We start from the raw sequence: 57,671 nt of genomic DNA, 5'->3' as shown, positions 1-57,671 counted from the left end.
GTCGGCCAGGTGCGCAGCGAGGTGCTCGCCGCCGGCATGGTGCCGCTGTTGATCGCCCCGCACGGCGGCATGGTCGGTGACCTGCACGTGCAGCGGACCTTCGCCACCGGCCGATCTGTCGAGTTCGACGCACTGTTGCTGGCCGCGGCGCCGGCGCCGGCGCCGGACGCGCTCCCCGCGCGCGACGCCAAGGCGGGCGCGGCGGACTCCGCGTCCGTGGACCCGCGCGTGCTGCTCCTGGTTCAGGAGTGCTGGCGGCACGCCAAAGCCGTCGGCGCGTGGGGCGACGGCGTGACGGTGCTGGACCAGGCGGGGGTGACGGGCACACCGGGCGTGGTCACGGGGGACTCCGGAACCGAGGTCCTCACCACCGTGGGACAGCTGCTGGCCGCGCACCGGGTGTGGGAGCGGTTCCCCGCATCCGCCACCTGACCGGCCCGTCCGTTCGCAGGGGAGGGGCGGTTCCGTCGGTGCGTCAGCCGGGACCGCCCGCCTGACGCACCACGTCGTCCGGCGACCGCCCGGACGGGCCGCGCCCCTCCCGTCTCACGTCGGCGAGGTCGGCGAGGTCGGCGTCGACCATCGTCTCCACAAGAGACCGGAAGTCGCTGCGGGGCTTCCACCCGAGCCTGGACCGGGCCTTCGACGCGTCCCCGACCAGCAGGTCGACCTCGGCGGGGCGGAGCAGGCGCGGGTCCTGCGCGACGTGCCCGCCCCAGTCCCCGATCCCGACACGGTGGAAGGCGACGTCGAGCAGGTCGCGCACGGAGTGGGTGACGCCGGTGGCGATCACGTAGTCGTCCGGCTCAGCCTGCTGGAGCATCAGCCACATGGCCTCGACGTAGTCGCCGGCGAAGCCCCAGTCCCGACGCGCCTCCAGATTGCCCAGCGTGATCCTGTCCTGTAGGCCGAGGGCGATGCGGGCCACGCCCCGGGTGACCTTCCGGGTGACGAACTCGTGGCCGCGCCGGGGGCTCTCGTGGTTGAACAGGATCCCCGAGCAGGCGTGGGCGCCGTACGACTCGCGGTAGTTGACGGTCATGAAGTGGCCGAAGATCTTCGCGACCCCGTACGGCGAGCGGGGGTGGAAGGGGGTCGTCTCGGTCTGCGGGACCTCGCGGACCTTGCCGAACATCTCGGAGCTCGACGCCTGGTAGAAGCGGACGCGGTCCATCTCGTTGCGGGTGTGGATCTGGATCGCCTCGAGCATCCGCAGCACCCCGATCCCGGTGATCTCGCTCGTCAGCTCGGCCTGTTGCCAGGACATGCCCACGAAGCTGACCGCGCCCAGGTTGTAGACCTCGTCGGGCTGGGCGGCGTCCAGGGCGCTGATCAGGCTCGGCAGGTCGCGAAGGTCGCCGTCCAGCAGCCGTACCGACGGGACGATCTGCTTCACCCGGGGAACCCGGGGATTGTTCTGCCCCCGGACCAGGCCGAACACCTCGTAGCCCTTCGCGATCAGCAGCTCGGCCAGATAGAGGCCGTCCTGACCGGTGACTCCCGTGATGAGAGCGCGTGGCACGTGAACTCCTCGTTGGCCCCGGCGGGCCACCTAGGCCCTGTCCTGACCGACGATCTCCAGGTCCGGCAACGGGAATATCAGCTTCCCACCCTTCTCCAGGTATGCGCGTTCGCGTTCGACGAACACCTCCCGGAAGAACCACGGCGCCACCAGCATGTACTCCGGGTGGTCCGAGCGTGCCTGTTCCTCCGAGATGATCGGGACGCCGATGGAGGCGATCCTGCGGCCGATCTTGGCGGCCTGGCGTTCGACGGCGAAGGGCAGGTCCGTCACGTCCAGGTCGGCCGCCTGCCAGATGGTGCCGCCCCGGGTGCTGGCGCCGTAGATGTAGCAGCGCTGCCCGGCGGCGTTGATGTCGTCGACCAGCCGACGCAGGCCCTCGAACGCCTTCCTCGCCCGCGCCGCGAACCCGAGCCAGACCTCGGGCCGGTGCAGCGCGGCCTCCTCCTCGCGGCGCCGCTGCCGGGCCACGGATTCCTCGACCGGGCGGCTGCCCCGGCGGGAGACCAGGGTGCGGAACGACCCGCCGTTCACTGTGGACAGGCGTACGTCGTTGACCTCCAGGCCGTGCCGGTGCAGGAGGGCGTCCAGCGCCGTCAGCGACCAGTAGGTGAGGTGCTCGTGGCACACGTTGTCGACCGCGCCGAGCTCGACCATGGTCAGGGCGTAGTTCTGTTGGATCAGCCAGACGCCGTCGTCGGCGAGGACCCTGGCGACGTCGGCCACGAAGTGGTTCGGGTCGTCCAGGTCGTAGAACATGGAGACGCTGGTGACGAGGTCGAACCTCTCGTACTCCCCGTCGGGGTGCGCGGCGCGGAAGTGCCGGGAGTCGAAGAAGTCCGTGACGATGCGGTCGGCGTGCCGGGCCGACTCCCGGGCGAAGGCGGGCACCGGGTCCACGCCGACCCGGTGCATCCGCTCGGGCACGAACGACAGCAGCGTGCCGTCGTTGCAGGCGATGTCCAGCCACCGCCGCGCGTCCGGCCGGCTGTCCAGCGCGTGGTCCACCACGGTCCGCAGGTCCTCGCGGATCGCCTCGTTGGTGCTGGACCGGAAGCCGTAGCGGTCGTGGTACATCAGCTCGCGGGGGGTGGTGTCCCGCAGTTGCGCCAGTCCGCACTGCTCGCACAGCAACAGCACCAGCGGCCACCGGGGCGGACGGAGGTCGTCGTCCCGGAAGTCGCTGAGGTACTGGTCGCCGAGGTCGAGGACTTCGGTGAGCCCGGCGGCGTGACAGGATCGGCAGATCACGGGTGCCTCCAACGGCCTGGTTCGTCGGGTGCTGGGCGTGGGGGCGGCCACCAGCCAGGACGGCCGCGCCCCGTGGCGGCAGACCGTCGCGGGCCGCCCGCCGCCGGGCCCGGATTCAGAGCAGCTGCGCGTTGCGCAGCACGACGGGAAGGAACGGGTGCAGCAGGTCGGACCCGGACTCCTCGAGCTGCCGCAGGTCCGCCCGGGAGTGCCAGCGGACCCAGCCGTGGGTCCGGTCGGCGGGGGTCAGCGAGCGGGCCTCCTCGTCGGTGCACTGGTACGTCATCAGGGTCAGGAGGGTCTGGAAGCCGCGCTCCTCGGGAGGGACGCTCCTGGTGCCCCACCTGACGTTGTAGGTGTGGTTCAGGACCAGCCGGGAACGATCGGCGTCGAGGTGGAGTTCCCGCCGCAGCGCCCGGATCGCGCTGTCGGTGAGCGTCTCGCCCACCTTCATCCGGCCGCCGAAGACCCAGAACATGTTCCGCAGCGGCAGGTCCTCCCGGTAACCGAGCAGCACCCGGCCGTCCGCGGTGTGCGGTATGACATCGACGTTGGCCTGCACCAGGTTGTCCAACGATCGTGCGTAGTCGTCCTCGGCCAGGCCGAACTCGGGCACCTCTCGGTGCGTGAAGTCATCTTCCACGAGCTCGTGGATCACGGGTTTCAAAGGCACGCTCCTGGCCGTGGTGTACGGGTTGGTCCCGCCCGGTGGCGGGTCTCGGCGCGTCCTCGCTCGGAAGGGCCCGGGAAACACCCGGCGCGGGGTGACTGGGCGGCATGAGCCGCCCGGCGAGGTCTGGTCGGTGACGTGACCGCGGAAGGCGGAGGCCGGTCGCGGCACCGCAGGGATTCGGAACTATCGGTGACTGCCTGACAGCAGCGCGTCAACTGTTCCACACGCATAGCCGACTGTCCATACCTCGCCGTGCAACTACCACGGTGGCGGCGGAACTCTCGCCGGGCGGTGGGCGCGCCGGCCGTCTACCGTTGCTGTCCGGGTTCTCGGCTCCGCGCGACACCGGCCGCACGGCCGTGTTGTCGGGCCTCCGCGCTCCAGGCGGGCGTGCCGGCGGCGGGCTGCGCGTGGTGTCGGCGTGGCGAGTGGTGCGGATGACGCCGGAACTACCCCCGCATTGCCGGATTGTTACATCTCAGGGCCGGCCCAGCCTTGCGGTTGCCCCTTCGCGGGAATACGTTGCCTCCAACAACAAAACCAGGTGAAGGTTCTTCCCCTTCCGGAGGTATCGATGATGTTGGCGAGGTGGTGCGAACGATGAGCGCCGTACCCATCCTCCTGGAGATGCGCTCCATCACCAAGGAGTTTCCCGGAGTCAAGGCCCTCGCCGACGTCAATCTGGTGGTGCGCGCCGGCGAGATCCACGCCATCTGTGGCGAGAACGGCGCCGGCAAGTCCACGCTGATGAAGGTGCTCAGCGGGGTCTACCCGTACGGCACCTACGACGGCCAGATCGTCTACCAGGGCGCGGAGACCCGCTTCTCCGACATCCGCGCGAGCGAGAGCGCGGGGATCGTGATCATCCACCAGGAGCTCGCGCTCATCCCGGGCATGTCGATCACCGAGAACATCTTCCTCGGCAACGAGCCGCGCAGACGGGGCGCGATCGACTGGAAGTCCGCGAACCGGATGGCCCTGGAGCTGATGGCCAGGGTCGGCCTGACGGAGAACCCGGACACCCTGATCAAGGACATCGGTGTCGGCAAACAGCAGCTCGTGGAGATCGCCAAGGCGTTCGCCAAGGACGTGAAGCTGCTCATCCTGGACGAGCCGACCGCCGCGCTGAACGAGGCCGACTCCCGGCACCTGCTGGACCTGCTGCGCGGCTTCCGCGCCCGGGGCGTCACCTCGATCATGATCTCCCACAAGCTGAACGAGATCGAGGCGATCGCCGACCAGATCACCATCCTGCGCGACGGTCGGACGGTCGAGACCCTGGACGTCAAGGCCGACGGCGTCGACGAGGACCGGATCGTGCGCGGCATGGTCGGCCGCGAGCTCAGCAGCCGGTTCCCGGACCACACGCCGAAGATCGGCGAGGTCTTCTTCGAGGTCCGGAACTGGAACGTCCGGCACCCGATCTCCGCCGACCGCCAGGTCTGCAAGAACGAGAGCTTCGTCGTGCGGCGCGGCGAGATCGTCGGCTTCGCCGGGCTGATGGGCGCGGGCCGCACCGAGCTGGCCATGAGCGTCTTCGGCCGCTCCTACGGGGTGTACGAGTCGGGCACGATCATCAAGGATGGCAAGGAGATCGTGCTCAAGTCGGTGGCGGACGCGATCGCCCACGGGCTCGCGTACGTCAGCGAGGACCGCAAGGCGATCGGGCTGAACCTGCTCGACGACATCAAGACCTCGACGGTGGCCGCCAAGCTGTCCAAGATCTCGCGCCACGGCGTGCTCGACGAGGTCGTCCAGTACCAGGCCGCCGAGGCGTACCGCAAGGAGTTGCGGACCAAGGCCCCGACGGTCGACGAGGGCGTCTCCAAGCTCTCGGGCGGCAACCAGCAGAAGGTCGTCCTGGCGAAGTGGATGTTCACGGATCCGGACCTGCTGATCCTCGACGAACCGACCCGCGGCATCGACGTGGGTGCCAAGTACGAGATCTACGGCATCATCCAGCGGCTCGCCGACCAGGGGAAGGGCGTCGTCGTCATTTCCTCGGAACTGCCTGAGCTGATCGGGCTCTGCGACCGCATCTACACCGTGTTCGAAGGCGCCATCACGGGCGAGATCGCCCGGGCCGATGCGGACCCGGAGACCCTCATGAAGCAGATGACCTCGACGAAGAAGATGCAGACACGATGAGCCGGATCAAGGACCTTCAGAAGAACCTGTTCGGAGGCACGACCTCCAACGCCCGCCAGTTCGGGATGATCTTCACACTGGTCGCGATCGTCGTCCTTTTCCAGATCCTGACCGACGGCCTGACCCTGCGATCGGACAACCTGATCGCGCTGTTCCAGCAGAACTCGTACATCCTCATCCTCGCCATCGGCATGCTGATGGTGATCGTCGCCGGGCACATCGACCTGTCGGTCGGCTCGGTCGCCGCGATCGCCGGCATCCTGGTGGCCAAGTCGATGGCCGACTGGTCCCTGCCCTGGCCCGCCGCCATCGCGTTCGGCCTGGTGATCGGTGCGGTGATCGGCGCCTGGCAGGGCTTCTGGGTGGCCTACATCGGAGTGCCGGCGTTCATCGTCACCCTGGCGGGCATGTTGCTCTTCCGGGGCGGCAACCAGTTCATCGGCAACGCGAACACCATTCCGGTGCCCGAGGGCTTCCGGGTGATCGGCTCCGGGTTCCTGCCCGAGGTCGGCCCGAACACCGGCTACAACAACCTGACGCTGCTGCTGGGCCTGGCCGCGTGCGCGGCCGTGGTGTGGCGGGAGCTCCAGTCGCGCCGGACGCGCCGGGAGATGGACGCCGACGCGGCCCCGATGTGGATCTCGATCCTGCGGATGGCCGTGATGATCGGCGTGATCGTCTTCGCCTCGATGCGCTTCGCCAGCGGTCGCGTCGGCACCAGCTTCCCGGTCTCCGGGATCATCCTGGTGGCCCTGGTGCTCGCGTACTCCTTCTACACCCGCAACACGGCGGGCGGCCGGCACATCTACGCGGTGGGCGGCAACTCCCGGGCCGCCGAGCTGTCCGGCGTCAAGCTCAAGCGGGTCAACTTCTTCGTCATGATGAACATGTCCGTGCTGGCAGCCCTGGCCGGCATGATCTTCGTGGCCCGTTCGGCGGCCTCCGGTCCGCAGGACGGCAACGGCTGGGAACTGGACGCGATCGCCGCGGTGTTCATCGGTGGCGCGGCCGTCGCCGGCGGCATCGGGACCATCAGCGGCTCGATCGTCGGTGGTCTGGTCATGGCCGTGCTCAACAACGGCCTGCAACTGATGGGCGTCGGCACCGACCGCGTCCAGATCATCAAGGGCCTGGTCCTGCTGCTGGCCGTCGCGATCGACGTCTACAACAAGAGCCAGGGACGGTTCTCCGTCATCGGAAGCCTCACGCGCTCGTTCCGCCGTGACGGTTCCGGCCCCCCCACCGCGTCACCCAAGGTGGACCGCGAGCCCGGCCGCACCAAGGTGCCCGGCTGACGCCCACCGACCTTCTCTTCCCGTATCACCTCCGTAGAAGGGCATTACTGCTCATGCGCAACTTTCTCGGCAAGTCGGTGGCCATCGGCGCCATCGCGGCGCTGGCCCTCACCGCCTGCGGCTCCGGCCGCGACGAGGAGTCCGGCAGCTCCGGCGGCGACGCCAAGGGCTTCGCGGCCAACTCCCTGATCGGCGTGGCTCTTCCGGCCAAGACCTCGGAGAACTGGGTCCTCGCCGGTGACCTGTTCACCAACGGCCTCAAGGAGGCCGGGTTCACCAGCGACGTGCAGTACGCGGGCGCGTCGACCACGGTCGCCGACCAGCAGGCGCAGATCACCGCCATGGTCACCAAGGGCGCCAAGGTCATCGTCATCGGCGCGACCGACGCCGCGCAGCTGTCGACGCAGGTCGCCGCGGCGCACCAGGCGGGCGTAAAGGTGATCGCCTACGACCGGCTCATCACCAACAGCCCGGACCTCGACTACTACGTCGCGTTCGACAACTTCAAGGTCGGCCAGCTCCAGGGCCAGGCCCTGCTGGACGGCATGAAGGCCAAGAAGCCGAACGGCCCGTACAACATCGAGCTCTTCTCCGGCTCGCCGGACGACAACAACGCCGGTGTCTTCTTCAACGGCGCGATGGACGTGCTCAAGCCGGAGATCGACAAGGGCAACGTCGTCGTCGGCTCGAAGCAGGTCGACGTCAAGCAGACCGCCATCCAGGGCTGGAAGGCCGAGGGTGCGCAGGCCCGCATGGACCAGCTGCTGACCTCGACGTACGGCAGCAAGGAGCTGGACGGCGTCCTGTCCCCGAACGACACGCTCGGCCGCGCCATCATCACCTCGATCAAGGGTGCCAACAAGCCGATCCCGGTCGTCACCGGTCAGGACTCCGAGGTGGAGTCGGTCAAGTCCATCATGGCCGGCGAGCAGTACATGACGATCAACAAGGACACCCGGAACCTGGTCAAGCAGACCATCACCATGGTGAAGTCCCTGCAGGCCGGCGAGACGCCCGAGGTGAACGACACCAAGTCCTACAACAACGGCAGCAAGGTCGTCGACACGTACCTGCTCCCGCCGGTCGCCGTCACCAAGGCCAACGCGGCCGAGGCCTACGCGAACGACCCGAAGCTCGCGCCGCTCACCAAGTGAGCACCGCGAGGTAGCCAGCGGCGAAGGGTCCCGGAGTCCACGTCCGGGGCCCTTCGCCGTGACAGCGTCCACCAGCGACGCCGAGCCGACCCGGGGGAGGAGGCCCGACCGTGGCGACACCCACCCGGTCCGGGCAGGCGCGGGCCGGCCCCGCCCCGGACCCTGCCGCGCCGGGGGCGCCCGGCGTGACCCAGGAGGAGACCCGCCGGCGGAACCTCGGCGCCGTGCTGCGTCACGTCCACCTGCACGGCCCGACGTCCCGCGCCGAGCTGACCAGCCGGCTCGGCCTCAACCGCAGCACCATCGGGGCGCTCGCGGCCGACCTCGCCGCCGCCGGGCTGGTCACCGAGGAGGCGCCGACCACCGTCCGCCGGGCGGGGCGGCCGTCGCTGGTGGTGCGCCCCCGCTCGGAACAGGTGTACACGCACGCGTTGAGCGTCGAGGCGGACCGGCTACGCGCCGCCCGCATCGGCATCGGCGGTCGCATCCTCGACCTGCGCGAGGTCGACAGGCCCGGCGGGATGTCGGTCTTCGACGCGATCGGCCCGCTGGCCGGCCTGGTCCGCGACATGCAGCGCGCCGTCACCGGCGACGCGCTGCTGGTGGGCGGCGCGGTCGCGGTGACCGACACGACCCGTGACCGGGACGGGAGGATCCGGGTCGGCGGACCCGACGAAACGCTGCGCGCCGCCTTCGAGGCCGGACTCGCCGCGGGCCCGGGTCTCGTCGCCGGGGACCTGGCCGACATCGCCGGCGTGGCCGAACACGTCCGGGGCGTGGCGGTGGGCGTCGACGACCTCGTCTACCTGCACGGCGATGTCGGGGTCAGCGCCGGCATCATCGTCGGCGGCCGGCTGGTGGCCGGCCACCGGGGGCATGGCGGCAAGGTCGGCCACATGGTGGTGAACCCGTACGGCCTGCCCTGCGGCTGCGGCTCACGCGGCTGTTGGGAGACCGAGATCGGTGGGGCGGCGCTGCTGCGGCATGCCGGCCGGGAACCGGGCGGGCCCCCGGCGGTCGTCGAGGTCCTGCGCGCGGCGGCCGGTGGCGACCGCGCCGCCCAGGAGGCGGTGCGGCAGGTCGCCGACTGGCTCGGATTCGGCGTGGCAAACCTCGCCAACATGATCAATCCGGGCGTCGTGGTGTTCGGCGGCTCGTTGCGCGACATCTACGCCGTCGGGGCGGACACCGTCCGCCGTCGCCTGGACAGGATGGTGCTGCCCGCCTTCCGGGAGCACCTGCGGCTGCGGGCGGCGACGCTCGGCCGCGACGCCGCCCTGATCGGCGCTGCCGAGATGGCCTTCGCCGAACTGCTGGCGGACCCGCTGAGGGTCGGGGCAGCGGGCCGGTCGGGAACCGACCCCACACCGGCCTGACCGTCAGTCGATGCCGGTTGCCCGGCCCGGGGTGCCAGTTGCGGGCGCCGCCTCGGCGAGCGCGATCCGGATCGTGTCGAGCAGCGGACCGTCCGGGTGCTCGATCCACTGCTGGATGGCGACGCGCAGGGTGGCCAGGAAGGTCGCCGCCAGGACCCGCGACCGCAGGGCCACCTCCGGCCCGGTCAACCGGTGCGTCAGCTCGGCGGCCAACTCCCGTTCGACCGTCGTGTACGCCGCCACCTGGTGGGCGAGCAGGCCCGGGTGCCCGCGCACCCGTCGGCGTTGGGCCAGCCAGGACGGCGTCAGGTCGCCGCGCACCTCGGTGGTGAAGCGCTCCGCCGCGCGACTGAGCACCGTCCACGGCTGCTCGTCGGCCGGCTGGTTCCGGATCAGTTCCAGCATCCGGCGCAGCCGCACGGTGTCGCCGTGGAAGATCGCCTCCTCCTTGCTGGAGAAGTAGTTGGAGAACGTCCGCCGGGACACGTCCGCGGCGTCGGCGATCGCCTCGACGGTCACCCGGTCGAGGCCCTCCTCGGCGGCGAGGCGCAGGGCCGCCTGGTGCAGGGCGAGGCGGGTGGCCGCCTTCTTGCGTTCCCGGAGCCCGGTGGCCTCGTCCATGCGGTCAGGCTACGCGATGGTGACCTAGTTCTCAATGCGCAAACTTGCCTGATGCGCAAGATTATTGGATAGTTGCATGCGGCAACCATCGGGCAACCATCGGGCACCGGGAGGGCAAGCGTGGAAACCACCGCCCGTGAACTCGTGATGCGGATGTTCGGCCTGCTCAAGAGCGTGCGGATGATCAAGCAGCGGCGGGCCGACGACCGGCCGTCCGTGCCGATCGGCCTGGTCGGCATGCTCATCCAGATCGACCAGGCCGCCGGCTGTCATGCCAGGGAGTTGGCCTCCCGCACCGGGCTCGACCCGTCGACCGTCAGCCGCGCCGTCGCCTCGCTCGTCTCGCACGGCCTGGTCGAGCGGCGTACCGACCCGGCCGACCGTCGGGCCAGCTGGCTGGCCACCACCCCGAAGGGCCAGAGCGCCCTGGCCGACGCCAACGGCTGGTACGCCGAACTGATCGAGCGGGCGCTCGCCGACTGGACCCCCGGCGAGGTGGCGGCGCTGTGCGCCGCGCTCGGCCGGTTCACCCGCGACCTCGATGTCGCCCTCGAAACCAACGACAACCTGGAGGACGCGCGATGAGCGCACCCACCGCCACGGCGGCAGACGCGCCGATGACCCATCGGCAGACGCTGGAGGCACTCAGCGGACTGCTGCTGGTGCTCTTCGTCGCCATGCTGAGCGGCACCGTCGTCTCGACGGCGCTGCCGAAGATCATCGGGGCGTTGGACGGCTCGCAGATCCAGTACACATGGGTGGTCACGGCCACCCTGCTCACCGCGACGGCCACCACCCCGATCTGGGGCAAGTTGGCCGACCTGTTCAACAAGAAGACCCTGGTGCAGGTAGCCATCGTCGTCTTCCTGGTCGGCTCGGTGGTCGCCGGCTTCGCGCAGAGCGCCGGCCAGCTCATCGCCGCCCGCGCGTTCCAGGGCATCGGCGTCGGCGGCCTGCAGGCCCTCGTCCAGGTCGCCATCGCGGCGATGATCCCGCCGCGCGAGCGCGGCCGGTACAACGGCTACCTCGGTGGCGTGATGGCCGTCGCGACGGTCGGCGGACCGCTGCTCGGCGGGCTCATCGTCGACACGTCCTGGCTCGGCTGGCGCTGGTGCTTCTTCGTCGGTGTGCCCGTCGCCGCGATCGCGCTGGTCCTGCTCCAGATGACCCTGCGGCTGCCCACTGTCCGGCGCGAGAACGTCAAGATCGACTACCTGGGCGCGAGCCTGATCGCCGCTGGCGTCAGCGTGCTGCTGATCTGGATCTCGTTCGTCGACAGCTCGTTCGCGTGGGTGTCCTGGCAGTCCGGCGCGATGGTCGGCGGCACCGTCCTCCTGCTGGGCCTGGCTGTCTGGGTCGAGTCGCGGGCGGCCGAGCCGGTCGTCCCGCTCAGCATCATCCGGCAACGCACCACGGCCCTCGCCATCCTCGGCAGCCTCGCGGTCGGCATGGCCATGTTCGGCGGCGCCGTCTTCCTCGGCCAGTACTTCCAGATCGGGCGCGGCTACAGCCCCACCGAGGCGGGCCTGCTCACCATCCCGATGATGGCCGGCGTCCTCGGCTCGTCCATCATCGCCGGCCGCATGATCACCAACTCCGGCAAGCTCAAGCCGTACATCGTCTTCGGGGCGGTCGTCCTCGTCATCGGGTTCGGCATGCTCGGCACCATCGACCACGAAACGTCGCTCGTCCTGGTCAGCGTGGCCATGTTCATCGTCGGCACCGGCGTCGGCATGACCATGCAGAACCTCGTCCTCGCCGTGCAGAACACCGTGGCGCTCAAGGACATCGGCGCGGCCAGCTCCACCGTCGCGTTCTTCCGTTCCCTCGGCGGCACCATCGGCGTCTCCGTGCTCGGCGCCGTCCTCGCCCGCCGGGTCAGCGACCAGGTCACCCACGACCTCACCGCCGCGGGGATCCCCGCATCCGGCAGTGGGGGCGGCAGCCTCAACCTCGAGGTCCTGCCCGAGCCCGTGGCGAACATCATCCGCGCGGCGTACGGCGACGCCACCGGGCACATCTTCCTCATCTCGGCCGCCATCGCCGTCGTCGGCATCATCGCGGCGCTCCTGCTCAAACCGGTCAACCTGCGCACGAGCCTCGACCTGCCCGACCCGGCGAAGTCCGCGGCCGTCGGCGCCGACGCCGTCGGCGGCGCGCCCGCCTCCGACCAGGTCGGCGTCGGCTCCGGCGGGACGAGGCGCCCGCCCGCCGCCTGACGTACGACCCCGTGCCTGGCGTACGTACCCAGCGCCTGACGTACGTACCCGGGGCCCGACGTACGTACCCGGGGCCGCCACCGTCCAACGACGGTGGCGGCCCCGGCCTGTGTGGAGCGCCGGGGCGGGCGTACGCTGCCGATCCGCTTAGCGAGAGCCGTCACCCACGGCCGTGACCGAGTCGAGGGACCCGTGGAAACTGCCGAGGCCGCACCGGCCCCCCTCCCGGTGCCCGGCCGGCGGCGCGGCCCGCTGCACCGGGCGATGCGCGAGCTGACGCTCGTGGCCGTGCTGTTCCTGGCATACAAGGTGGCGCGTGTCGCCGTGGTCGGCCGGGTGGCGACCGCGGTGGAGAACGGGGAGTTGGTCTGGCGCCTGGAGCGCCTGCTCCTGCTGCCCAGCGAGGCCGCCGTCCAACTCCCGCTGCTCGCGGGCGACCTGCCGGTGCGCCTGGCCAACAGCTACTACGCCTACGTGCACTTCCCGGCCACGGCGGTGTGCCTGGTGTGGCTGTACCTGCGCCGCCCCGTGCACTACCGCTGGACGCGCCGGGCGCTGGCCGGGCTCACCGCCGCCGCGCTCGCCCTGCACCTGCTCGTGCCGCTGGCTCCGCCCCGGCTGACCCCGCTGACCGGAATGGTCGACACCGGCAGCCGGTACGGGCCCGCCGTCTACGGCGCACCCGGCGCCGACGAGCTGAGCAACCAGTACGCCGCCATGCCATCCCTGCACGTCGGCTGGGCCGTCGCCGTATCCGTCGCGCTCGTCGCGGCCACCGCCGGGCGGCTGCGCTGGCTGTGGCTGGCGCACCCGATCGCCACGGTGCTGGTCGTCGTCGGCACGGGCAACCACTACTGGCTGGACGGCGTCGTGGCCGCCGCCCTGCTCGCCCTGGTCCTGTTCCTGCTGCCCGGTCCCGGTCCCGGCCGCCGGCCCGCCGACGGACCCCGGGGTGCCCCCGCCGCTTCGGGCCGGACGGCGGTGCCGGCCCGGTGCCGGGCGGCGTCCCGGCGCGGTGCGCGGCGGCGAGTACGGGCGCGGTGAGGGCGTCGGCCGGGGCATTCAGGCCCAGTAACTTTCGTCACAGCCTGCAATCGGCCCACCGGGGCCCGAGGCGGATGGTCCCACGGCGCGGATTCCCTTTGTAAGCGGGCGTCACCGGGTTCCCGGTGCCCCTTCGGCGGTACAAGGGACGACCACGGAACTGCTCGGACCCGTCTGCGCAGAGTGACGGACCATGACCTGTCCGGGTCGGTGGTGGCCCGTCGCGGTAGCCGGCAGGTGCCCGGGCTTGTGCGGCTCACTACCCTGTTCATGTTCATCGTGCATGGGCACCCGTCGACAGCGATAAGGGCTTCAGATGACCCACAGTCAACCTCCGTACGGAGGGCAGCCGGACCCGAACGTCACTCCGTGGAGCGGGCCGCCGGCCCCACCGGCTCAGCCGGGTGGATACCCCGCCTACGGCCAGCCGCCGCCGCAGTTCGCCACCCCCGTGCCGCCGCCGCAGAAGTCGAACCGGGGGATGGTCATCGGACTGTCCGTGGGCGCCGCCGTGGTCGTCCTGCTCGCGCTGTGCGGTGCCGGCATCGGGTTCCTCCTCGTCAACGGGGACGACGATGACCCCAAGCCGGTCGCGTCCGCGTCCGCGCCCGCGAACCCCACCGACAGCCCGCAGCCGGGCACGGACAACTCGGCGGAGCCGCAGCCGTCCGAGTCGCAGGAACAGCCGAACAACAACAACGGGGTGACCGCCCGCTACTCCAGCGAGCTGTCCGCGGTCTGCGACGGCGGCCAGATCCTGAACGCGGCGCCGTACAACGGCCCGTCCGGCGCCAAGGCGTACGCCTTCTCGAACTCCCCTGACCGGCCGTCGTCCTGGTCGTCGAAGTCGGTGAGTTCGAGCAAGCCGTACTACGCCAAGTCGGCCGACTTCCAGACGGTGTCCGTGGTCGGGTGTCTGAAGATGGTGGAGGGCAGCGAGGGCGCGCCCAAGATGTGCAACTACAAGGACAGCGCGGGCAAGACCGTGAGCGTCTCCTACATCTCCTCGCGCTACACGCTGACCTTCTACGCGGCGAAGACCGGCGAGAAGATCGGCGACGGCGGCACGGTGAGCGCCCCGGCCAACCGTTGCCCGAGCTTCATCTCGTACAACAAGTCCACCATGAAGTCCTACGCCGCGCCGGACAGCGGCAGCATCGAGGCGGCGCTGGACAAGTTCCTGTCCTGAGTCGGCCCGCCGGACCGGGAAGGAGCGGGACACCGCCCCTCCCCGGTCCGGGCGACCAGCGCGGCACCCCGCTCGTCGGTGGCCCCGCCGCCGAATCGGCGCCCGCATCCTGACCGGCGAGGGCGGGTCAGGCGGCGTCCGGCGGCACAATGCGCAGGCGCTCCTGCACCGCGTCCAGCGCTGCCAGGCACTCCTGGCGGTCGTCGGCCACGACCGTGGCGTAGGCGACCCGGCCCACCATCGTGCCCTTCGGTGGCGGCGACAGTGTGGCGCCCGGCTCGGCCAGCACGACGAACCGGTCGACCGCGGGCGGCAGGCCGCCGTCGACGCGCACCGACCCGACGGCCGTGTCGTCGTGCTCCGGGTAGAAGAACCTGATAGCCGCGACCCGGGCCGCCGGCTGCACCGTGTGCGGCTGCCGGCCGCAGGCGATCGCCGCCGCCGCCAGCCCCGGGTCGGTTCCGCCGACGAGCAGCCCGAGGTACGGGATCAGGTCGCCTCCGACGCGCGCGTTGACTTCGATCACCCGCGGGCCGGCGGCGGTCAGCCGCAGCTCGGTGTGCGTCATGCCGTCGGTGAAGCCGAGCGCGGCGTGGGTGTCCCGCAGCACGGCGAGTAACTCCGGATCGGTCAGCAACGGGTCGGCGCCGTCGACGAGGTGGCCGACCTCCTCGCAGTACGGCGCGAAGCCGAGCTGCTTGTGGCCCACGCAGATCGGCCGCACCTCGCCCCCGAACACCGCCGCGTCAACGCTGATCTCCGGCCCGTCGGCGTACTCCTCCCACAGGACCCCCCAGTCGTCGGCGGGGACGTCGGGCAGCGCGGCGTGGCCGGTGTCCGCGATGGCGAACCCGGCGGCCACCTCCGCCGGCGAGCGCACCACCGTGACCCCGATGCTGCCGCCCAGCGCGCGGGGCTTCAGCACGGCCGGGTAGCCGGTCGACCGGCCGGCGGCCAGCGCCGCGTCGACGTCGGCGACCGGCAGCGAGCGTGGCTGCGGCACGTTTCGGGCGGCCAGCGCCAGCCGGGTGCGGTGCTTGTCCCGGCAACGGGCCACCACCTCGGGGTCGCCGCCGGGCAGCCCGAGCGCCTCGGCCACCCGCGAGGCGCCCAGGATCCGGGTCTCGTCCCAGCAGATCACCCCGTCGATGCGGTTCTCGGCCGACACGGCGCGGGCGGCGGCGGTCATGGCGTCCACGTCGAGGGTGTTCAGCAACGTCCAGCCGTGCAGGTACTCCCGTTCCCAGGCCGGCTCCCGGTCGCAGAACAGGTGCACCCGGTAGTCCTGGCTGATGCTGTTCAGCAGGTACTCCCGGAACCACTGTCCGCCGGGGGTCACCACCAGAAGCTGGGGTTTCATGCCGGTTCTCCTTCGTCGTGGCGGGGCCGGCGGCGAAGCCGAGGGCCCCCGCGATGGCCCGACCGGCGACCAGCAACCCGTTGGCTGTCACAGCCGGACGGATCAGTCGCACCGCCCACCCGGCTCGTCAGGAACCTGGGAAAGCACCAGACCGCAGAAGCACCGTCCACGGTAGCGGCTCGGGGTCGGCCTCGCTGTCCGCTGTCCGGCAGTCACGGACGCCCGACGCGACCACCGCCCCAGCGTGCTGCCGGCCTGGCCGCGCGGAACCGCGGCGTCTCCGGTCGACCGTCCACTGTGGTGACCGGAGCCCGTCCGCGGGCGGCCGGCTGGAGCCTTGGGCAGCGGCGGCGGTCGGCTGTTCCCCGGCGGGCCACCGGCGGTCGGGACAGCACCGGCCCCGAATGGCTACGCTGATTCCACCTCATCGAAGCTCGTCTGTGCGTCGGGAAGGTGGGACGTGGGGGAGACCGGTCGGGACGCGCTCGTGGTGTTCGTCGGCGAGCTCACGCGGCTCCGGACGCTCGCCGGGGGACCGTCGTTGAACACGCTGGTCGCGGTCGCCGCCGGGCTGGGGCGGCCGCTCGCCCGGTCCACCCTCAGCGACAAGCTCAACGCCAAGTCCCTGCCCGAGTGGGACTTCGTCGTCGCGTACGTCGACGCCTGTCGCGCCCACGCCGAGCAGGTCGGCGCCCGGCTGCCGGCGGAGCTGACGGAACTCGCCCGGTGGGAGGACGCGCACTGGCGTCTGTTGTGGGCGGCCGACGCCGCACAGGCCGGCGACCGGCTCGGCGGCGCCGCCCGGGCCCAACTCGGCCGCCGGGCCCGGGCCGCGCCGCCGCCCGAGCCGGTCGGCCGGGGCCGGCGGACGCCCGGGCAGTGGATGGTGCCCCGGCAACTGCCCGCGGCGGTGCCGCACTTCGTGGGGCGGGCGTCCCAGCTCGCCGCGTTGACCGCGCTGCTGGCCGACCCGGCCGCTGCCCCGGGGCCGGTGCTGATCTCCGCGATCGGCGGGACGGCGGGGGTCGGCAAGACCGCCCTCGCCGTGCACTGGGCACACCAGGTGGCCGACCGGTTCCCGGACGGGCAGCTCTACGTCAACCTGCGCGGGTTCGACCCCGACAGGACGACGACGAGCCCGGCGGAGACGCTGGGCGGCTTCCTGGAGGCGCTCGCGGTGCCGCCGGAGCGGATCCCGACCGGGCTCGCCGCCCAGGCCGGGCTCTTCCGCAGCCTGCTGGCCGGCCGGCGGATGCTCGTGCTGCTGGACAACGCGCGCAACGCTGACCAGGTGCGACCACTGTTGCCCGGCTCGCCGGGCTGCCTGGTGCTGGTGACCAGCCGGCACCGGATGCCGGGCCTCGTCGCCGTCCAGGGCGCCCACCCGCTCGCCCTGGACCTGCTGTCCGCAGCCGAGGCCCGCGAGTTGCTGTGCCGACGCCTCGGCGCGGCCCGGGTGGCCGACGAGCCGGACGCGGTGGACCGCATCGTCGGAGCGTCGGCGGGGCTGCCGCTGGCCCTGGCCGTCGTCGCCGCGCGGGCCGCCACCCAACCGGAGTTCCCGCTCGCCCGGGTCGCCGACGAGTTGGACGACAACCGGGGCAGCCTCGACGGGTTCTCCGGCGGGGAGGCCGCCGCCGACGTGCGGTCGGTGCTGTCCTGGTCGTACCAGAGCCTGGAGCCGGCCGCGGCGGCGCTGTTCCGGCTGCTCGGGCTGCACCCCGGCCCGGACCTCTCCGTCGCGGCCGCCGCCAGCCTCGCGGCCACCACCGTCGCGGGGGTTCGGGAACCGCTGGCGACCTTGACCCGGGCGAACCTGCTCGCCGAGCCCACCCCGGGCCGGTACGCCCTGCACGACCTCCTCGCCGTGTACGCCGCCGAGCTGACCCGGACCGCCGACCCCGAGCCCGTGCGCCGGGCCGCGCTGGGCCGGCTGCTCGACCACTACCTGCACACCGCCCACGCCGCGGACCTGCTGCTCTACCGGCACCGCGACCACATCGACCTGCCGGTGGCGGACCCCGGTGCGGCGCTGCCGGACCTGCGCGACCGCGACGAGGCGTGGGCCTGGCTCACTGCCGAGCACCGGGTGCTGCTGGCCGCCGTCGCCCTCGCCGAGGGCAACGGCTTCGGGGCCCACGCCTGGCAACTCGCCTTGAGCGTCAACACCTACCTCGACCGGGTGGGGGCCTGGCAGGACCAGTCGACCGCTCAGCAGTTGGCGCTGCGCGCCGCCGCGCAGGCGGGCGACCGCAACGGCCAGGCCCGGGCCCACCGCAACCGCGCGGTGGCGTGCCTGCGGCTGGGCGCCCACGACGAGGCCCGCGCGCACCTGGAGCAGGCCCTCGACCTGCACGGCGCGCTCGGCGACCACGTCGGCAGCGCCCGGACCCAGCTCAACCTCGGCATCCTGGCCGAACGGCAGGGCCACCACCGGCAGGCCCTCGGGCACGCGCAGCGCGCCTTCGACCTGTTCGAGACCGCGGGTCACGCCTACGGTCAGGGCAACGCGCTCAACAACATCGGCTGGTACCACATCCAGCTCGGGGACCACCGGCGCGCGCTCGACTACTGCCGGCGGGCCCTCGCCCAGCAGCAGCGCGCCGGCAACCGGTACTGGGAGGCCCACGCCTGGGACAGCCTCGGCTACGCGCACCACCACCTCGGCCAGGCCGTGGAGGCCGTCGACTGCTACGAACGCGCGCTCGCGCTCTGGCGGGAGGCCGGCGAGCGCTACTTCGAGGCCACCACGCTGACGCACCTCGGCGACACCCGCCACGCCGCCGGGGTTCCCGGGGCCGCCCGCACCGCCTGGCGTCGGGCGGTCGACATCCTCGACCGGCTCGGTCATCCGGACGCCGACCAGGTCCGGGCCAGGCTGGCCCCCGGCGCCCTGGGCACCCCCTGAGCCCGCCCGCACCGGCCGCCAGAACGCCGATGTCGGGCTGACCGGCCCGGGCTGACCGGGCGCAGCGACCGGTGCCCCAGCCTGAACGATGACGCAAGCGCGGGCCGTCCGGCGGATTCCCGGACGCCGGACGCCGGAAGGGCCGATGCAGGCGCGGGTTTCCCCTGGTCAGCGGCCCGGAGAGCGGGCGGGCGCGGGGCCGGGGAAGGCGACTCGGGGCGCCGGACGGCGGGCTGCGGAGCTCCGCCGGATGGGTGTTCGCACAGATGGCTACCCGTTCAGCCGGTTTCTGGCGATGACCTCGCCCGAGCCGAGAACCTGTCCTCCCGGTATCCGGCGAACGGAGAGGACATCGTGATACCAAACCGCTTCCGGCGCCCCCGCGTCGCGGTGGCGGTCGCAGCCGCACTGGCTCTGACCGTCACCTCGACCGGGGCGCCACCCGCGCGGGCCGCGCAGGCCGCGGCGTCGCAGGTCGTGAGCTTCACCGTCGGCCAGGACGGGCGCCTCTACCGGGCGTCGACGGCCGGCATCACCCCGTTCGGCAGCACGGCGGTCGCCCCGCCGAACGCGGGCGTCGCCGCCGCCCGGCAGCCGGACGGCAACGTCGCCGCGTTCGTCATCGGCACCCAGGGCGGGCTCGTCGCCGCCGTCACCAACTCGGCCACCTCCAACATCAGCGTGTACCGGGACGGGGCGGCCGGCCTCGCCCCGCCCGGGGCCAAGGTGAGCGCGGTGACCGACCTGGCCGGTTACCTGCACGTCTTCTTCGCCGGCACCGACGGGGCGATCTACAGCGTCTCCTACAACCGCCAGGTGCGGCCCGCCAGCGGCCCGCGGCGGGTGTCCGCGCCCGGCCTCGTGCCGCCCGGGGCGGTCCTTGCCGCGACGTGGCAGTCCACCATGCCGGGGGTGGTCTTCGTCGGCGCCGACGGCGCGCTGACCTCGGTCTGGCGCACCTCCGCCGGCACGTGGGCGACGATCCCGGCCGGTCCGGCGGGCCTGGCGCCGCCCGGCGGCGGGGTCGCCGTAACCGCCACGGGCGGGGTGCAGGCGTACGTCGCCGGGCTGGACGGCCGGATCTGGCAGGTGGGCTTCACCTTCGGCCCGGTCCCCGACCCCTGGCAGCCGGTGGCGATCACCGGTGCCGGCGCGGCCCCGGCCGGTGCCCGCCTCGCGGCGGCGCAGTTCGCCGGCGGCGCCTCGAACGTGTTCTTCGCCGGCTCCGACGGCGCGGTCCGGGTGGTGACCAACATGGCCGGCGGGTGGCAGCAGTCGGTGACGACGGCGGCCGGTGCCGCCAAGCCGGGCGGACCGCTGGCGATCGTGGCCGTCGACGACTACCTCTACTCGGCCTGGTGCGGCAACGACCTCTGGTGGTGGCTGTACTGGTGGTGGCGCCGGCCGCCGCCTCCGCCGCCGTGGTGGGGCGAGCCCCTCACGCTGCCGCTCAACCAGCCGATCGAGTACGGCGCCGAGGTCGCGATCACCCTCTACCTGTAGGCCGGTGGAGCCCGCGACCCGGTCGCGGAACAGTCCCCGCCGGACGCCCGCCCGGGCCCGTCCACCGCCACCGCGCGGCCGGGACCGGGCGGTGGCGTGTCCGGGTCGTCACCCGGCGAACATGAGCACCCCTACTCATCCGCCCGCCAGCGGCGTTGGGCAAGCTCAACGCATGATCGCCCCCACGTCAGCGCCGTCTTCCGCCCGGGAACGAGTGGGCATCACCGCCGTCGGCGCCAGCCTTCCCGACCAGGTCGTGCCCACCGCCGAACTGCACCGCCGCATCGCCGAGGCCAGCGGCCTGCACCTGCCGGACGGGCTGCTGTCGCGGATGACCGGCATCTCCTCCCGCCGGATGGCCGGCGACGGCGAGTACGCCTCGACCCTGGCGGTCCGCGCCGCCCGGCAGGCGCTCGCCGCCGCCGGCCGCGAACCGGAGGAGGTGGACCTGCTGCTGTTCGCCTCCGCCACCCGGGACGTCGCCGAGCCGGCCACCGCCCACATCGTGCAGGCGGAGCTGGGCGGCCGGGCGCACGCCCTCGACGTGACCAACGCCTGCAACAGCTTCCTCAACGGCATCGACCTGGCCCGGTCGGCTGTCCTCGCCGGCCGCGCCCGGCGCGCCCTGGTGGTGACCGGCGAGACACCGACCCGGGCGATGCGCTGGCAGCTCACCGACCTCGACCAGGCCCGCAGTGCCTTCGCCGGCTACACGTTCGGCGACGCCGGGGCCGCCGTGCTGGTGGAACCGGTCGCCCGGGGCGGGATCGTCGACGTCGACACCGAGACCTGGTCCGAGCACTGGACGGTGGGCGGCATCCCCGGCGGCGGCTCCCGGCACCCCCGGGGCGACGAGCACACCTACTTCACCGGCGACGGGCGGGCGCTGCGCGACGTGTTCGAGAAGATCGGCACGGACATCCTGCACCGGGTCCGGCACCGCACCGGGCTGGACTGGGCCGACTACGCCCGGGTGCTGGTCCACCAGGTCACCCTGCCCTACCTGGACCGGTTCGTCGAGGTGACCGGCGTACCCAGGGACAAGCTGGAGATCACCGTGGCCGAGCTGGGCAACCTGGCCAGCGCCACGCTCGGCGTGCAGCTCGCCCGCGTCGAGGCCGGGCTGCGCCCCGGCGACCGGGTGCTGTTCATCGGCCTCGGCGGCGGCGTCAGCGTGATGACCATGGTCTGGGAGAAGTCGTGACCGCGCTGTGGGTGGTCGTGCCCGCCTACAACGAGGCCGCCCGGATCGGGGCCACCCTGGACGCGTTGTCCCGGCAGACCGACCTCGACTTCACCCTGCTGGTGGTGGACAACGCCTCCACCGACGGCACCGCCGAGGCGGCCCGCCGGTTCGCCGCCCGGTCGCCGGTGCCGACCCGGCTGGTCGAGGAGCGGCAGCGGGGCGTCGGCGCCGCCGTGGACACCGGCTTCCGGCACGCCATCGCGCACGGGGCGACGCTGCTGGCCCGTACCGACGCCGACTGCCTGCCCCGGCCCGGCTGGGTGGCGGCGGCCCGCCGCACGCTCACCGGCGGCGCGGCGATGGCCTGCGGCCGGATCGAGGCCCGCCGCGACGAGCACGGCCCGCTCGGCCGCGCCGTGTTCCGCGGCCTGGTCGCCGTCGCCACCGCCTTCGGCCGGCTCCGGCCCGCCCACCGGGGGCCCGGCTACCTGGCCCCGTACCGGATGCACGCCGGCAACAACATGGCGATCACCCCGGCCGCCTACCTCGGCGCCGGCGGCATGCCGCGCCGCCCGTCGCCGACCGACCGGGAGTTCCTCAACCGGGTACGCCGCCACACCGGCGACATCGTCCACGACCGGACGATGGTGGTGGAGAACTCGACCCGCCGGCTGCGGGCGTACGGCCTGCGCCGCACCGCCGCCTGGTACCTGGACCGGGGCAGCGGCCGGCTGTCCCCGGACCCCCGCTGACCGACACCCCAGCACCAGGAGAGCGAGTTTCCGATGCTCGACGAACTGGCCGCCGCGCTGCGCCGCCACCCTGACCGGCCGGCGGTGCTCACCGCGGCCCGGTCCGGCCGGCCCCGCATCCGGGCCACCCGTGGCGAGCTGGCCGACCTCGCCGACGGGTACGCCGCAGCCCTGCACCACCACGGGCTGACCGCCGGGGACACCCTCGGCGTGGCGGTCCGCCCCGGCCCCCGGGCGCTGTCGATCCTGCTCGCCGCGCACCGGCTCGGGCTGCGGGCGGCGGTGCTCGACCCCAGCGCCGGCCCGGAGGTGCTCACCGCGCGGCTGGCCCTGGCCCGCCCCGCCCTCGTCGTCGCCGACGCGGCGGCGCAGGCGGTCGCCGGGTGGGCGCGACCGCTGGCCGGGCGGGCCCAGCTGGCCCTGCCCCGGTTGGCCGAGCTGGGTCCGGTGCGTACCGTGGGCGGTCGGCTGCCCGGCTGCGCCCCGGTGCTGCACCCCCGGTCGGGGCCGGTGCCCGACCGCACGGGGCAGGACGGCGACGCCGTCGTCATCTTCACCTCGGGCACGACCAGCAGCCCCCGGGCGGTGGTCCACCGGCGGGCCGGGCTGGACGCCGGGATGCGCGCCGTCGCGGAACTGGTCCGGCCGCTCCCCGACGAACCGGTGCTCGGCGGCATGTTCTTCGTCCTGGTGCCCGCCCTGGCCAGCGGCGCCCCCGTCGCCCTGCCGGCCCGGTCGCCCGGGGTGCTCGCCCGGCAGGTGGCCCGGCTGCGCCCGCAGGCCAGCTACCTCACCCCGCCCCAGCTGCGGGCGCTGCTGGCCCGGCGGCCCCGGCTGTCCGGCCGGTTCTACAGCGGCTCGGCGCCGGTGAGCGCCGCCCTGCTCGACCGGGTCCGCCGGGCCGGCGCGGAGCAGGCGTGGGGGGTGTACGCGCTGACCGAACTCTTCCCGGCCGCCGCCGTCGAGGCCGGCGAGAAGGCCGCCTTCGCCGGTGAGGGGGACCTCGTCGGGGCGCCGCTGCCGGGCGTGCGGACCCGGGTCGAGCCGGACGGGCGGCTGCTGCTCACCGGCCCCGGCCAGGCGCACCGCTACCTGGGCGAGGCCCCGCACGACTGGGTGGACACCGGCGACGTCGCCCGGCTCGACGGCGGCCGGGTTGTCCTCGGCGGGCGGAGCAAGGACATGATCCTGCGCGGCGCGGAGAACATCTATCCCGGTCTGTACGAGCCGGCCCTGCACGTCCCCGGGGTCAACCTGGCGGTGCTGGTCGGCGTGCCGGCCGACGACGGCGACGAACGGCTCGTCGCCGTCGTCGAGCCCGAGCCTGGGGCCGACCCGGGCCGGCTGCGGGCCGCACTCGGCCCGGTCCTGGCCCGGATGGGCGCCGCCCGGCCCGACTCGCTGGTCTTCGCCCCGGTGCCCACCTCCGGGCGGTCCCGCAAGCCGGACCGGGCTGCCGCAGCCACCCTGGCCGCCGCCGCGACCGGGCGGCACGCCCCGGCGGGCGGACGCCGTGGCTGACCGGCGAGGGGGAGCGTGCACCGGGCGCGTGGACGAGCCCGGGTGGACGGTCGACGCCGTGGCTGAGGGGTCGGCCGACGGCCCAGCCTGGGACGGGCGGCGCCCGGCGCCGAGCCGGGCACGACGCCGGGACCGCCTGGTCTACCTGCGGCGGTACCCGGTGCTGTTCACCCTGCTCGCGGCGACCCGACGCTGGCCGGCGGTGCGGCTGGGACGGACGCTGGTGGTGCACGACCCGGACGGCTACCTTGACGCGCTCACCCGGACCCCCCTGGACCGGGCCGCCGCCGGCACCGTGGGCGGCACCGCCCACCGGCTCGGCACCGACGGGCTCCTGTTCGACCAGCAGGGCCCCGAGCACCGGCAGGCCCGCCGCGCCCTCACCGACGGCCTCGGCCCCGCCGGGGTGGCCACGCTGCGTCCGGTCTGGACGGCGGTGCTGCGGCGGCGGCTGGCCCCGCTGGGCGCCGGCGAACCGGTGGACCTGGTGCCGGTGGTCGCCGAGTTGGCCGGCGCGACCACGGCGGCGCTGCTCGGGGTGGACGCCGACCCGGTCGCGCTGGCCGCCGCGGCCCGGCACGCCGCCGCCACGACCGCCGCCGAGCAGCTCCCCGGCCCGCGCCCACCCGGGCGGGCCCGCGCCGCCCGCCGGGCCGTCGCCGACCTGGCCGGGCTGCTCGGCCTGCCGCCGGAGGACGCCGGCCTGGCCGGCATGCTGGCGCTCGCCTCGGTCAACACCACCGTGTCCGGCATCCCGCGCGCGGTCGCCTGGTGCGCCGACGACCGGCTGTGGGACCGGGCCGACGCGGCCGGCAGCCGGGACGTCCTGGTCGACGAGCTGCTGCGGGTCACCGCGCCGAGCCCGGTGCTGCCCCGGGTGGCCGCCGGGGCCGCGACCGTGGCCGGCTGCCCGGTCCGGGCCGGGGACCGGCTGCTGCTGGTCGCCCGGCACGCCGCCGGGGCGCACCGCGCCGGGCCGGACTGCGCCGCGCCGGCGCCGGCCCGGACCGCCCGGCTGGTCTTCGGCGCCGGCGCGCACTCCTGCCCGGGGGCCCGGCTGGCCCGCGCGCAGCTCGCCGACACCCTCGCCGCCCTGGCGCCGTACCGGCCGGTCGTGGTGCGGGCCCGCGCCGACGGGCGCGCGGCGCTGCCCGGCTGGGCGCGACTGGTGATCAGGGCCGGCCGGTGAACTTCGGCGGGATCGGTGATCAGGGCCGGCCGGTGAACCTCACCGGGGTCGAGGTGGTGGTCACCGGCGCGAGCGGCTTCTGTGGGGCCGCCGTGGCGCGGGCCGCCGAGGCCGCCGGGGCCCGGGTGCGCTGCCTCGGCCGGCGCCCCGGCCCGGTCGGCCGGCACGTGCCGTGGGACGCCGGCCGCGCCGTGCCCGACCTCGCCGGGGCCGACCTGGTCATCCACCTCGCCGCAGCCGTCGGCGACCCGGTGCCCGGCCCGGCGGCCGAACGCGCCTACCGGGCGGTCAACGTGGACGGCACGGCCCGGCTGCTCGACGCCGCCGGGGCTCGCCCGCTGGTCTGGATGAGCAGCGCCAGCGTCTACCGGCCCGGGGGAGCGACCCTGGTCACCGAGGACCACCCGGTCGACGGGCAACTCTCCGCGTACGGGCGCACCAAGGCCGCCGGGGAGCGGCTCGCGCTGGCGGCCGGGGCCGTCGTGCTGCGCCCCCGCGCCGTGTACGGGCCCGGCGACCCGCACCTGTTGCCCCGGCTGCTTCGGGCCCGCCGGGGCGGGTGGCTGCCGGTGCCCGGCCCGGACGTCCGGCTCAGCCTCACCGCCGTGCAGAACCTGGTGGACGCCGCCCTGGCGGCGGCCGACTGGACGCCCGGCCCGTACAACATCGCCGACGCCCGGCCGTACTCGCGGGACGCCGTGCTGCGCGCGGCGCTCGCCGCGACGGGCGTCCCGGCGCGACTCGCGCACCTGCCGGTGGGGCTGGCCGGGGCCGCCGCGACGGCGGCGACCGCGTGGTCGCGGCTGACCCGCCGGGCGCCGGTGCTGACCCGGTACGCCGTCGACCAGCTCACCCGGGACATGGTGCTCGACATCAGCCGGGCCCGCGCGCGGGGCTACCGGCCAACTCACCGCTTCGGCGACCACCTGGGCCGGCTCTCCGCCTCCTGACGCACGGCACCCGAGTTTCGAGCGGGGAGCGACGCGGGTAACGCGGAGTAGCGCGTCATAATGCCTTGCCGACATTCCAGTCTGTCGATTCTGCCTCCAGGCTCGCAGATCGAAGCCGCGTGCGCGGGTGTCCCCGGTGCGGCGGTCGCCGCGCAACCGGCCGCTCTGTCCCGCCGCCGGTCCCGCCCCCCACGGGAGCCCCGTCCCGCCGCGCTGATCGTCGCCTCCCTGCCGAACCCGCCCGAAGTTGTCCACGTTCCAGGAACTCCGTCCCACACATTAGGATGACCGGAGATCTTGGAGCGGCATGGCCCCTCCAGGGGCCATGCCGCTCCAAGATCTCCCATGCGTCAGTCATGATCCGGCCTGGCGCCGGATATGGCGCTCCTGGTGGTGGTGTACGGGGTGAGGGCCCGGGGCCCTGGGGCCGTACCCGCCCGGGTGAGACCGTCGGCCCGGGACCGGCGGGTGCCGGCCCCGGGCCGAGGGCGGGGTCAGAGCACGGCGCAGACGACGCCGTTGAGGGTGAACGCGGTCGGCAGGACGTTCGGGCCGCCGTACGAGCCGACGAAGCCGGCGCTCGTGCTGCCCCCGCCGCCGGCGATCTGCCGGTTGTCGGCGGTGTTGGTGACCCGGACGGTCCGGCCCACCTGCTCCCAGTTCGCGCTCCAGCCGCTGTTCACCTGCTGCCAGGTGGTGGGCCAGGTCCAGGTGAGCGTCCAGCCGTTGATCGGGGCGGCCCCGTTGTTGACGATGTCGACGGCGCCGACGTAGCCGTTGCCCCAGTTCGAGGTGTCGGTCAGGCGGACACCGCACGAACTGGTGGCGGGGCTGCCGGTGGTGAAGGTGAGCGGCGGTGAGGACCAGGAGACCCGGCCGGCGGTGTCCCGGGTCAGCACGTTGACCGTGTACCTGCCGCCGGGGACGAGGTTGCCGACCGTGAGTGAGGTGGCCGAGGTCTCGCCGAGCTGCTCGCTGACCGCCCCGTTCTGCCGGTACACCTCGTACTTGGCGATCGGGCTGCGGCCCGGGGTGGCCGCGGGCCAGGAGATGGTCGCGCCCCGGTCGGTGACGGCGGTGGCGGTGGGCTGGCCCGGCGCGCCGGGCTGCCCGGTGACCGCGTCGGCCGGGCGCAGCACGAGCGTGGTCAGCGAGTACGGCGGCAGGACCCGGCTGGTCGCGCTGCCCGACTGGCCGGTGGCGATGGCGGTGGCGCCGTTGGTGTGGGTGTGCACCGTCGGCGCGGCGCCCGACGGGGTGAACCCGGCGTAGTCGATGGTGACGGGGTGCTCGTTGTCGGGGTCCTTGTTGACCAGCAGCACCGCGAGATCCCCGTTGGCCCGGCGCGCGGCGTGCGCCGTGACCAGGGGCTGGTCGGTTCCGGCGCGCACGAGCTGGTCGCCGGCCCGGACGAAGAGGTTCATCATGGACAGCCCGTGGTACGGCGCGAACGGCGTGTTCAGCGGCGGCTCGCAGAGCGTCCCGTCGGCGGTGCAGCTCCCACTGGAGAGGATGCCGAAGTCGCCGTAGTCGGTGTGCCCCGCCACCTGCGAGACCGTGCCGATGCCGTTGTGCACGTTCCACCACTGCACCGTGAAGACGCCGTTCTCCAGCAGGTCGCTGTAGGCGTCGGCGAGGAACAGGGCCCCCGGCTGGGTGGTCCGGCCCGTGTCGACGTTCAGCTCGGTGAAGCTGATGCCGATGCGTCCCGGGTTCGGCCCGGCGTACCGGGCGATCTGCTGCCGCAGCAGGTGGGCCGCGTCGTCGATGTGGGCGGTGCGCGCCAGCGACTCGGCGGCGCTGCCACCCGGGTACCAGTGCACGTCCACGAAGTCGATCTTCGGACCGGCGATCGAGAGCACGGTGGAGTTCCACGGCCCCGGGTCGCTGCCGGCGGTGATGCCGTCCGGCCAGTTCCCCGGCATGGTCAGCACCGCGCCGACCTTGATGGTCGGGTCGACCGCCTTCATCGCGTCGGCGTAGTCGACGACCAGGCGGGCGTACTGGCTGGCGCTCTTGTCGGGGTGGTCGTCGGCCTCCCAGGCCGCGCCGTAGTGGCCGTTGCCGTAGTTCTCGTTGCCGACCGTCCAGAACTTCGCGCCGTAGCCCTTGGTGACGTTGGCGTACCGCACCCAGTCGGCGGCCTCGGCCGGCGTGCCGGTGCCGTAGTTCGCGATGATCATCGGCTGGGCGCCGACCCGCCGGGCCCCGGCCATGAAGGTGTCGAAGTCGGTGTTCGGGGCGACGTACCCGCCGGGGGCGGTGTGGTTCTTCCAGTGGTAGATGTCGGCGTACGAGCCGCCCGGGTACCGCAGCATCTTCACGCCGGCGGCGCGCAGCAGGTCCGACGTCTCGTCGGTACCCAGGTTCTGGTCCCAGATGGCGTGGTTGACGCCCAGCGCGGTGTCCGGCACGGTCGCCAGTCCCGCCCGCGCGTTGACGGTGACGGCGACCGGGGCGGTGGTCGCCGCGCTGACGCTCGGCGGGCTGACCGTGGCCGACGCCGCCGCGACGAGCAGCAGGCTCGCGGCGAGGGACGGCCAGCGGCGGCGGGCGGACCGGGCCGGGCGCGACGGCGAGGGCTGCGCGGGGCACCCGGGGCTGATCGGGTTCTGCATGGTGGAGTTCCTTCGTGGGTACGACGGAGACTCGCCCGGGCCGGTGACGGGTGGCTCGCACCTGCGGGTGCGCCGGGGCGGCGGCGGGCGGACTCGTGGACGGACTGCCCGGTGGTCATCGCAGTTTGCCGCCGTCCCCCGCAGGCCGTGCTGGCCCCCGGTTGCCCTTCGGACGACTGTCAGCCCCGCGCGGCGACTAATCGACGCATCAGAATCTCACGGCGGCTGCGGATAGCTCAAGGCCGCCCGGGACCCGGCCGGGTCAGGTGTACGACCGGGCGGCGATGGTGGGCCCGGCCCGCGTGCGGCGTCGCGTACCCACCGGTCTCCTGCGAGCGCGGCGAGCACCGCGCTCACGCCCGTGGGTAGACTCCGCGTCGCGGTCGGATCACCGTGTGCTGGTGCCATCCGAAGGTCGTGACGGGGCAGGGGACGGGGTGACCACCAGGTGAGGACTCTGCCCGCAGCCGCCGCCGACGCCGCCTCCACCGCCCTGATGGTTCTCGGCCCCGACGGTCGGTGCCTGTGGTCGAACGAGGCCGCGCGGCGGTTGGGCGTCCGGCCGGAGGACCTGCCGGTGACCCGGGTGGAGCCGGGCGGCCCTGCCGTCGAGGCCCCCTTGCCCGACGCCGCCGGCCCCGCCCGCTGGCTCCAGGTGCGCTGCCAGGGCATACACCACGAAGGACAGTGCCTGCGCCTGTACGAGGTGCGCGATGTCACCGCCGAGCGCCGGGAGCGCGAACAGGGGCGTGACCACCGCTGGCGCCTGGCCCACATCGAGCAGCTCGCCAAGGTGGGCAGCTGGGAGTGGGACGTGCCGAGCGGTGGGATCGTCTGGTCTGACGTCCTGCTGCAGATGGTCGGCTTCCCGCCGGGCACCGCGCTGGACTACCCGTCGTACCGGAAGCTGCTGCACCCCGATGACATAGCCATGGTCGAGCGGACCCTACAGACCGCGCTGCGCACCGGGGCGCCCTTCTCGTTCACCCACCGGATGTACCTCGCGGACCGCGAGACGTTGCGCGTCTTCGAGTGCTACGGCGAGGTCTTCTCCGACCGGGACGGCGCTCCGGTGCGCGTCCTGGGCACCGCCCACGACATCACCGAGAGGCGCCGGGCCCAGGACGAGCTGACCCGGCTGGCCGAGCACGACCCGCTGACCGACCTGCCGAACCGCCGCGCACTGCTCGCCCGCCTCGACGACCTGCTGGTCCCGGGCGGCGACCCGTCCGGCGCGCTGCTGCTGATCGACATCGACAACTTCAAGGACATCAACGACGTGCACGGGCACGGCGTCGGCGACGACGTGCTGCGGGTGCTGGCCCGGCTGCTCGCCCACCAGCTGCCGCCCGGCACGGTGCTGGGCCGGTTGGGTGGCGACGAGTTCGCGGTCGTGCTGCCCGACGCCTCGGCCGGCGACGCCCTCGCCGTCGCCGAGGGCCTGTGCAACGCAGCCGTGGGCACCCCGGTGCCGCTGACCGACGCCGGGCTGCGGGTCACCCTGAGCATCGGGGCCGCCTCGCTGCGGCCCGGCGACAGCCGGGACGTGGCGCTCGCCCACGCCGACCTCGCCCTGTACGAGGCGAAGAACGCCGGCCGCAACCGGGCCCGGCTGTACCTCCCGGAGCAGTACCGGCACGCGGTGCAGCGGGTCAACGTGGTGACCCGGGTCCGCACCGCCCTCGACGAGCGCCGGATGCAACTCGACGCCCAGCCGATCGTCGACCTGCTGACCGGCGAGGTGGTCAGCCACGAGTTGCTCATCCGGCTGCGCGACGGCCGGCAGCCGCCGCTGCCCCCGGCCGACTTCCTGCCCACGGTGGAACGCGACGACCTGATCGGCGAGCTCGACCGGTGGGTGGTGGCCACCGCCACGTCGGCGCTGGCCGATCGGTGGGCCGTGGCGGCCGGGATGTGCTTCGACGTCAACATCTCCGCCCGCTCGATGGAGTCGCCGGGTTTCGGCGACTGGGTGGTGGGGCGGCTGCGCGCGGCCGGCGTCGAGGCTGGCCGACTGGGCCTGGAGGTGACCGAGACGGCGGCGATCACCAACGTGGCAGCGGTCCGCAACCTGGCCCGTACGCTGCGCAACGCCGGCTGCCGGTTGAGCCTGGACGACTTCGGCGCCGGGTTCGGGTCCTTCACCTACCTCAAGCACCTGCCGTTCAGTACCGTGAAGATCGCCGGTGACTTCGTTCGCCAGGCCGACCGGGGCGGGGCCGACCCGGTCCTCATCGACGCGGTCGTCCGCGCCGCGCACGGGCTGGGCATGCACACGGTCGCCGAGTCGGTCGACCGGGAACCGCTGGTGCCCGCGCTGCGCCGGCTGGGCGTCGACGCCGGCCAGGGCTTCCATCTGGGACGCCCGGTCCCGCTGGACATCCTGCTCGGCTCGGTCTGCGACGAGGGACAGGTCCGCGCCCGACATCCTGACGACTGACCCGACGCCCCCTCTGGAGACCAGGTCACCAACCGCGCCCCGCCGGGACCTGACCGGGGCAGTCGGCGAGGGTGGCGGGACGGCGGCGGGCCCCGCACGCGATGGCGGTTCACGGCGCGTACCCGCTGGTGGGCCGGGTGGCCGGCGTAGGCTGGACTCGTGGATCAAGAAGACCGGATCGCCCTTTTCCTCGACTACGAGAACCTTGCCCTGGGGGCCCGCGAACACCTCGGCGGCATGGCGTTCGACCTGCGTCCCATCGCCGACGCCCTCGCCGAGCGCGGTCGGGTGGTGGTGCGGCGGGCGTACGCCGACTGGTCGTACTTCGACGAGGACCGTCGGATGCTCACCCGGTCGCACGTCGAGCTCATCGAGATGCCCCAGCGGATGGGCGCCTCCCGCAAGAACGCCGCCGACATCAAGATGGCCGTCGACGCCGTCGAGCTGGCCTTCGAGCGCGCGTACGTCTCGACGTTCGTGATCTGCACCGGTGACAGCGACTTCACCCCGCTGGTGCACAAGCTGCGCGAGCTGAACAAGCGCGTCATCGGCGTGGGCGTGGAGAAGTCCACCTCGGCGTTGCTGCCGCCCGCGTGCGACGAGTTCCTCTACTACGACCGCCTTGAGGGCGTCGACGTCCCGCCGGCCCGGGCCAAGCGCAACCGCCCGGCGCGGCTGCCCAGCCCGGAGCCGCAGCCGGTGGAGCAGGAGCCCGAGCCCCAGCCGGTGGTCGAGGAGCCCGTGCGCGACGTCGACACCCTCTCCGTCCTGGTGGCCCAGACGGTCGCCGGCCTCCAGGGCAGCTCCGGCGGCGAGGTGACCGCCTCGACGCTGAAGCGCACCCTGCTGCGCAAGGACCCGACCTTCAGCGAGTCCGACTACGGGTTCCGCACCTTCGGCGAGCTGCTGCGGCACCTCGCCGCGCACACGGTGATCGAGCTGGCGGAGGGCCCGGCCAAGGGAGACCCGGAGGTGTCCCTGCCCGAGCACGGCGACCGGGAGGTGGCGTTCGCGCTGGTGCGTTCCGTGGTGCAGGACCTGGCCGGCGACGACGGCGAGGTGGCCCTGTCCGGGCTGAAGAACCAGCTCCGCCGGGTCCGGCCCGACTTCAGCGAGAAGAAGCTCGGCTACCGCAGCTTCCTCCAGTTCTGCAAGGCTGCCGCCACCAGCGGCGCGGTCCATCTGGAGTGGAGTTCAGAGGCGGACGACTATCTTCTCACCACACCGACCACCTGACCGCGCCGCGCCGAAAAGGGCCTGCACGTAGCGGAGTCGGTCGGTAGCGTGGGCGGGTGCCGCCGCAGATTCCCCACCCCGATCCCGGTGTACCGGACACGAGGGGGCCGCTGAGGTACATGTGGTGGCTGGTCCGCTGCCAGCCCTGGCGGGTGCTGCGCGGCAGCCTGTTCGGCACGGCCTGGATGGTCGGGCTGTCGATCCGGCCGTACCTGATCTCCCGCGCTGTCGACGACGGGCTGCGCGCCGGCGACGATGCCGCCCTGCTGCTCTGGGTCGCGGCGATCGTCCTCGCGGGCGTGGGCCTGGCGTGGCTCGGCATCATGCGGCACCGCACGATGACCTTCGTCCGGGAGGACGCGACGGCCCGCTCGGCGGCGGTCCTGCTGCGCCAGCTCGCCCGGATCGGCGCGGTGCTGCCGCGCCGGCTCGCCGCGGGGGAGGTCGCCACCGTCGGCGGCTCCGACATCAGCCACACCTCGCAGGTGCTGACGCTGACCGGGCCGGGGGTGGGCGCGATCGTCGCGTACGCGGTCATCGCCGTCGTGCTGTGGTCGGTGTCCCCGCTGCTCGCGGTGTGCGTGCTGCTGGGCGTGCCGGCGATCGCGCTCGTCGTCGGGCCGCTGCTGCGCCGCCTCGAACGGGCCGAGTCGGTCTACCGGCAGCAGCAGGGCGAGCTCACCACCCAGGCCGGCGACATCGTGGCCGGGCTTCGGGTCCTCGCCGGGGTCGGCGGCCGGGGCCTGTTCGCCCGCCGGTACGCCACCCGGTCCCGGCGCCTGCTGGCCGAGGGCTACCGGGTCGGGGCCGTCAACAGCTGGATCGACGCGCTGGCGGTCGCCATCCCGGGGCTGTTCCTCGCGGCCGTGGTGTGGCTCGCCGCCCGGATGGCGGTGACCGGCGACATCACCATCGGGCAGCTGGTCGCCGTCTACGGCTACGTGGCGACCCTCATCGTGCCGATCTGGTTCCTGCTGGAGGGCGGCTATGAGCTGATTCGGGGCCGGGTCGCCGCCGGCCGGATCGTCGCCCTGCTCACCCTGGTCCCCGACGACGCCGGCGGCCCGCGCCAGTTCGCCGCGCCGCGCCAGCCGTGCCAGCCGGCCGCCCCGGGCCGGCCCGGCGACCTGCACGACCCGGCCACCGGGCTCACCGCCCCGGCCGGCCGGCTGATCGGCATCGCCGCCGCCGAACCCGGCGAGGCCGACGCGCTCGCCGACCGGCTCGGCCGGTACGTCCCCGGCGACGTCACCTGGGGTGGCGTGCCGCTGGCCGCCATCCCGCTCGACGACGTGCGGGCCCGGATCCTGGTCGCCGACCACGACTCCTACCTCTTCGCCGGCACGCTCCGCGACGTCCTGCGGGCGGGGCGGGCCGGGGACCAGGCCGGCAGGGTCGGCGACCGGGCCCGGCGGGTCGGTGGCGACGGCCGGGGCGACGAACACCCGGCGGATGCCGGCGACGACGCGCGGCTGACGGCGGGACTGCGGGCAGCGTCGGCCGAAGAGGTCGTCGACGCGCTGCCGGAGGGCCTGGACACCCCGCTCGGTACCCGCGCCCGCACGCTCTCCGGCGGCCAGCGGCAACGGGTCCGGCTGGCCCGGGCGCTGCTCGCCGAGCCGGAGGTGCTGATCCTGATCGACCCGACGTCCGCCGTGGACGCGCACACCGAGGCGCAAATCGCCGAGCGACTGCGGGCCGCGCGGGCCGGCCGGACCACGATCCTGCTCACCACCTCGCCGCTGCTGCTCGGCCACGCCGACACCGTCGCCCACCTGCGCGCCGGCCGGATCGTCGCCACCGGCACCCACGCCGAGCTGCTCGACCGCGACCGTGGCTACCGGGCGCTGGTGGCCCGGGACGGCGACGCCGCCGACCTCGACCCGTCCACCGGAGTCGAGGGAGCGCTGCGGTGAGCGGGCTGCCGGTGGCGGACCGGGCCGCCGTACGCCGGGCCTCGGTGGACCTCGTCGGCCGGGACCGACGGGCGGTCGCCGTCGTGCTGGCGCTGCACGTCGCCGCCACGGTCGCCGGGCTCGCAGCGCCGTGGCTGCTCGGCCGCATCGTGGACCAGGTCGGCGCGGGCACCGGCGTCGCCACCGTGGACCGGCTGGCGCTGGCGATCGTCGGCTGCGTGCTGGCGCAGGCGCTGATCTCCCGGTACGCCCAGTACGCCGGCCACCGGTTCGGGGAGCGGGCCGTCGCGCGGCTGCGCGAGGAGTTCGTCCGGCGGACCCTCGCCCTGCCCGTCTCCGTCGTCGAGCGGGTCGGCTCCGGCGACCTGGCGACCCGCAGCTCAGTCGACGTGTCGACCGTCGGGACCACCGTCCGCGACGTCGTGCCCACCATGCTCATCGCGTCGGCGCAGCTGGCGCTGTTGTTCGGGGCGGTCTTCCTGCTGCACCCGCTGCTCGGCCTGGTCGCCCTGGCCGGGTTGCCCTCGATCTGGGCGGTGACCCGCTGGTACCTGCGCCGGGCCAGCCCCGCCTACCTCGCCGAGGGGGCTGCCACCGCCGAGCTGACCGAGACGCTGACCACCACCGCCGAGGGCGCCCGCACCGTCGAGGCGCTGCGGCTGGCCGACCAGCGGATCGGGCACGGCACCGACCGCATCACCCGACTGTGGTCCACCCGGCGGGCGACCCTCGCGCTGCGGACGGTGTTCTTCACGGTGGTGGAGGCCAGCTATCCGTTGCCGGTCGCCGCGGTGCTGCTCGCCGGCGGTTACCTGCTGTCCCGGGGAGCGGTATCACTGGGGGAGGTGGTCGCCGCCGCGCTCTACCTGCAACAGGCCATCGACCCGCTGGACCGGATCCTGCTGTGGACCGAGCAGGCGCAGCGCGGCATCGCGTCGTACGCCCGGGTGCTCGGCGTCGGCGAGGTGCCGCCGGAACCGCCCGGCACGGTCACCGCGCCGCCGGGGCAGCGGCTCGTCGCGCGCGGCGTGCGCTTCTCGTACGCCGACGGCCGCGACGTCCTGCACGGCATCGACCTGGAGGTACGCCCCGGCGAGCGGCTGGCCGTCGTCGGCCCGTCGGGGGCGGGGAAGTCCACCCTGGCCCGGCTGTTCGCCGGCATCGACACCCCCCGCGAGGGCGAGGTGAGCATCGGCGGCTGCCGGGTCACCGACCTGGACCCGGCCGAGCGGCGTCGCCGGATCGCCCTGGTCACCCAGGAACACCACGTCTTCATCGGCTCGGTCCGCGACAACCTCGCGTTCGCCGCGCCCGACGCCTCCGACGAGCGGATGCGCTCCGCGCTGGTCGCCGTGGGCGCCGACTGGTACGCCGACCTGCCCGACGGCCTCGACACCCCGCTCGGCGACGGCGCCCGGCAACTCGGCGCGGCCGAGGCCCAGCAGCTCGCGCTGGCCCGGCTGGTGCTCGCCGACCCGCACACGCTGATCCTCGACGAGGCGACCGCCGCGATGGACCCGACCACCGCCCGGCGTACCGAGCGGGCCCTGGCGGCGGTGCTCGCGGGGCGGACCGTCATCGCGATCGCGCACCGGCTCAACACCGCGCACGACGCGGACCGGGTGGCGGTGCTGGAGGACGGCCGGATCACCGAGTTGGGCAGCCACGACGAGTTGGTACGCGCCGGCGGGGCGTACGCCGTCCTCTGGCGCTCCTGGCACCACTGACCGTCCGCCGCGAGGCCTCGGGCTCGGCGCCGGGCTGCAACTGCAAGATCGGAGTGGGAAGGCGGGTGCGGGGGCGAGATCCGGCCCGGTCCCGCCCGAAAGATCGCCCTCGATCCCGGGAGTAGTGGTTTCCCGCTGCGATGGAGGCCACTACTTCTGTGTTCGAGCGCGATCTTGCCCGCCTCGCGCCCTCCGATTGGGCCTGGGTCTTCCCGGGCCGGGCCTGGGCGGCTTGTAGGCCGGATGGGCGATCCGCTCAGGTGGCGGTGCGCACATGGGCTTCGAGCGCGGCTAGCGGCCGGCGGGCCCTGCTCCGGCGGCGGCTGCCCCGGCCGCCCCGGTTCGAGGCGGTGCTCTCCGAGGCGGCGCTGCTGCGCGTGGTGGGCGGCGCGGCGACGATGGCGAAACAGGTCGGCCATCTGGCGGAGGCGGGCCGGCTGCCGCACGTCTCGATCCGGTGAGCTGACCGGTGGGCGGCACCAGCCCGGTTCGGTCCCATCGGCGGCGCTGGAGCAGACCGGCCGTGGCTGGTGCGATCGCGCGGGTCGGTGGTCACCGTCTCCAGAACAGGAGGTGCGTGACTCCGCTGGGGCTCGGCACCGAATCGAGGTGGAAGCGGTCGAGAAGATCGGTGTGGCTCTCCCACAGCCGCTCGCCCCGACCGAAGTCGAGGGGCGCGACGGCGATGTGCATCGTGTCGACCAGGTCGGCCTCGATGAACTCGCGGATCGTGGCAACCCCACCACCGAGGCGTACGTCCCGACCATCGGCGGCCTCCTTCGCGCGCGCCAGCGCCTCGGCCGGGCTCGCATCGAGGAAGTGAAATGTGGTGTCAGCCAGGGTGAACGACGGGCGTTCGTGATGGGTGAGCACGAAGACCGGCGTGTGGAACGGTGGGTTGTCCCCCCACCATCCCTGCCAGTCGTGGTTCTCCCAGGGGCCGCGCAGGGGGCCGAACTTGTTGCGACCCATGATCTCCGCCCCGATGTTGTGGTCGTAGTCGCGGGCCAGGTAGTCGTCCAGGCCGCGAGTGCCGCCGGGTTCGGTGCGGTACATGAAGCTGGCGGTGGCGGTACGCCAGGAGAACAGGGCCTCGGGGTCGGCGTGGCCGAAGGGCCGCTCCAGGCTTTGCCCCTCCCCGGTGCCGAACCCGTCACGCGACACGGTGAAGCTCTGCACCTTCAACAGTTGCGGCATGTCTCCTCCTAGGGACCTGACGAGCAAATTCCGGTTGCAACTTACAACCGGTGGCAGACACTCTCCGTGAGCTGCTCACGAACTCGATCGAAGGCATCGCGTCGAACATCCTCTCCAACCGCCTGTCGAAGCTCGTGGACGTGGGCCTGCTTAGCCGCCCCGACGACCCGAGCCACCGACAGAAGATCGGCTAGCGGCTCACCGGGACAGCGATCGAACTCGTCCCGCCCATGGCGCATCTCGGCGCCTGGGGCTCCCGATAACTCCCGACGTCACCTGAGCTGTCGATTCGCGCTCAGCTCTTCGCCGACGGGGTCCTGAGATGTGGGAGAGGTTCATGGACGAACTCCGCGCCACGTACCTCGAAGGCCGTCCGTACCCTGCCGACGGCGTCCTCGCCGAACTCACCCTGACCTACGAACGCGCCGCTTCCACAAACTAGAGAAGTACGGCTTGTGGGACGCCCGCCCGCGAAGTTCCGCCGGCGTCCTGTGCGGACCCGCGGACTCGTGGGCGCGCGGGTGTTCCGCGCACTCAGCGCCGACGAAAGGCGGCCGACCTGCTGCCGGTCGACGCGGACTCATAGCGTCTGCTCGACCTCGCGGGTCTCCTTGCCCACCAGGTAGCCGTGTGGGTCCAGACCGAGCGTCTTGCGGCGCTCCGAGGCCCAGTAGGCGGCGGCCGTCTCTGCGTCTGAGTCCGCCATCGACCCTAGCCGAAGCAGCAGCCTGGCCCGCCACGTCAAGACGGCCTCGACGGCTCGTACGGCGGGCTGCCTCTTGCTGATTGCCGGGTCGATGGCAGGCAGGATGGCCGACCGCCACCACCGACGAAGCTGGCTGCTGCAGACGGGTTCCGGTCATCCTCAAGCCGGAGTCCCCCCGGTCCCTTTGCTCTGCTGCCGTCACCGCAACACCGGCACCGCGCATCCGCTTCAGCCGCGGGCCAACACGGGCGGACGACAGGAGGCATCGGCCACCCTCCGTGAGCGTTGCACGGAGGGCAGCAGAGCAAAGGGGGCCGAACAGGCATCACCCGCCGGCCGGCGACGACGGATGCTGCCTTGCCTCCGGCCCCTGCTGCGTGGGCTCACAGGTGGGTGGTGGTGGGTGTGTGTGCAGCGGGAGTCGCTCGGCCCGTAGGGCACGTATCGGTCCGGTGTGTGGCAGCATTCGTCGCCTGGCCCACCATCCGGGCCTGGTCGGTGCGGGTCGCGGCGTCGTCAGCCGAGGTCGTGCTCCGATCCTGGTGCGCTGCGATGTCGAGGTCCGGCGCCGTCGCCGGTAGACCCGGACCGGCAAAGTTGAACCTTGGAGGAGCTGAATGTCTCTCCGCAGTAGCGGAACGGCCTTGGTGAGGGAGGTTGCTGACAGGCTCGCGGCCTCCCTGACCGTGCTGTCGGGGATCGACGTAAACGTTTCCGACGTCTCACCTGTGGACTTGGGGCCGCAGACCCGTGAGGCGGCAATCTTTCTCGGACAGGAGCTCACCCACCCGCACGATGCAATTCCGTGCGCAGCACGCTTCTCGGTCGGCTCTGTCGAACACACCATCCACGTCAACGCTAAAGACGGCTTTTGTGAGGTAGCCCGGGATTTAGCCGCCGGCTTGGCCGACGAGGTCAGCACGGACATCTGGGGACAGCCCTTTCCTCCCTGCCCCGACCACAGTCATCCTCGCCAACTGAATCGACGAGGCGCCGCGCTGGTGTGGCAATGCCCGCGCGACGAGACGCACGCCCCAGTTCTTCTTGTCGACCGCGACAAGGACGGCGGTCGGCGCTGAGCCCAGGGGCCCAGTTCGGCGAGCCGAGGCGGGTGGAGCTGAGCTGCCCACTCGTCAACCGACAAACGGATTGCCGACAGAAGACGCTCGGTTGGCCGATCGGCGACGCTCGCTCGCCGACTGGGTACGGCTGCCCGCGCCGAATGGAGCGTTCCGGCCAGCAGTGCCTGGCATGGGTTGCTTTGCCGACTGGTGATCTGTTTGTCTTGCCGGGCTCAGGGCGGGTGCAAAGTAGACGGGAGCCGGAATGGTCGCGGCGGCGGAAACCACGTTGCAGGGCTTGCTGGAAGGCGCGAAGCAGTACCACGTGCCGCTCTACCAGCGCACCTATTCGTGGAGCAAGCCCCAGCTCGAACGGCTCTGGGACGACGTGCGCAAGCTCGCCGAGGACCGGGTCGACAACCCGACCGCCACGCACTTCATCGGCTCGCTCGTGCTCGCGCCCAGCCCCACGAACGGCCCCGCCGGGGTCGCCGAGTATCTGGTGGTGGACGGCCAACAACGGCTCACCACCCTGTCCATCCTGCTCTGCGCGATCCGCGACCACCGCGCCGAGCACGAGGGCTCCAAACATCGCGTCCGACTCGATCACCAGTACCTGACCAACCCCTTCGAGGAGGAGCGCTGGCTCAAGCTCGTCCCCACCCAGCACGACCGCGACGCATACGTGGCCTGCGTAAAGTCGACTCCGCAGGCAGCAAAGGCTCACCCGATGAACGTGGCGTACCGGTTCTTCGCCGACGCGCTGGCCGCCGACGACCCGGACAACCCGCTGGACATCGAACGCATCGAGAGCGCCGTCATCACCGGCATGGGGCTTGTCGCCGTCACTGCCCAAGCCGGTGACAACGTGTACCGGATCTTCGAGTCGCTGAACAACACCGGGCTGAAGCTGACCCAGGCCGACCTGCTACGCAACTACCTCTTCATGCGGCTGCCCAACCAGGGGCGCACCGTCTACGACGTTCTCTGGCAGCCCCTCCAGAAGCAGTTCGAACCGGCGGAGCTGGAACTGCTCTTCTGGCTCGACCTGGTCCACCGCGACCCGCGCGTCAAGCAGACCGACATCTACTCGAACCAACACACCCGGCTCGAGAAACTCCGGACGGAGGCCGAAATTGAGGCCGAGGTCCGGCGGTTCGCCCGCCTTGGCGCGCTGCTGCGGGTCATCCTCCACCCCGACGAGGAGAAGGACCCGGGCGTACGACTGCGGTTGGAGCGGCTGAGCGCCTGGGGCACCACCACCGTCTACCCGCTGGCCCTGCACCTGCTCGACCGCCGGGAGAACGGCACGGCGACCTCCGAACAGGTCGCCTCGGCGTTGCTGCACGTGGAGGGCTTCTTCGTCCGCCGCCTGCTGATCGGGCGGAGCACCATGAACATCAACCGGATCCTGCTCTCCGTCGTCACCGAGATGAGCAGGAACCTGCCGGTGGACGAGGCGGTCCGGGCGTACCTGTCGACCGGGCGCAAGCACTACGCCACCGACGCCAACGTGCGTGCCGCGGTGCGGTCCATCCCGTTCTACCTGCACGGCCGCGCCCCCCAACGCAGCCTGGTGCTGCGGTGGCTGGAGGAGTCGTACGGCAGCAAGGAACCCGTGTCGCTGGAGAAGGCGACCATCGAGCACGTGCTGCCGCAGACGCTCACCGACGAGTGGCGGCAGATACTCGCCGGCGACGTAGAGCCGGACGAGAACGTCGAGGAGGCTTACGAGTCCCTGGTCCACACCCTGGGGAATCTGACCCTCACCGGCTACAACCCGGAGCTGAGCAACAAGCCCTTCGCGGTGAAGCGCGACGAGCTCAAGAAGAGCGGCATCAGGTTGAGCCAGGAGATCGCGGCGCGGGACCGGTGGGGGCGCCCCGAGATCCACGCCCGCGCCGACGCGCTCGCCGAGCGGGTGATCGCCATCTGGCCCGGCCCCACCGAGCAGGCCGGCAACCAGTCCGAGGTGCCCTGGGACCTGATGAACAAGGCGCTCGCCGAGCTGCCGGCCGGCTCCTGGACGACGTACGGCGACCTGGCTGCCCTCGTCGGCACCGCGCCGGTGCCGGTGGGGATGCGGCTCGCCAACCACCCGACTCCGAACGCGCACCGGGTCTTGCAGGTCGAGGGGACCGTCTCGCCCGGCTTCCGCTGGCTCGAACCCGACCGCACCGACGACCCGCGCGACGTGCTTCGGGCCGAGGGCGTGACGTTCGACCAGCACGGTCGCGCCGACCGGGCGCAGCGCATCGGCACCGAGGAGCTGGCGCAGCTCGCCGGCATCACGCCCGAGGACCTGCCCGAGCGGGTGTCCCGGCCAGCACCGGGCCAGGGCGGCACCTACGCGGAGAGGTTCGTCGAGCAGCTCGCCGCCCGGCAGGGCCCGGCGGTCGCCGCCGCCACGATCGCCACACTGGAGGCGTGGACCGCGACGGGCGGCACGCTCTCCTACGGCACCGCCGGGGAGACCTCCTGCTTCCTCATGGCCCGCCGCAGGGAGCACGAACTCGGGAGCATCTGGCCGGCGGTGATCTACCCGGGCGGAAAGTTCGAGGTGGTGTTCCAGCATCTCAGCGTCCGGACGCCGTTCCACGACCTCGCCCTGCGGGAGGAGCTACGGCAGCGGCTCAACCAGTTGCCGGGCGTGGAGATTGCCGCCGCCAAGCTCACCCTGCGGCCGGGCTTCCCCCTGGCGGTCCTCGCCGACGTCGACGCCCGCGAGGCGCTGCTCGACCACCTGCGCTGGTTCTACGACCAGGTGCAGCTGCCCGGCTCCGACGAGCTGGTCGCGGACTAGGCAGCCCTCCCCGCACCGCAGACCCACCCACCCCGAGAGGCTGCCCGTGCCCCAGCTCGCCCTCGCAAACACCCTCTGGCAGAGCTTCGACGTCCTGGAGAAGCCGGTCAAGGCCGGCGTGCGCAAGGCGGTGGAGACGGCAGCGACACCTTCCCGCTGCTGAACGTGGTGCCGCACGACGGCGCGTACACCTGGGCGGCGAAGCGCCTCTACACGGTGAACACGGCGACGCGGGCGCTGGAGGTCCGCAACGTGGTCGCCGTCGAGCAGCTCACGCCGGCCCTGGAGAAGGTGGCGGCGCAGGCGCCGACCCTGTTGTTCGCGCGGTTTCAACACGACCCCGGACGCTGTGTAGGCCGCGCTGGAGGCGGCCGGCGTACCGGCCGTGCGGGACCAGCCCGGCGCGGACGCCGACGGGGTGCGCCTGGCCACCATGCATGCCATGAAGGGGCTGGAGTTCCGGTGCGTCGCGGTGGTGGGCGCGACGGCGAAGACGGTGCCGTTCGCGAAGGAGGTCACGCCGCCCGAGGTCGACCTGTCGCAGCACGAGAGCGACATGCTCCGGGAGCGCTGCCTGCTCTTCGTCGCCGGCACCCGCGCCCGGGAGGCCCTGTACGTGTCGTGGAGCGGCACGCCCAGCCCGTTCCTGAACCGCGCGCCCGAAGCCCACTGACATACGAGCGGGCCACCCTCAACGAGATGCTCCCGGCCCGGTCCGTCCCGAGAGGACGGTGGTTGTGCCGGCCGGTTACCGTCGGCGACAACGTCGGCACCCGCGCGGAGGGCGGTGCGGGTGGTAGATCTCTCGATCGCTAGGGTTGGGACGTGTCTCTATGGATGGCCGCGATGTGGGGAATGGTCGGCAGCGCCGTCGCGGAGGCACTGAACCTCTACGGCATGATGCGCCCGACCACCGAGTCCGAGGGCCGGTGGCAGTGGCCGTGGCGGGACCGCCGGGACCGGCCGATCGTCGTCTTCGCCGTCCTGCTGCGGGCGGTGGCCGGCACCGGCCTGGCCGCCGCGGCCGGTGCGGGTGGGCTGGCGGAGACCGCGTTCGCCAGCTTCACCTTCGGGGTGGCCGCGCCGCTGGTGATCGCCAAGATGTTCGACCAGATCCGGACGGTGGAGCCGCCGGCCGACCCGCCCGCCGGCGGACCGGGCGGTGAGCACGATGACGGCGCGTGACACCCGGTGGAGTCGCCTGGCCGCCGCGCTGGCGGCCCGGCCGGCCGTCACCGCCACCACCGCCCCGGTGCCCCGGCGCACCAGGTTGGCCGCCGCGCTGGCGGCCCGGCCGGTCACCGCCCCGGGCCGCCCGCAGGTGGCCGGCCCGGCCGGTCAGCACACCGGCGACGGCAAGCTGACGGAACGGGTGAAGAACATCCTGGCCGCCGTCCTCGGCGTCACCGCCGACCAGCTCCGGGTCGACGCCGACGGCGACGTGGGCATCCGCGCCGGCTCCGCCATGATCTTCGTACGTGCCCAGGACGACCCGCCCCTGGTGGACGTCTTCTCGCCGCTGCTCACCGGCGTCGAGCCGACGGAGACGCTGTACCAGCGGCTGTCCGACCTGACCAACGGGCTGGTCGTCGGCCGGGTCTACTGCACCGGAGGCACGGTCTGGGCGTCGATCCCCGTCTTCGGGCAGGACTTCGTCCCCACCCACCTGCTGCTGGCCGTACGCGCCATGATCGCGCTGGCCGACGACCTGGACGACCGGCTGCGCCACGAGTTCGGCGGCAGCCGGTTCTTCGGGTCGGAGGCCACCGGGCTGACCCCCGTGCCCGACCCCACCGGTTACCTGCGCGACCTCGCCGACTCCGGTGCCGCCGGCGCGATGGGCGCGGGCAGCGTCCTGGTCGACCTGCTGGCCGACCGGGGGCACACCGACGAGCTGCGGCTGCGCGCCGACCACGGCGACTGGCACGCCGCGGCCCGCCTGGCGGCTCTCCTGGCCGAGCGCGGGCAGACCGACGAGGCCGAGCGCTACTGGCGGGTCGCAGCCGACCACGGCGACCCGCGGGCGTACGACGAACTGGCCGCCCTGTTGGCCGCCGCCGGTCGCCCGGACGAGGCGATCGACCTGCTCCGCAGGTCCGTCGACCAGGGCAGTCGGCGTTCCCTGCCGCTGCTGGTCACGCTGCTGACCGAGCACGGCCGGCTCGACGAGGGCATCGACCTGCTGCGCCGGTGGGCGGCCCGCGGCGACTCGTCTCCTGGTGAGCATCCGAAGGGTCACGGGGCGTAGCCGAGGGCCCGTCCGGCCGGGAGCCGATCGCCGGCGTCCCGCAGGCCAAGTCTGGTCCGTCGCCCGGCCGTGCCCGTCGGGATGTCGCGGCAGCGACCGCGCGTTATTCTTGCCCGAGTCGCTGGGGAACGGAGTGAACGTGGCAGGTGACGACGACATCTCCGGGTGAGATCCCGGACCGGCCGCCGACAGGCGCGTGATCGCGCTGTCGCCGCGGCCATCTCGTCGTCCCTGTTTCCCGCCGGGCACCCCGCTGTGCGTGCGCCCGGCTCACGCGTTCTGAGGATCTCACGATGTCCAACGGTTCCATCGTCTGCTCCGCCCTGTCCTTCGCCTGGCCGGACGAGACCCCGGTGTTCAGCGACCTCTCCTTCTCCGTGCCCGGTGGCCGCACCGCCCTGGTGGCGGCCAACGGCGCGGGAAAGAGCACGCTGCTGCGGCTGATCGCCGGGGAACTGCGCCCGACCACCGGATCCGTCACGGTGCGGGGCGCGCTCGGCTACCTGCCCCAACACCTGCCCTTCACCGGCGAGCAGAGCGTCGCCCAACTCCTCGGCGTCGACCGGATCATCGCCGCGCTGCACGCCATCGAGACCGGCGACGCGAGTGAGGAGCACTTCACGACAATCGGCAACGACTGGGACGTCGAGGAGCGCACCCGCGCCGAGCTGGACCGGCTCGGCCTCGGCGATCTCACCCTGGACCGGCTGCTGGGCACCCTCAGCGGCGGGCAGGTGGTGTCCCTGGGCCTGGCGGCCCAGCTCCTCAAGCGTCCGGACGTGCTCCTGCTGGACGAGCCGACGAACAATCTCGACAGCGAGGGGCGGGATCGGCTGACCGCGGTGCTGCGCGCGTGGACCGGCTGCCTCCTGGTCGTCAGCCACGACCGGGCGCTGCTGGACGAGGTGGACCGCATCGCCGCCCTGGAGCACGGCGAGATCGAGTGGTACGGCGGCACGTACACCGACTACGAGCAGGCCGCGCGCGGCCGGCGCGAGGCAGCCGAACGCCAGGTGCGCAACGCCGAGCAGGACCTCAAGCGGCAGAAGCGTGACATGCAACAGGCCCGCGAGCGCGCCGCCCGTCGGGCGTCGAACGCGTCCCGCAACCTGCCCAACGCGGGCCTGGCCCGTATCGTCGCCGGCGGGCTGAAGCGTGATGCCCAGGTCTCGGCGGCCCGCTCGAACGAGACCCACGCGGACCGGGTCGGCGACGCCCAGGCCCGCCTGGACCAGGCCAGCCGCCTCGCCCGCCAGGACGACCGGATCGCGATCGAGCTGCCCGGCACCAACGTGCCGGCCGGGCGCACCGTTTTTCAGGGCGAACACCTGCGGGCCGGGTACGACGGCCGCCCGGTCTTCGTCGGCGAGGGCGTCGACCTGACCATCCGGGGCCCGGAACGCATCGCCCTGACCGGCTCCAACGGTGCGGGCAAGTCCACCCTCCTCCGGCTGATCAGCGGCGACCAGCCGCCGGTGTCCGGCACCGCCGTCCGCACCGACGGCCGCGTCGCGTACCTGTCCCAGCGGCTCGACCTGCTCGACCCCGCCCGTACGGTCGCCGAGAACCTCGCCGAGTTCGCGCCCACCCTGCCCGATGCCGACCGGATGAACCTGCTCGCCCGGTTCCTGTTCCGCGGTCCCCGCGTCCACCTGCCGGTGCGGGTGCTCTCCGGTGGCGAGCGCCTGCGGGCGACGCTCGCCTGCATCCTGTTCGCCGAACCCGCGCCCCAGCTACTGCTTCTCGACGAACCCACCAACAACCTGGATCTGGTCAGCGTCGGCCAGTTGGAAAGCGCGCTCGTCGCGTACCAGGGCGCCTTCGTGGTGGTCAGCCACGACGAGCGTTTCCTGACCGAGATCGGGGTGACCCGTTGGCTGAGGCTGGCCGACGGGCACCTGACCGAGACCGGCGCCCCGGAGGCCGGCTGACGGCACCGCCGGCGGCATGGACGGCGGGGTAGCGGGAAGAAGCGCTTCGTGAGTCAGTGACACGCCGGGGAGAGCAGTCGTATGAGTGGCATCCGGGGCCGGGGTTGACGGGACCCGGCGATGGGGACGAATCCGACGGGTCGGTCCTGCCCAGGCAGTTGGTGGTCCGGCTGTTGGTGGTGTTGACCGCCGCGTCCGGCTGCCTTGACGTGTTCTGTCTGACCCGACTCGGTGGCTTCTTCGCAAGCGTGATCACCGGCAACCTGGTGCAGTCCGGCCAGGCGATCGCCACGGCGGACGCCCGGGTGCTGGGGAGTGGGGCGGCGGCGGTGGGCGGCTACGCGCTCGGGGTGGCCGGCGCCACCCTGTACCTGCGGCGGGTCAGGCCGGGGTGGGGGCGCCGGACCGGGACCGTCGCGGTGGCCGAGGCGGTGCTGCTGGTCGGCGTGGCGGGCGGCTGGGTGGGCACCGGAGCGCGTCCCGGGTACGCCGGCGGGCTGGCGCTGCTCCTCGCCGCCGCGGCGGCCAGTGGGATGCAGAGCGTGGTCACCATCAGCTCGGGGGTACGGGGGGCGTCGACGACGTACCTGACCGGCTCGCTGACCACCGTGGTCCGCAGCGTGGTGCTCGATCCGCACCGGTTCGCGGCGGGCGCGGGCGGGGTCAGTCGGCTGCTGGGACTGCTCGGCGGCGCCGTGCTGGGCGCGTGGACGCTGCGGGTGGCACCGCTGTGGGCACCCGTCGTCGCGGCGGCACTGGTGGTCGGCGTGGTGCTGGTAGCCGTGGTGTCGGCGGGCGGCACCGCCCGGAGGATGCGCAGGTGAGGGCCGTCGTGCGGTACGACCGGCCGCGCGGGGGGATGCCAGGCCGCGGACGGAGAGGTCGCGGTGCGGCCGGCGAGCCCGGGGAACATCGCCACCGATCCGGACCCGACGTACGGTCGGGTCCGGATCGGTGGTGGGTCAGTGTCCGAGCCGGTCGAGGATCCGGGTGGCCACGTCGCAGGTGTTTCCCTCCGGGACGGCGGGGTAGTCCCCGATCGCCCCCCGCCAGGACTCCTCGTGCTCGACGATGCGGGCCCGCAGGATGTCGACGTCCGGCTCCATCCCCGCCGCCGCGGCCCGGGCCAGCCAGTCCGCCCACAGCTCCCAACGGGGCAGGTAGTAGTCCCGGACGAGGCCGGCCCAGTGCCGTCCGGAGTAGTCGTGCAGTCCACTCGACTGGTGTCCCCAGACGGAGATGAGACTGCGGGCGTCCCGCTCCATGACATCGGCCTCGGCCGGCGACCCGCCCCACGCGCGGGCGTCGGCGATCCACTGGCCGACCCGCGACTCGGCGCGCGTGCCGGCGAGCTCGTCCAGGTCGAGCAGTTCCGTCCGAAACCGGGCGAAGTGGTTGAGGACGCCGGTTCCGTCGCGCTCGGCGAAGGCCGTCATGATGCCGCGGATATGGACCCGGCACCCTTGCGCCAGCACGTGGCCGACCAGATCGACGACGTCCCGTTCGACCTGACCCCGAACCCCCGCTTCGGTCGCCCGGCCGAGGAGTAACCGCGCGGCCTCGGCGATCCGCGGCAGGCCACCGAGCACCATCGGGTCGTTCTCGGCGTCGATGTTCGCCGACTGCCGCTGCGGCTCCTCGTTCTGCGGGACGAACTCGCCGGCGAGGCGCTGGGCGGCGAACGGCGTTTCGGCCGACCACGGCCGGGCGATGACCGGAGACGGGATGGATCGGGTACGTCCAGGCCCGTAGAGGGTCTCGGCCAGGATCTGCCAGGCCTGAGCGAAGTCGGCGTGCCCGGCCGCGTAGCGCTGCCGTGCGAACGAGCGCAGCCAGTCGTCGAGCTGCGGAACGTCCCAGGCGAGGTCGGTGGCCAGCTCGTAGAAGACCGTGTTGTTCTCGATCGCCTCCGGCGCGAGCCCGATGCCCGCAAGCCGGGGCGGCCGCGCACGCCTCAGCTCGTCGACGTCGCGCCGCAGACCGCTCAGGTCGCCGAAGAGAGCGAAGCGACCGCCGAAGTTGTGGATCGCGCACCAGACCCAGCGCCGCTCGAACATGTCGTCGCGGCGCCACATGGGGGCGTGCTCGCCCCACAGGTCGAGCAGGATGAGCCGCTCCTGCGGGACGCCGGAGAGGAACGCGCGCACGCGCTCCGGCCGCCAGAAGTCGCGCTGGTAGTGGAACGGCCAGCCCTGGAGTACCCAGGTCGCCTCCGGGTCGCCGTCCGCCATCGCCCGGTAGACCGCCCGGCCGACCGACGCCAGGTAGTCGGGCTCGGCCGACGGCGGCACCGACTCGATGAACGGGTCGACGGCGTAGTGGTGGTCGGTGCCGAAAAGTTCCCGCTGGATGCTCATGAACTCCGCGGTCAACGACGCGAACCGCTCGCTGTCGGGACCGAGGATCGGGGTGAGCCAGCCCTGCCACTCGATCTCGCCGGCCGACGGGTCGGCGAGCTCCGGAGGCACGTGCCCCCCGAACATCGGCAGGACCGGCGTCATGCCCAGCGAGCGTTGCCGCTCCAGGATCCGCTGCGCCAGCTCGACGTGGCGACTGATCCAGTCCGACGGCAGCGGCCCGCCGAACGAGTTGGTGTTGCCCATCCACGTCCACGGGAAGTGCGCCGCGCTGCCGATCCACTCGTCGATCCGGGCCGCGTCGAGCCCGGCGCGCCGGAACATCTCCGCCAGCACCGCCTCGTGGCCGACCTGCATGAGCGGGTGGGTGACGCCGTGCAGCGCCATCCAGTCGATCTCCTGCTCCCAGCGGTCCCAGTCCCAGTACGCCGCCGAGTAGCCGTAGGTCACGGCGTTGAGGTAGTAGCGGACCGGGAACGGGCTGGTCAGTCGGGTCGCGGGTGCCTCCGGCCACGGCTGCGGCCGGGGGTCGAGCCGTGGCTGCTCCCAGGTCACCTGGCGGCCGGCGTGCGCCTTGAGGTACTGCGAGAACGCGGACGCCGCCGCGACGGCGTCCGACCCGCGCAGGGTGAGGACGCCGTCGCGGCACTCGTACCCGGCGACGGCGGCGTCCGTACCGGCGGGAATGCTCTCCACCCGTACGTCGTCGGCGGTGCCGGCGACGCGAGCCACGAGAGCGCGAACCTCGTCCACCGTCACAGCTCCTCGAGGGTGTGGTTCAGCCGCGACCGCTCGGCGGCGAAGGCGACGAAGTGGCTCTCCACGCTCTCCTCCAACGAACTCGGCGCCGCCTCGACATCCTCGCCGGCCAGCGCGCGCCGCACGCGCTCGGTGAAGTCCTTCATCAGCCCGGCGTCTCCGCCCCCGTGTCCGGTGAAGGCCTCGGTGACATCGTTGACGCCCCCTTGGTCACCGGCGTCGACCTGGAACGTCTCGTCGGCCCGGTGGTCCTCCAGACTGGGTGGCGTCTCGACGAAGGGCGTCAGGTTGATCCGGCCCGTGCGCATGTCCGCGGTGATCTGTCCATGGCTGCCCATCAACGTGATCGTCCGGGTGTTCCACGCGGTGAACGCCGAGACCACCAGCGACGCCGTGACGCCGTTGCCGAACCGCAGCGCCGCCGTCTGGTGGTCGACGACGTCGTTGTCCATCCGGTAGACGCACCGCCCGTAGTCGGTCACCCGCAGGGCGTGCCGGCGGCCGGCCACGCTCGTGTCGTTCGTGACGACCGTGACGGGCGGCCCGTTGACGGCGGCGAGTTGGTCGACGTACAGGCGTTCGGCGTTGTAGGGGCAGGTGTCGGCGACCGCGCAGCCGTCGACGCAGCGCTCGGTCGACCCCTTCGGCGCGTGCTCGACCCGGAAGTGGCGGCGTTCGCCGAATGAGGCGACCGCCGTGCACGGCGACCCGACCAGCCACCGGAGGATGTCGATGTCGTGGCACGCCTTCGCCAGCAGCATCGGGTTCGACTGGTCGGCCCGGTGCCAGTTGCCGCGTACGTAGCTGTGCGCGAAGTGCCAGTACGCGATGTTCTCGATGTGCGAGATGCCCTGCAGTGCACCGATCCGGCCCTCGTCGAGCAGGCGGCGCAGGGTGCGGAAGAACGGGGTGTAGCGCAGCACGTGGGCGACGGTCACCGTGCCGGGGCTGTCGCGGGCCGCAGCCGTCAGCCTGTGCAACTCCTCGGCCGTCGGCGCGATGGGCTTCTCGAGCAGGACGTGGTGGCCCAGTTCGAGAGCGCGGAGGGTGGGATCGACGTGATCACGGTCCGGTGTCGCGACGATGACGGCGTCCCACGGCCCACGCGCCGAGAGGGCCTGCGGCCAGTCGGTGAACCGTTGGGCAGCCGGGATGGCGTGCGCGTCACCCAGCCGGTCGCGGCGCTCCGCGTCGGGTTCGGCGACCGCGACGACCCGAGCGGCCTCGGGGTGCTCCAGGCACCACGTGGCGTACGCGTGGGCGCCGCGTCCTCCCGCGCCGAGCACGAGCAGTCGCACTGGACCCGATCCCGGTGTCACAGGGCCTGTCACGTCGATCATCCTTTCGGTGTTCACTTGTCCGCCCCCGCCGTCAGGCCGGCGACCATGTAGCGCTGGGCGAGGAAGAAGATGGCGATGACCGGCACGGTCACGGCGATGGAGCCGGCCAGCAGCACGGTCACCGGCACCTGGAAGTCGGTGAGCTGGGCGAGACCGAGCGGAGCGGTCCATCGTGACCGGTCCTGGACGAGGAACAGCAACGCGTAGAAGTACTCGTTCCAGGCGATCATGAAGACGTAGATGGCGGTCGCCACGACGCCGGGCAGCGCGATCGGCAGCACGACCTTGCGCAGCATCGTCGGCAACGAGCACCCGTCGAGCAGTGCCGCCTCCTCGACGCTCTCCGGGAGGGCGAGGAAGTAGTTGCGCATCATGTACAGCGCGACGGGGACGGTGGCGGCGACGTAGACGACGAGCAGCCCGACGAGCGACCTGGAGAGTCCCAGCCGGCTCAGGATGACGAACTTCGGCACCGCGAGCACGATGCCCGGGAACAGGTAGACGGCGAGGATGATGCCGCTCGTGAACCGGCGGCCCCGGTACCGCAGGCGCGCGACGGCGTACGCCCCGAAGATGCACGCGACGATCGACACCACGACGGTGGCGAGGGCGACCAGCAGGGAGTTGAGCACGAACCGGCCGAGCCCGAAGCCGCCCGCCGACTCGTCCTTCATCGCCGTGACGTAGCTGGACAGGTCGATCTCGCCGAGACCGGGGACGATGTCGAGGGGCTCCAGCAGCACCGCGGAGTACGGGCGCAGCGAGAGCAGCACCCCGTAGAGCACGGGCCCCACCGCGCAGACGAGCGCGACGGCGATGAGCGTCCACCGCAGGATGTTGACCGGGCGCGAGGGCCGCATGGCTGAACTCACAACGCCTCCTTCCGCCGGGAGAGCAGGACGTAGCCGGCCAGCAGCACGCAGAGGACCAGCGACATCAGCAGTCCGTAGGCCGCGGCGCTGCCGATGTCGGAGCGGGTGACCAGTTCGGTGTAGACCTTGATCGCCATGACCTGGGTGCCGCCGGCGCCCTCGGTCAGCAGGTAGACGTCGTTGAAGTTCTGGAACGACCAGATGAACCGGATCAGCAGCAACAGCAGGAGCACCCCCCGCAGTTGGGGGAGGATGATGTGGCGCAGGTTCTGCCACCGGGAGGCTCCGTCCAGCGCCGAGGCCTCCTCGATCCCGCCCGGCACGTTCTGCAGTCGCGCGGTGACGAAGAGGAAGGCGAGTGGGAACGACTTCCAGATCTCGAAGGCGATGACGACGAGCAGCGACACCGGCACGGGCAGGCCCGCCACGTCGGTCGAGGTGGTGCTGAGGAAGCCGACGGGATTCTGCCAGCCGAGGTATTCCTGACCGATCGCGTTGACGATGCCGTACTGCGGGTTGAGCATCGTTCGCCAGATCATGGCCGCCGCGACGACCGGCAGCACGTACGGGATCAGCAGCAGCGCGCGGACGATCCCCTGGCCGCGGAAGGGGCGGCGCAGGGCGAGGGCGAGGACGAGGCCGACGCCGATGGACCCGATCGTGGTCAGGGTCGCGTAGATGACGGTGGTCCAGAGGGCCCCCCAGAACGCCTCCGACTGCCAGGCGTCGACGATGTTGTCGAACGTCCACTCGATGGTGGAGGGCGACAACCGGGGGATGTCGATCAGTCTCGTGTCGGAGAACCCGAAGACGAGGACCAGGAGGAAGGGGAGCAGGACGACCAGGCCGATCAGCAGCAGAGTCGGGCCGGTGAGCAGCTGGCCGTTCAGGTTCTCCCGCTGGGAGCGGCTCAGCCGCTCCCAGCGGGAGAACCGGCCTGAGGGCGTGCTCACAGGCCGGCCTGGACCTTCTTGACCTCCTCGGCCATCCCCTTGGTCACCTGCGCGGGCGACTCCCCGCCGTAGAGGCGCTCAAGGAACTGCGCGAGCACGTTCTCCGCGGTGACCGCCCCGGCCAGGGGCGAGTCCTTCGTGCCCATGCCCCACAGGCTCACGGCGTTGACGCCGTCGCGGATCTGGGTGACCATCTCCGGGCCGTACAGCTCGGCGACGGAGCTCTTGGCCTCCGGCCCGATGCCGAGCTTGCCCCACGCGTCGAGGTAGGCGTTCGGGTCGGCCTTGGTGCCGTTGCGCAGCGGGATCCGGCCCTCGGTCGCGGAGGCGAGCGTGTCCGAGTAGCCCTCCTCCATCATGAACTTGATGAATTCCTTCGCCCCGGCCGTGTTGGCGCCCTCGGGGATGCCGTAGCCGAGCGTGGCGCCGTACTGTGCCGGGTGGTTCCGGTCGAGCACGGTGATGAAGCCGGAGTTCTTCGAGAGGAACGCCGGGTCGGCCTTGCACTGCTGGCACGTCGGCGGGTTGGCCTTGTCCAGCCCGGCCAGCTCGTCGAGGATGTGGGTCGAGAAGAGCAGCATCGAGGCCTTGCCGGCGAGGTACGCCGCCCGCGCGCTGGTCACGTCGAAGTCGCCCTGCGCGCTCGAGTCGCGCAGGATCTTGAACTGCTCAGCCGCCCGGGTGCACTCAGGCGAGTCGATCTTGATGTTGCCGTCCTGCACGAGCTGGCAGCCCGCGCTCTGGAACATGGAGTAGATGCCCTCGGTGCCGGACGGGGTGCCGGCCTGGGTGCCCATCGCGATGCCGGTCACCCCGGTCGCCTTCATCGTGGTGGCGGCCTTCGCCACCTCCTCGAGGCTGGCGGGCACCTTGACGTTGGCGGCCTGGAGAAGGTCCTTGCGGTACACCAGGAGGTGCACCCAGCCGTCGCTCGGCACGGCGCCGACCTTGCCGTCCAGGCTGAACGCCTTCAGGGCGTTCGCGTTGAACGTGTCGGCGCCGAGCTCCTCGACGACCTCCTCGGCGGCCTTCGTGTTCAGCAGCCCCTGGGACCGCCAGGCGGCCGTGGTCGTGGCGCCGTGCAACATCACGTCCGGTACGTCCCCGGAGGCGGCACCGGTCGCCAGGGACTGCTTCTGGTCGGTCTCGCTGAGCGGAACAACCTTCACCGCGATGCCGGTCTTCTCGGTGAACCGGGCTGCGACCTTCTCCTGCGCGGCGACCCGCTGCGGGGTCGTCTGCGGCGTCCAGAAGGTGATCTCTTTGGCCTTCTCCGCCTCCGACTCGCCCGATCCGCCGCAGGCGGCGAGGGTGGTGAGCGCGGTCGCGGCGGCTATCGCCGCCGCGAACCGGCGCTTGGTCAGGTGGGTCATGTCGTGCCTTTCCTTGATGTGCGTGTGGTGATGATCAGGACCGCTCGATGGCCCCGCGCATGACGTGCCCCTGTGCGGTGGCCGGCGGCTGCACGCCGAGCAGTGCGCTGATGGTGGCCGCCACGTCGACCAGGCCGACGTTGCGCAGCGGGACGCCGCGACGGATCCCGGCGCCGGAGAGCACCATCGGGACCTGCGACTCCGGCAGCGCGCCGTGCGAGGCGCGCGGGGCGCCGTCGGTGAGCGTGGACAGGTGGTACGGCTCGACCGGCTCCACGACGAGGTCACCGAGCTTGTCGCTGGCGTTCATCCGGCGCAGGTCCCGCTCGTCATGGACGGCCGCGATCCCCGGGATGCCCTTAATGATCTTGGCAATGCGGCGCGCGTTCTTCGCGGTGTCCGCCCTGCCGCTCAGGGTGATGTCGGCGGTACGCGGGGAGGCCACGATGACGATCTCGCTCGTCGGGTCCGGTACGCCGCCCGAGGAGGAAATGACCTGGACCTTGAGGCCCGTCACGGACAGCCGGTCGAGCACCTCGGGCAGCAGCGGAACGGTCCACTCCCGGGCACCGTGGTCGGCGGTGACGAGGAAGGCCGTTCGGTCCAGGATGCCGGCCTCGCGGGCGGCGTCGCGAACCCGCCCGATCTGGGCGTCCACCCGGGCCAGAGCGGCCGGAAGGTCGGGGTCGGTGAATCCGCCGTCGTGCAGCGCGCCGTCGACGTCGTCGCAGTAGACGGTGATCAGGTCCGGGATCGCGGCCGGGTCGACCATCGTGCCGCCGGAGTTGACGGGCTCGCCACGCAGCAGCGCGATCGCCTGGTTGGCGCGGGTTTCGCAGTTTCCACCCGGCTGGGTGTACAGCGCGGTGGGGTCACCGTACGTGGCGCCGTAGTTCTGCACCGCGTACCACTGGAGGTAGGCCGAGGTGCGGTCCTGCCGCTTCAGCGACTGGGCGATCGTCTCGACGCCGGGCTCGATGTACCGCTCCTGGGAGACGCCACGGTTGGTTTCGTGGTTGTAGTAGTAGCCGGTGTTGCGGTGCACGGCGGGATACGCGCCGGTCGCCGTCGTCGTCCGGGACGAGTTGGAATATGACGAGTACGACCCGTCTGCGACGCCGTGGGCGCCATTCTCGATCAGTGCCCGAATGTTGGGCAGTTCCGCCAGACCGGCGTAGCGCCCCTCAAGGAAACGGGGGTCGAACCCGTCGAAGTCGAACATGATCACGTGCTGCGCGGGTCGCGTCTGGCTCTTCGCGGTGTCGGACGACGCCGACGCCGTACCCGCCGGCAGCACAGCCGCCGCGAGCAGTGCAACAGTTCCCGCCGCGACACCTCTGGCCGCGTTCGAGCGCCTGATCGGATGCGCCACCTTCTGCCTCCTCAACCCTTGGTAGCCGTGACGAGAGTCTGCCGGAGGCACGAGGCAGATTGTCAAGATCGTGGTGTGAGATGCAAGATTCCAGTATGAAGAACCGCTCAGGTGACGGGATTGACGGATCCTTGGACGAACTCGACCGCCGGATCGTCGGTGCCCTGCTCTCTCACCCGCGGGCCACCCACGCGCAGATCGGCGAGGCGGTGTTCACCTCGGAGGCGACCGTTTCCCGGCGGATCCCGCGGCTTCTCCGCAGCGGAGCGGTTCGGGTCATCGGCGTCATGGACGGCGAGGCGACCCGCCGGGCGCGATCGCTGTTCGTCCGGCTGCGCTGCCGCCCGGACGCGGCCAGCCGTTCGGCCGAGCACCTGGCCCGGTGGGAGGAATGCGGATCGGTCAAGCTGCTCACCGGCAGCGTGGACTGCCTGGCCGAGGTTTCCTACACCTCCAACGAGCACCTGCTCCAGCTCATGTTCAAGCAGCTGCCGGGCCTGGACGGCGTCCTCGCCGTCTGGAGCAACCAGGTGATCCGCAGGTTCGCCACACCACACAACTGGAGCCCGAGCCTGCTGCCGGCGGAGGTGGTCGACAGGCTACGGGCGCAACGGATGGATCGATGGGACGAACAATCGCTCGTCGATGCGCCGCAGCGGCTCAGCCCGCTCGACGAGATGATCGTCGCCAGCCTCGCCAAGGACGGCCGCCAGGGTTGGCAGCAGATGGCCGAGCGGTGCGGCGCGAGCCCTGCCACCGTACGGCGGCGGGCCGAGGCGATGATGGCGGCCGGATTCCTGCGCATGCGGACGGTTGTCGAGCCCAGCGTGGTCGGGCTCACGGTGAACGCGTTCATCTTCCTCAGCATCAACCCCACCCAGCTCGGGCAGGCCGGTGAACTGCTCGCCGCGCACCCCGCCGTCCTCATGATCGCCGCGACGACCGGGGACCGGAACCTGTGCGGCGAGGTCGCGCTGAAGAATGACGCCGCGCTCTATGAGTTCCTGTCCGGCACCATCGGCCAGCTACCCGGCCTGCAACACGCGGACGTAGCCGTTGCCCTGCGCTCCGTCAAGCGGGCGGGGATGGTCCTGCCGCTCATGCCGGGTCCTCGTTGACCGGAGCGCCAGGACGGTTCGCGCTGGGGGCCGGGATGGCGGAAGTGCCGGGGCCGCCCCGCCTCGGCCGACAGGCATGTGCCTCTTGCTGGCGATGACATAATCGGCCGGTGTCGTGAATGGAGGGTGGTCGCGGTGACCGGTGTCGAGTTGATCGCGGCGGCGTTGGCGGCGGGGGCGGGCGCGGGGACCAGCGCGGTGGCGGTGGACGTCTACACGGGGTTGCGTGACGCGCTGCGGCGCCGGCTGACAGGCCGCCGTGCCGCGGAGCAGCTCCTGGAGGCAGCCGAGACCGATCCGGGGGTGTGGGAGAGACGGTTCGGTGCGGAGCTGGCGGATTCCGGCGCCGACCGGGACGAGAAGGTCCTGACCGCCGCCAGCCGGCTGCTCGATCTGGTGGATCCGGAAGGCTCCCGGGCCGGCAGGTACATGGTGGATCTGCGCGGGACGCAGGGTGCGCAGGTCGGGGACGGCACCGTACGTGTGGACACCGCCTACGGGCCGACCGCAGGCATCATGACCGGCCCGGTCAGTGTCAGCTACGGGGAGTTGCCGGTCCCCCCGACCCGGCCGGAGGCGTAGCGGGGTCGCCCGCCCCCGGCACCGGTCCCACCGACCCCACCGCAGCGGTACATCTCCACACCACCTACGGCCCGGCGGGCCAGTTTCATGCACCGGTGACGGTCAACACCGGTCGAGTGGTGCGGTGGCCACACCGCGTCGGGGTGATCCCGACGGTGGCCGACGCCTACCAGCACCGACGGCGCATCGAGCTGGAGCAGGCCACCGCAGGGGGCGGGACAGCGGTGCTGTCCGGGCTGGGTGGGGTGGGCAAGACCCAGCTGGCCGTCGCCGCCGCCCACCACGCGTGGTCGCGGCAACGGGTTGATCTGCTGGTATGGGTCACTGCCGCCACCCGGCAGGGCGTTGTCGCCACGTACGCCCAGGGCGCGTACGGAATCCTCGACACCGCCGACGAGGAGGGCGAACAGGCCGCGACCCGGTTCCTGGCGTGGCTGGCGACGACCGACCGGCGCTGGCTGATCGTGCTCGACGACCTGCGGGCCCCCGCCGACCTCACCGGTCTGTGGCCGCCCGCCATGACCACCGGCACGGTGCTGGTGACCACCCGCCGCCGCGATGCGGCTCTCGCCGGCGGCAAGCGCCGGCTGCTCGACGTCGACGTGTTCACCCCTGGCGAAGCGACCGCGTACCTCCGGCACAAACTGCCGCACGAACCCGTCGACCAACTCCATCAGCTCGCCGCCGACCTCGGCCACCTTCCGTTGGCGCTGGCTCAGGCCACCGCCTACCTCACCGACCGAGGACTGGACTGCGCCGGGTACCGGGCTCGGCTGGCCGACCGTCAACGCGCGCTCGCCCACCTGCTGCCCGAGCCCGAGGCGCTGCCCGACGAGCACCGCGCGACGGTCGCGGCGACCTGGTGGTTGTCGGTCATCGCCGCCGACCGGCTCCAGCCACGGGGGCTGGCCCGGCCACTGTTGGAGCTGGCCGCGATGGTGGACCCCAACGGGATTCCCGTCGGCCTGTTCACCACCTCGGCGATCACCGACCACCTCAGCGGCCTCGACCGCGGCGCCGGCGCTTCGCCGGTCGGCCAGGAGGCAGTCGCCGACGCACTGCACAACCTGCACCGCCTCAGCCTCGTCGCGTACGGCGCCGGTCGGCTCCAGGTCCACGCCCTCGTCCAACGGGCCACCCGCGACCAACTCACCCCGGACCAACTCGACACCGCCGCCCGGGTCGCCGCCGACGCGCTGCT

The 57,671-nt window shown here is 72.6% G+C and carries 46 protein-coding genes (2 of these 46 running past the window's edge); 32 read left to right on the top strand and 14 right to left on the bottom strand.

Features of this window, described 5'->3' with window-relative positions; translation table 11 throughout:
- On the top strand, window positions 1-432 hold the end of the coding sequence (locus tag ACFYZF_RS21400) for a catalase (RefSeq protein WP_387023340.1). The gene continues 1,827 nt to the left of window position 1, outside the view; 432 of the gene's 2,259 nt are visible here — the last part of the coding sequence; its start codon lies beyond the left edge, outside the window; its stop codon occupies window positions 430-432.
- 43 nt (window positions 433-475) lie between these two features.
- On the opposite strand, the gene gmd is transcribed toward ACFYZF_RS21400, so the two are convergent.
- From gmd to ACFYZF_RS21385, 3 genes are all read right to left on the bottom strand, one after another.
- Window positions 476-1,522 carry a GDP-mannose 4,6-dehydratase gene (gene gmd, locus ACFYZF_RS21395; RefSeq protein WP_387023338.1) on the bottom strand — a complete coding sequence of 349 codons (1,047 nt, stop codon included), beginning with the start codon at window positions 1,520-1,522 and terminating at the stop codon, window positions 476-478.
- A 30-nt stretch (window positions 1,523-1,552) separates the two neighbouring features.
- Window positions 1,553-2,773: a methyltransferase domain-containing protein gene (locus ACFYZF_RS21390; RefSeq protein WP_387023336.1), complete on the bottom strand. Its 1,221-nt coding sequence runs from the start codon at window positions 2,771-2,773 to the stop codon at window positions 1,553-1,555.
- Between the two features lie 115 nt (window positions 2,774-2,888).
- Entirely contained in the window at window positions 2,889-3,431 is a 543-nt protein-coding gene (locus ACFYZF_RS21385) for an NUDIX domain-containing protein (RefSeq protein WP_387023412.1), read from the bottom strand.
- Window positions 3,432-4,046: 615 nt separating this feature from the next.
- Between ACFYZF_RS21385 and mmsA the strand changes: the two genes are divergently transcribed.
- The 4 genes from mmsA (at window position 4,047) to ACFYZF_RS21365 (ending at window position 9,419) form a co-directional block, all read left to right on the top strand.
- Window positions 4,047-5,594, top strand: coding sequence for a multiple monosaccharide ABC transporter ATP-binding protein (gene mmsA / locus ACFYZF_RS21380; RefSeq protein WP_387023334.1), 1,548 nt, complete (start codon window positions 4,047-4,049; stop codon window positions 5,592-5,594).
- Entirely contained in the window at window positions 5,591-6,889 is a 1,299-nt protein-coding gene (gene mmsB, locus ACFYZF_RS21375) for a multiple monosaccharide ABC transporter permease (protein ID WP_387023332.1), read from the top strand. Before mmsA ends, mmsB begins: the two co-directional genes overlap by 4 nt.
- Window positions 6,890-6,942: 53 nt before the next feature.
- On the top strand, window positions 6,943-8,043 hold the full coding sequence (locus tag ACFYZF_RS21370) for a sugar-binding protein (protein ID WP_350889531.1): 1,101 nt from the start codon (window positions 6,943-6,945) through the stop codon (window positions 8,041-8,043).
- A 110-nt stretch (window positions 8,044-8,153) separates the two neighbouring features.
- Window positions 8,154-9,419, top strand: a complete 1,266-nt coding sequence (locus ACFYZF_RS21365) for an ROK family protein (RefSeq protein ID WP_387023330.1) — start codon at window positions 8,154-8,156, stop codon at window positions 9,417-9,419.
- 3 nt (window positions 9,420-9,422) lie between these two features.
- Here ACFYZF_RS21365 and ACFYZF_RS21360 read toward each other — a convergent pair whose 3' ends face one another.
- Window positions 9,423-10,040: a TetR/AcrR family transcriptional regulator gene (locus ACFYZF_RS21360; protein WP_387023328.1), complete on the bottom strand. Its 618-nt coding sequence runs from the start codon at window positions 10,038-10,040 to the stop codon at window positions 9,423-9,425.
- Window positions 10,041-10,160: 120 nt separating this feature from the next.
- Here ACFYZF_RS21360 and ACFYZF_RS21355 point away from each other — a divergent pair, with 120 nt between their 5' ends.
- From ACFYZF_RS21355 to ACFYZF_RS21340, 4 genes are all read left to right on the top strand, one after another.
- The gene (locus ACFYZF_RS21355; RefSeq protein ID WP_387023326.1) at window positions 10,161-10,625 is read left to right on the top strand and encodes a MarR family winged helix-turn-helix transcriptional regulator; all 465 of its coding nucleotides are present in this window, start codon (window positions 10,161-10,163) and stop codon (window positions 10,623-10,625) included.
- Window positions 10,622-12,259 (top strand): MDR family MFS transporter, encoded by a 1,638-nt coding sequence (locus ACFYZF_RS21350; protein WP_387023324.1) that lies wholly within the window; start codon window positions 10,622-10,624, stop codon window positions 12,257-12,259. The genes ACFYZF_RS21355 and ACFYZF_RS21350 overlap by 4 nt, the downstream gene beginning before the upstream one ends.
- 192 nt (window positions 12,260-12,451) lie before the next feature.
- Window positions 12,452-13,303 (top strand): phosphatase PAP2 family protein, encoded by an 852-nt coding sequence (locus tag ACFYZF_RS21345; protein ID WP_387023322.1) that lies wholly within the window; start codon window positions 12,452-12,454, stop codon window positions 13,301-13,303.
- Between the two features lie 316 nt (window positions 13,304-13,619).
- A complete protein-coding gene (locus ACFYZF_RS21340; protein WP_387023321.1) occupies window positions 13,620-14,492 on the top strand; it encodes a hypothetical protein in 873 nt (290 codons plus the stop codon).
- Window positions 14,493-14,619: 127 nt separating this feature from the next.
- Here the strand turns inward: ACFYZF_RS21340 and ACFYZF_RS21335 are convergent, their stop codons facing one another.
- Window positions 14,620-15,852, bottom strand: coding sequence for an ATP-grasp domain-containing protein (locus ACFYZF_RS21335; RefSeq protein ID WP_387023319.1), 1,233 nt, complete (start codon window positions 15,850-15,852; stop codon window positions 14,620-14,622).
- Between the two features lie 460 nt (window positions 15,853-16,312).
- Between ACFYZF_RS21335 and ACFYZF_RS21330 the strand changes: the two genes are divergently transcribed.
- The 7 genes from ACFYZF_RS21330 to ACFYZF_RS21300 all read left to right on the top strand — a co-directional run bounded on the left by ACFYZF_RS21330 (window position 16,313) and on the right by ACFYZF_RS21300 (window position 25,861).
- A complete protein-coding gene (locus tag ACFYZF_RS21330) occupies window positions 16,313-18,760 on the top strand; it encodes an ATP-binding protein (protein WP_387023317.1) in 2,448 nt (815 codons plus the stop codon).
- Window positions 18,761-19,114: 354 nt separating this feature from the next.
- Window positions 19,115-20,263, top strand: a complete 1,149-nt coding sequence (locus ACFYZF_RS21325) for a hypothetical protein (RefSeq protein ID WP_387023315.1) — start codon at window positions 19,115-19,117, stop codon at window positions 20,261-20,263.
- Between the two features lie 172 nt (window positions 20,264-20,435).
- A complete protein-coding gene (locus ACFYZF_RS21320; protein WP_387023313.1) occupies window positions 20,436-21,467 on the top strand; it encodes a 3-oxoacyl-ACP synthase III family protein in 1,032 nt (343 codons plus the stop codon).
- A complete protein-coding gene (locus tag ACFYZF_RS21315) occupies window positions 21,464-22,201 on the top strand; it encodes a glycosyltransferase family A protein (RefSeq protein WP_387023311.1) in 738 nt (245 codons plus the stop codon). The genes ACFYZF_RS21320 and ACFYZF_RS21315 overlap by 4 nt, the downstream gene beginning before the upstream one ends.
- A gap of 33 nt (window positions 22,202-22,234) precedes the next feature.
- Window positions 22,235-23,722 (top strand): class I adenylate-forming enzyme family protein, encoded by a 1,488-nt coding sequence (locus ACFYZF_RS21310; protein ID WP_387023309.1) that lies wholly within the window; start codon window positions 22,235-22,237, stop codon window positions 23,720-23,722.
- 58 nt (window positions 23,723-23,780) lie between these two features.
- The gene (locus tag ACFYZF_RS21305; protein WP_387023308.1) at window positions 23,781-24,911 is read left to right on the top strand and encodes a cytochrome P450; all 1,131 of its coding nucleotides are present in this window, start codon (window positions 23,781-23,783) and stop codon (window positions 24,909-24,911) included.
- The gene (locus ACFYZF_RS21300) at window positions 24,908-25,861 is read left to right on the top strand and encodes an NAD-dependent epimerase/dehydratase family protein (RefSeq protein WP_387023306.1); all 954 of its coding nucleotides are present in this window, start codon (window positions 24,908-24,910) and stop codon (window positions 25,859-25,861) included. Before ACFYZF_RS21305 ends, ACFYZF_RS21300 begins: the two co-directional genes overlap by 4 nt.
- 494 nt (window positions 25,862-26,355) lie before the next feature.
- On the opposite strand, the gene ACFYZF_RS21295 is transcribed toward ACFYZF_RS21300, so the two are convergent.
- Entirely contained in the window at window positions 26,356-28,479 is a 2,124-nt protein-coding gene (locus ACFYZF_RS21295) for a cellulose binding domain-containing protein (protein WP_387023304.1), read from the bottom strand.
- A 448-nt stretch (window positions 28,480-28,927) separates the two neighbouring features.
- On the opposite strand from ACFYZF_RS21295, the gene ACFYZF_RS21290 reads away from it, so the two are divergent.
- The 5 genes from ACFYZF_RS21290 to ACFYZF_RS21270 all read left to right on the top strand — a co-directional run bounded on the left by ACFYZF_RS21290 (window position 28,928) and on the right by ACFYZF_RS21270 (window position 36,259).
- Entirely contained in the window at window positions 28,928-30,919 is a 1,992-nt protein-coding gene (locus tag ACFYZF_RS21290; protein ID WP_387023302.1) for a putative bifunctional diguanylate cyclase/phosphodiesterase, read from the top strand.
- Between the two features lie 159 nt (window positions 30,920-31,078).
- Window positions 31,079-32,155: an NYN domain-containing protein gene (locus ACFYZF_RS21285; protein ID WP_387023300.1), complete on the top strand. Its 1,077-nt coding sequence runs from the start codon at window positions 31,079-31,081 to the stop codon at window positions 32,153-32,155.
- Window positions 32,156-32,307: 152 nt separating this feature from the next.
- Window positions 32,308-34,071, top strand: coding sequence for an ABC transporter ATP-binding protein (locus ACFYZF_RS21280; protein ID WP_387023410.1), 1,764 nt, complete (start codon window positions 32,308-32,310; stop codon window positions 34,069-34,071).
- Window positions 34,068-35,798, top strand: a complete 1,731-nt coding sequence (locus ACFYZF_RS21275; RefSeq protein WP_387023298.1) for an ABC transporter ATP-binding protein — start codon at window positions 34,068-34,070, stop codon at window positions 35,796-35,798. Before ACFYZF_RS21280 ends, ACFYZF_RS21275 begins: the two co-directional genes overlap by 4 nt.
- A gap of 260 nt (window positions 35,799-36,058) precedes the next feature.
- Window positions 36,059-36,259, top strand: a complete 201-nt coding sequence (locus tag ACFYZF_RS21270) for a Scr1 family TA system antitoxin-like transcriptional regulator (protein WP_387023296.1) — start codon at window positions 36,059-36,061, stop codon at window positions 36,257-36,259.
- A gap of 91 nt (window positions 36,260-36,350) precedes the next feature.
- Here ACFYZF_RS21270 and ACFYZF_RS21265 read toward each other — a convergent pair whose 3' ends face one another.
- On the bottom strand, window positions 36,351-36,995 hold the full coding sequence (locus ACFYZF_RS21265; RefSeq protein WP_387023294.1) for a dihydrofolate reductase family protein: 645 nt from the start codon (window positions 36,993-36,995) through the stop codon (window positions 36,351-36,353).
- Between the two features lie 50 nt (window positions 36,996-37,045).
- Here ACFYZF_RS21265 and ACFYZF_RS21260 point away from each other — a divergent pair, with 50 nt between their 5' ends.
- Window positions 37,046-37,189, top strand: coding sequence for a hypothetical protein (locus tag ACFYZF_RS21260; protein WP_387023292.1), 144 nt, complete (start codon window positions 37,046-37,048; stop codon window positions 37,187-37,189).
- 386 nt (window positions 37,190-37,575) lie between these two features.
- Here ACFYZF_RS21260 and ACFYZF_RS21255 read toward each other — a convergent pair whose 3' ends face one another.
- Window positions 37,576-37,701 carry a hypothetical protein gene (locus tag ACFYZF_RS21255; RefSeq protein ID WP_387023290.1) on the bottom strand — a complete coding sequence of 42 codons (126 nt, stop codon included), beginning with the start codon at window positions 37,699-37,701 and terminating at the stop codon, window positions 37,576-37,578.
- Between the two features lie 647 nt (window positions 37,702-38,348).
- Between ACFYZF_RS21255 and ACFYZF_RS21250 the strand changes: the two genes are divergently transcribed.
- The 7 genes from ACFYZF_RS21250 (at window position 38,349) to ACFYZF_RS21220 (ending at window position 46,568) form a co-directional block, all read left to right on the top strand.
- On the top strand, window positions 38,349-38,780 hold the full coding sequence (locus ACFYZF_RS21250) for a hypothetical protein (protein ID WP_387023288.1): 432 nt from the start codon (window positions 38,349-38,351) through the stop codon (window positions 38,778-38,780).
- A gap of 247 nt (window positions 38,781-39,027) precedes the next feature.
- Window positions 39,028-41,565, top strand: coding sequence for a DUF262 domain-containing protein (locus tag ACFYZF_RS21245; RefSeq protein WP_387023286.1), 2,538 nt, complete (start codon window positions 39,028-39,030; stop codon window positions 41,563-41,565).
- Window positions 41,566-41,950: 385 nt separating this feature from the next.
- Entirely contained in the window at window positions 41,951-42,238 is a 288-nt protein-coding gene (locus tag ACFYZF_RS21240) for a 3'-5' exonuclease (RefSeq protein ID WP_387023284.1), read from the top strand.
- 152 nt (window positions 42,239-42,390) lie between these two features.
- On the top strand, window positions 42,391-42,750 hold the full coding sequence (locus tag ACFYZF_RS21235) for a hypothetical protein (RefSeq protein ID WP_387023282.1): 360 nt from the start codon (window positions 42,391-42,393) through the stop codon (window positions 42,748-42,750).
- Window positions 42,737-43,813, top strand: coding sequence for a hypothetical protein (locus ACFYZF_RS21230; RefSeq protein WP_387023280.1), 1,077 nt, complete (start codon window positions 42,737-42,739; stop codon window positions 43,811-43,813). Before ACFYZF_RS21235 ends, ACFYZF_RS21230 begins: the two co-directional genes overlap by 14 nt.
- A 293-nt stretch (window positions 43,814-44,106) precedes the next feature.
- Window positions 44,107-45,744, top strand: a complete 1,638-nt coding sequence (abc-f, locus tag ACFYZF_RS21225; RefSeq protein ID WP_387023279.1) for a ribosomal protection-like ABC-F family protein — start codon at window positions 44,107-44,109, stop codon at window positions 45,742-45,744.
- A 104-nt stretch (window positions 45,745-45,848) separates the two neighbouring features.
- A complete protein-coding gene (locus ACFYZF_RS21220) occupies window positions 45,849-46,568 on the top strand; it encodes a YoaK family protein (RefSeq protein WP_387023277.1) in 720 nt (239 codons plus the stop codon).
- Window positions 46,569-46,706: 138 nt separating this feature from the next.
- Here ACFYZF_RS21220 and ACFYZF_RS21215 read toward each other — a convergent pair whose 3' ends face one another.
- The 6 genes from ACFYZF_RS21215 to ACFYZF_RS21190 are packed head-to-tail and all read right to left on the bottom strand — an operon-like array spanning window position 46,707 to window position 54,770.
- On the bottom strand, window positions 46,707-48,854 hold the full coding sequence (locus ACFYZF_RS21215; protein WP_387023275.1) for an alpha-N-acetylglucosaminidase TIM-barrel domain-containing protein: 2,148 nt from the start codon (window positions 48,852-48,854) through the stop codon (window positions 46,707-46,709).
- Between the two features lie 2 nt (window positions 48,855-48,856).
- Window positions 48,857-50,158 carry a Gfo/Idh/MocA family protein gene (locus tag ACFYZF_RS21210; protein WP_387023273.1) on the bottom strand — a complete coding sequence of 434 codons (1,302 nt, stop codon included), beginning with the start codon at window positions 50,156-50,158 and terminating at the stop codon, window positions 48,857-48,859.
- 53 nt (window positions 50,159-50,211) lie between these two features.
- The gene (locus ACFYZF_RS21205) at window positions 50,212-51,072 is read right to left on the bottom strand and encodes a carbohydrate ABC transporter permease (RefSeq protein WP_387023271.1); all 861 of its coding nucleotides are present in this window, start codon (window positions 51,070-51,072) and stop codon (window positions 50,212-50,214) included.
- Complete coding sequence (locus ACFYZF_RS21200; RefSeq protein WP_387023269.1) at window positions 51,069-52,025, bottom strand: carbohydrate ABC transporter permease; 957 nt, start codon at window positions 52,023-52,025, stop codon at window positions 51,069-51,071. The genes ACFYZF_RS21205 and ACFYZF_RS21200 overlap by 4 nt, the downstream gene beginning before the upstream one ends.
- A complete protein-coding gene (locus tag ACFYZF_RS21195) occupies window positions 52,022-53,398 on the bottom strand; it encodes an ABC transporter substrate-binding protein (RefSeq protein ID WP_387023268.1) in 1,377 nt (458 codons plus the stop codon). Before ACFYZF_RS21195 ends, ACFYZF_RS21200 begins: the two co-directional genes overlap by 4 nt.
- A gap of 34 nt (window positions 53,399-53,432) precedes the next feature.
- Window positions 53,433-54,770, bottom strand: coding sequence for an alkaline phosphatase family protein (locus tag ACFYZF_RS21190; protein WP_387023266.1), 1,338 nt, complete (start codon window positions 54,768-54,770; stop codon window positions 53,433-53,435).
- A gap of 131 nt (window positions 54,771-54,901) precedes the next feature.
- Between ACFYZF_RS21190 and ACFYZF_RS21185 the strand changes: the two genes are divergently transcribed.
- From ACFYZF_RS21185 to fxsT, 3 genes are all read left to right on the top strand, one after another.
- Window positions 54,902-55,888 carry an Lrp/AsnC family transcriptional regulator gene (locus tag ACFYZF_RS21185; protein WP_387023264.1) on the top strand — a complete coding sequence of 329 codons (987 nt, stop codon included), beginning with the start codon at window positions 54,902-54,904 and terminating at the stop codon, window positions 55,886-55,888.
- A gap of 135 nt (window positions 55,889-56,023) precedes the next feature.
- Window positions 56,024-56,470 (top strand): hypothetical protein, encoded by a 447-nt coding sequence (locus ACFYZF_RS21180; protein ID WP_387023262.1) that lies wholly within the window; start codon window positions 56,024-56,026, stop codon window positions 56,468-56,470.
- Window positions 56,471-56,565: 95 nt separating this feature from the next.
- Window positions 56,566-57,671, top strand: partial view of an FxSxx-COOH system tetratricopeptide repeat protein gene (fxsT, locus tag ACFYZF_RS21175; protein ID WP_387023260.1) — the 5' portion only. 940 nt of this gene lie beyond the right edge of the window; the window shows 1,106 of its 2,046 coding nt (coding positions 1-1,106); it begins with the start codon at window positions 56,566-56,568; the stop codon falls past the right edge of the window.

Source organism: Micromonospora sp. NPDC001898 (assembly GCF_042891255.1).
Classification (GTDB): domain Bacteria; phylum Actinomycetota; class Actinomycetes; order Mycobacteriales; family Micromonosporaceae; genus Micromonospora.
The sequence above is the reverse complement of the archived record's forward strand: the minus strand, read 5'-3'. Positions and strand labels throughout refer to the sequence as shown.

Bases quoted from the DNA above. Each gene is read 5' to 3' on its own strand.
- mmsA (WP_387023334.1), top strand. From the start codon at position 4,047: ATGAGCGCCGTACCCATCCTCCTGGAGATGCGCTCCATCACCAAGGAG.
- mmsB (WP_387023332.1), top strand. From the start codon at position 5,591: ATGAGCCGGATCAAGGACCTTCAGAAGAACCTGTTCGGAGGCACGACC.
- ACFYZF_RS21370 (WP_350889531.1), top strand. From the start codon at position 6,943: ATGCGCAACTTTCTCGGCAAGTCGGTGGCCATCGGCGCCATCGCGGCG.
- ACFYZF_RS21360 (WP_387023328.1), bottom strand. From the start codon at position 10,040: ATGGACGAGGCCACCGGGCTCCGGGAACGCAAGAAGGCGGCCACCCGC.
- ACFYZF_RS21350 (WP_387023324.1), top strand. From the start codon at position 10,622: ATGAGCGCACCCACCGCCACGGCGGCAGACGCGCCGATGACCCATCGG.
- ACFYZF_RS21340 (WP_387023321.1), top strand. From the start codon at position 13,620: ATGACCCACAGTCAACCTCCGTACGGAGGGCAGCCGGACCCGAACGTC.
- ACFYZF_RS21335 (WP_387023319.1), bottom strand. From the start codon at position 15,852: ATGAAACCCCAGCTTCTGGTGGTGACCCCCGGCGGACAGTGGTTCCGG.
- ACFYZF_RS21320 (WP_387023313.1), top strand. From the start codon at position 20,436: ATGATCGCCCCCACGTCAGCGCCGTCTTCCGCCCGGGAACGAGTGGGC.
- ACFYZF_RS21310 (WP_387023309.1), top strand. From the start codon at position 22,235: ATGCTCGACGAACTGGCCGCCGCGCTGCGCCGCCACCCTGACCGGCCG.
- ACFYZF_RS21295 (WP_387023304.1), bottom strand. From the start codon at position 28,479: ATGCAGAACCCGATCAGCCCCGGGTGCCCCGCGCAGCCCTCGCCGTCG.
- ACFYZF_RS21265 (WP_387023294.1), bottom strand. From the start codon at position 36,995: ATGCCGCAACTGTTGAAGGTGCAGAGCTTCACCGTGTCGCGTGACGGG.
- ACFYZF_RS21255 (WP_387023290.1), bottom strand. From the start codon at position 37,701: ATGGCGGACTCAGACGCAGAGACGGCCGCCGCCTACTGGGCCTCGGAG.
- ACFYZF_RS21245 (WP_387023286.1), top strand. From the start codon at position 39,028: ATGGTCGCGGCGGCGGAAACCACGTTGCAGGGCTTGCTGGAAGGCGCG.
- ACFYZF_RS21230 (WP_387023280.1), top strand. From the start codon at position 42,737: ATGACGGCGCGTGACACCCGGTGGAGTCGCCTGGCCGCCGCGCTGGCG.
- abc-f (WP_387023279.1), top strand. From the start codon at position 44,107: ATGTCCAACGGTTCCATCGTCTGCTCCGCCCTGTCCTTCGCCTGGCCG.
- ACFYZF_RS21195 (WP_387023268.1), bottom strand. From the start codon at position 53,398: ATGACCCACCTGACCAAGCGCCGGTTCGCGGCGGCGATAGCCGCCGCG.